Genomic DNA, 56,422 nt, shown 5'->3' with positions numbered 1-56,422 from the left:
ACGTTCCTTTCGATGATCCGACCATCGTCCCGTTACACAAATTTAAGGAAAAATAATGATTAAACATTTTCCTGAACCTCCCCTGCCCGCCGACGTATTGACACGACTCTGTGACTTTTATCGTCATCTGGACATGAGCCTGCTCCCGCAGCTGTCGCGCATCTATCATCCGCACGTGGTGTTTATCGATCCGGTATCACATTACGACGGCGTCGACGCGCTGGAGCGTTACTTCGCGCAGCTGCTCAAAAAAGTTAACTACTGCCGCTTTGATATTCAGCCTGCGCTGGTTCAGGGCGATGAAGCATCGTTATTCTGGCGGATGGAGTATTCCCATCCGTCATTGAAAAAAGGCCACGCGATGTCACTTAACGGCGCCAGCCATTTACGTCTGGCGGAAAACCGTATCATCTACCAGCGTGATTATTACGATCTCGGCGCGATGATTTACGAGCACGTCCCGATGCTCGGCGGTGCCGTCCGCGCCATTAAAGCCAGGTTGAAATAATGCGCCGCGTACTGATTACCGGTGCCAGTTCGGGTATCGGTCAGCAACTGGCGCAGGATTACGCCGATGAAGGCTGGGAAGTGACCGCCTGCGGGCGCGACGCCGCCAAACTTGACGCCGTGGCCGCGCACAGTCCTCTGATTATTCCGCTGCGTTTTGATATTACGGATCTGGATGAAACACGTCAGGCATTGCAGGGCGTGACAGCAGATTTAGTCATCCTCTGCGCCGGAACCTGTGAGTATCTGGATAATGGCGTGGTTGAGGCTGAAAAAGTCGCGCGGGTCATTAGTACCAATTTTATGGGGCCGGTGAACTGTCTCGATGCCCTGCTGCCGGGTTTAGCGGCGGGCAGCCGCGTCGCGCTGGTCGGTTCCACCGCCTCCTTGCTGCCGTTCCCGCGCGCTGAAGCTTACGGGGCATCCAAAGCGGCGCTGGCGTATTTCGCCCGTTCGCTGTCGGTCGACCTGATAGCGCGGGACATCCACGTTTCGCTGATCCAGCCGGGCTTTGTCGATACGCCCCTCACTTCACGCAATGACTTCCCGATGCCGATGATGGTGACCGTCAATCAGGCCTCGGCACATATTCGTAAAAAGCTGGCGCACGGTGCCAGTGAAATTGCCTTCCCGCCACTTTTTGCCCGCTTACTGAAGGTCGCCTCGCTGCTGCCGGTCAGCATTCAAAAATGGTTAAGCCGAAAAATGGTGAGATAAGATGACAACAAAAGTGGCTATCGTCGGCAGCGGTATTTCCGGTCTGAGCTGTGCGTGGTTACTGGCACAACGCCAGCCTGATGCAGAAATTACCGTATTTGAATCTGCGGAGACGCTGGGCGGACATACCGCCACGCAGGACGTGGTTTGCGACGGTAAAACGTACGCCATCGACACCGGTTTTATTGTCTATAACACCCGCACCTATCCCGGTTTCATCGCGTTGCTCAAAGAGCTGGGCATTGAAGGCACGCCGACTGAAATGAGTTTCTCGGTGCGCAACCCGGTGAGCGGGCTGGAGTATAACGGCCACTCGCTCAACAGCCTGTTTGCTCAGCGACGTAATTTCTTCAAACCGCAGTTCTGGCGGTTTATTAGGGAAATTTTGCGCTTTAACAAACTGTGCAAAGCGCGTCTGCTCAATGCGCACAATGACGAAGATACGCTGGCCGATTTGCTCGATCAGAACGGTTTCACGCCGTTTTTCGCCCTGCACTATGTATTACCGATGGGTGCGGCGATCTGGTCTTCTTCCCTGAGCGATATGGCGAATTTCCCTCTGTCGATGTTTCTGCGATTTTTCGACAACCATGGCCTGCTCGATGTGACGAACCGTCCGCAGTGGATGGTGGTGCCCGGCGGCTCGCGGGAATACATTCGCAAGATGCAGGAAAAGTTGCCGCGCCGCGTGACGCTGCGCACTAACACGCCGGTGACCAACATCACCCGCACCGCCAGCAACGTGACGCTTCACTCCACCACGCGCGGCGACGAATCCTTTGATCAGGTGATTTTCGCCTGCCATTCCGATCAGGCGCTGGCGATTTTGGGTGACAGCGCCACGACGGAAGAACGTGCCGTTCTCGGCGCACTGCCGTATCAGGCCAACGACGTTATCCTGCATACCGATACCCGTCTGCTGCCACGTGAAAAACGGGCGTGGGCGAGCTGGAATTATCAGTTGCCCAATTCGCTGAAATCTTCCTCCCGTGCCGATATGCGCGATACCAGCCCGGCGCACACCCGCCGCGCCAGCGTGACCTATAACATGAATATTTTGCAGGGGCTGGAAGCACCGCAAACGTTCTGCGTCTCGCTCAATCCGCTCTCGCCGATTGATGAAAGCAAAGTGCTGTTCCGCGCAACCTACATGCATCCGGTGCTGAATCTGGCCAGCCATCACGCGCAACAGCAGCGTTTTCGCATCAATGGCCATCACCGTACCTGGTTTTGCGGCGCGTACTGGTACAACGGTTTTCATGAGGATGGCGTGAACAGCGCCCGCGACGTGGTCGAACAACTGGATTTGCAGCTGCAACGCGAAGCTGAACAACACACGCCTGCTGCGCTGGAAATGTCATGAACAGCACGCTGTACGTCGGCACGGTGCGCCATCGCCGGTTTACGCCGGTTGAGCATCGCTTCGACTACGACATTTTTATGCCGCTGATTGATCTCGACGAGCTGGAGCAGTTGCCCGCCGTTGGCATCAAACTGGAAAGATTTTCCGCCGCCAGCTTTCGCCGCAAAGATTATCTCGGCGGCGGCGACATCAAAACCAAAGCACAGAACAGAATTGCCGAACTGACCGGGGAACGCCCTGATGGCCGCGTGATGTTGCTGTGCCAGCTGTGTTATTTCGGCTGTTATTTCAATCCGGTTAATTTTTACTACCTTTATGATAAAACCGGAGTTTTGCGCTGGATGCTGGCCGAGGTGCGTAATACGCCCTGGAACGAACGCCACACTTACGCCGTCGTCCCCGACGGCTCGCAGCCGGTGCCGAAAGCCTTTCATGTGTCGCCCTTCAATCCGATGGACATGGTCTATCACTGGCGGCTGACACCTCCCGGAAAAGAGTTACACATCACTATCGAAAATCACCGCAAAGAACGTGAATTCGATGCCGCTCTGTCGCTGAAGGCGCTCCCGCTCACCCGCGAGGCGCTGCGCAAGCAATTGTGGCGACTGCCCCTGATGACCGCAAAAACCGCCCTGACCATTTACTGGCAGGCCGTGAAACTGTGGCTAAAACGGGCACCGATTTATTCGCATCCTCCTGTTGATAAGGACTGACCATGAGCCAACCCGAAGTGCAACTCGCCCGCGATGGGGCGACTAACCGGCGCAGCAAGGCTGCACGCGCACTGATTCTCGGCGTTTTAAAACAGCTGCATGGTGCCGGTCTGACCCTGCGGGAAGCCGGTGAAAATGCCGTCTTTTTTGGTGACCCGACCGCGCCGTTGCAGGGCGAAATCGAGGTACACAATCTGCGCGCCTACCGTCGTGTGTTACTCGGCGGCAGCATCGCCGCCGGGGAAAGTTACATTGACGGCGACTGGACGACGCCCAATCTGACCACCGTGCTGCAACTGCTGGCGGAAAACCTCAAGCTGGTCGATAAGCTCGAAGCCCGTCTGAGCTGGGTCACCGCGCCGGTCAACAGCCTGATCCACTTCTTTCGCCGCAACAGCCCGTCGCAGGCGCGCAAAAACATTTCTGCGCACTACGATCTCGGCAACGATTTTTATCAGGGCTTTCTCGATGAAAAGATGCTCTATTCTTCCGCCTGGTATCAGGAACCGCAGATGACGCTGGAGCAGGCTCAGGAAGCGAAAATGCGCCGTCTGTGCGATCAGTTGCAACTGCATGCGGGCGATCATTTGCTGGAAATCGGTACCGGCTGGGGCGCGATGGCAGAATTCGCCGCGCGCGAATACGGCTGCCAGGTCACCACCACCACCATTTCCCGCGAGCAGTACGACTTTGCCTGTCAGCGCATCGAAAAAGCCGGTTTAACCGACCGCGTTACCGTACTGTTCGAAGACTATCGCGCCCTGCGCGGACAGTTCGACAAGCTGGTCTCAATCGAGATGATCGAAGCGGTCGGCAAGCGTTATCTCAAAACCTTCTTCAAACGCTGCAACGCCCTGCTCAAACCCAACGGACGCATGGCGATTCAGGCCATCACCATTGCCGATCAGCGTTACGCCTCGTACAGCCGCAACGTCGATTTCATTCAACGCTACGTGTTTCCCGGCGGTTTTCTGCCTTCCATCACCGCCATGAATGACACCATGACCCGCTGCACCGGGCTGGTGGTGCGCGATCTGTTCGATATCGGTTTCGACTATGCCCGCACCTTGCACGAATGGCGCGAACGCGTGCAGCGCTACTGGAACGCACAGCTCGATGGCGCACAGGACGAGCGTTTCCGTCGCCTGTGGCTGTTTTACCTGTGCTACTGCGAGGCCGGATTCCGCGCCCGCACCATCAGCACCGTCCAGCTGATTGCCGAGCGACGCGCATGAATTCCCTGCGCTTCTGGCTGCTGACGCTGGGCTTTGATGCCTGGTGGACGCTGGCCGTATGGGGGCGCGAGCGATTTATTGTGCTGCTGCTGATCAGCAGTTTTCTGATGCTGGCATTTACGCCGTCGCGTCGCCGTTTGTGGGTGGCGGCAGTGTGTTCGCTGGGCATTATTTTGGATTCGCTGTGGTGCATTCTCGGGCTGTTTGAATTCACCGGTTCGACCGGCGTTCCGCCGTGGATGATGGCGCTGTGGCTGGGGTTCAGCGCGTGGTGGCTGTGGCTTCTCGGGCATCTTCGCCTGACGTGGTACTGGCTGATTCCTCTCGGCGCGGTCAGCGGTCCGCTGGCGTATTACCTTGGTATGCGGCTCGGCGCGATGAACCTTTTGGCCTCACCGTCTTACGTCTGGCTGCTGATGGCCGCAGGCTGGGCGATTTTCCTGCCGCTCATCAGCCTGCCGGTTTTGCTCAACAGGAGAAAGCAATGAAAAGATGGCTAACCGTCGCACTGGCGCTGATGTTTTCATTCTCCGCCTACGCCTCAACGCCCTGGGCGCAGTGGCAACAGGTTGGCCGCGCCACCCTGAGCTGGGGACCGTTCGAGGTGTACCACTCTTCATTACTGACACCCGACGGGAAATATGAGGCGCAGAAATGGCCGCAGGCGCTGTCCATTGAATATTTGCGCAGCATCGACAGTCAGGAACTGACCAAAGCCACCGAAGAGCAGTGGCAGAAACTGGGCATGGAAAGTGACGCGCAGAAGAACGGCTGGCTGGAGGCCGTCGGAAAAACCTGGCCGGACGTCAGCAACGGCAGCGAAATCGTTTTTTTGGCGACAAAATCCGGCGGTCAGTTTTACAGCCGTGCGGCCAACAGCGCGATAATTGCGCCGGTCGGTGAATCCTTCAGCCCTGAATTCCGCGACGCTTTTCTGGCGATCTGGCTCTCGCCCGCCACGCAGTATCCTGATTTACGCAGCAAGCTGATCGGCGCATCGGCGTCAGATTAACGTTAATCCGACCGGAGGTTTTATGACAGTTTCACACTCTGTTTTACGCAAAGGTTTTCTCGGTCTGATGGCGGCCTGCGTGCTGTTACTCACCAGTTGCAGCGCCGACATTAAAGATTACGCACAGACGCAGCCAAAGCTGGATATTTTCGCCTATTTCAAAGGTGACAGCGTGGCCTACGGCATGGTGCAGGATTACACCCACAAACAAACGCGGCGCTTCGCAGTGAAAATTCGCGGTGACGTGGTGGCCGATACGCTGACCCTGCACGAAGATTTTGTGTATGACGACGGCGAAAAACAAACCCGCGTCTGGCACATCCGCAAACTCGCCGATGGCACCTACACCGGCACCGCAGGCGATATCATCGGCACAGCAAAAGGCCAGTCGGCAGGCAACGCGTTTAACTGGAACTACGTGATGGACGTCAAATCAGGCGGCAGTACCTACCGCCTGACTTTCGACGACTGGATTTATCAGCAGGACGAACAGCATCTGTTTAACGTCACGTCGCTTAAAAAATTCGGCGTCGAAGTGGCGCGGGTCACGCTGTTCTTTGAGAAGAAGTAAAAGCTTAGACCTTCACCTCTTTAATCACCGTCTTCCTGCGCCCGAAGACGAATTTGCCCAGCGTGACCAAGAGCACTGCGCACAGGATAATCCCTAACGCCACCCATTCAACCGGTGAAAGGGATTCTCCGGCAAAGCCGATGCCGAGCAGCACCGCGACAATCGGGTTCACGTAGGCGTAGCTGGTAGCAATGGCCGGACGCACGGTTTTCAAGAGGAACATGTAGGCGCTGATGGCAATCATCGAGCCGAACACAATCAGATACCCCAGTGCCAGGAAGCCGTGCAGCGAAGGCGTAGCGGTCAGATGCTCGCCGTTCAGTTGGCTGGCGATAAGCAGTACAACGCCGGCGACGATCATTTCCGCCGCACCCGCCATCAGGCCGACCGGTAAGGTCAGGCGCGAACTCCACACCGAACCGAATGCCCAGCTGAGTGATGCCAGCAAAATCAGCGCGGCGCCCCACGGGTTTCCTTCCAGATTGCTGCCGGTATTTAGCAGCACAATGCCGAACAGGCCGATACCGACGCCGGTCCATTCCAGACGGCTGTTTGGCATGCCCCACAGACGGCTAAAGCACAGCGTAAACAGCGGTACGGTCGCCACCATCACCGCGGCGATACCCGATGGCACCTGCATATGTTCGGCGACGGTCACCAGCCCATTGCCCACCGACAGCAGTAAAATCCCCACTGCGGCGGCAGAAAGCCACTGTTTCAGGCCCGGAAATTTATGCCCGCGCAGCATCAGAAACGTAAACAGTACACATCCGGCGACGAAGAAACGCAGACCGGCCATCATCAGCGGCGGCCAGCTTTCCACCCCTACGCGGATCACAAAATAGGTAGAGCCCCAGATAAAATACAGCGCAAATAATGCAGCGATTAACGGCAACAGGGAACGCGAAGCAGAAGGCATAGGAGTAACTTATTAGCGTGATAACGAAGGCAGACAGTTAACGCTATTGCTCTGATTAACGGCAAGGAATTCTGTGCGATCGCGCTAAAATGTTGTTAAAAAGTGTCTGCATATGACAAAAAATGAAGAGACGCTGGAGGATAAAGTAGTCATCGCATGAATAGTATGTTGCCCGTAGCCGCAAAGGACTTATAATTCGGGGCTGATATTTTTGAGGTACAACACATGAATTCGCTTGGCAAAAAATTATTTATCGCGCTGTTTGGTCTGATGGCGATTGGCGCGATTGGTGGTGTGATGGTCGCGGGTTACGCCGTCGTCATTCAGGATGACGCCAAACCGGCAAACGATAACGACGCCCCTTCCGTCGTCCCTGCGCCGTCATCTTCCGCTTCCTCGAACTGATCACTCCACCGACCGCTGCTGCCAGCGATGTAACCAGCGGCTCCAGCGTTCGAACAGCATATCCACGCAAATCGCCAGCAGCGCGACAATCACCGCGCCCTGCAATACATAGGCAGTATTAAAGCCGCTCAGGCCGATAATAATTGGCGAGCCCAGGCTGGATGTGCCGACCGTCGAAGCGATCGCCGCCGTACCGATATTGATGATAACCGAGGTGCGGATCCCGGCGATAATAACCGGTGCCGCCAGCGGGATTTCCACTTTACGCAGCATCTGCCAGCGGCTCATCCCAACGCCCTGCGCTATCTCACGCGCCGAGGGAGAGACCGATTCAATACCGGCAATCGTCCCCTGTAAAATCGGCAGCAAGCCGTACAGCACCAGCGCAATAATCGCCGGTTTTTCGCTAAATCCCATGACCGGCACCGCCACGGCAAGCACCGCGACCGGCGGAAAAGTCTGCCCCATCGCCACCAGCGTTTCGACCAGTGAACGAAACTCTTTCCCCGCAGGGCGCGTGACGCCAACGCCCGCCGCCACACCGATCACCACCGCAATCAGGCTCGAGACCCCGACCAGTAACAGATGCGCCTGCACCAGCGAGGCAAAGCTTTCCTGCTGATAAACCGGGCGACTGAGCTCAGGAAACATCCAGTGAAATACCCCGCCGAGCGACGTCATGCCAAAGATGAGCGCCAGCAACACGGCAAAAAGCCAGGGTAAGGGATCGGTGATAAGCCGTCGAAAACTGTGTTTCATGCCTCGCTCCTTTGTGCGGTCAGATCGGCAAAATGCAGCACGCCGAGCGGCTGCCCGTCCTCATCAACCACCGGCAGTTGCTGAACCTGCTGCGCGACAAATTTCGACAACGCCTGACTCAGGCTCATCGACGCCACCAATGGTTTTTGGCTGCCGTCGTAAAGCTCACCGTGGCGCGTACGCGATCCCACTTCCTGCAATGACAGCAAACGGATGCCCATATCGCTGCCGCCAAAGAAATCACGCACAAACGGCGTCGCCGGTTTGGTCAGCAATTCCAGCGGTGTGCCCTGCTGCACCACCTGCCCGTCGTTGAGCAGCACGATACGGTCGGCCAGCGCCAGTGCCTCGTCGATATCGTGCGTCACCAGCACAATAGTGCGATGCGTCATTTTATGGATCCGCGCGACCTCTTCCTGCAACGTCGCGCGGGTCACCGGATCGAGTGCGCCAAAAGGTTCATCCATCAGCAGCACTTCCGGATCAGACGCCAGCGCGCGCGCCACACCGACACGCTGCTGTTGCCCGCCGGAAAGCTGATGCGGATAGCGATGACGGAACTGTCTGGGATCGAGATTGAGCAACTCCAGCAGTTCGGTCACACGGTCGCGGATTTTCGTTTTCGGCCATTTCAACAGCTGCGGTACGGTGGCGATATTCTCTTCCACCGTCCAGTGCGGGAACAGGCCGATCGACTGGATCGCGTACCCCATCCGGCGGCGTAAATCCTGCGCACGGAATTTTTCGATAGGTTCACCGGCGAAGAGAATCTCCCCGCGATCGTGCTCCACCAGCCGGTTGATCATTTTCAACGTGGTGGATTTACCCGAGCCGGAGGTGCCGATCAGCACCGTAAATTCGCCTTTGGCCATTTCCAGCGTCAGGTCACGCACGACCGCTTTTCCGGCAAAGTGTTTGCTTACCTGCTTGAAATGAATCATCTGCGTGAGGTTTCCAGTATTGAGACTGCGAATTTAAAGACGCTGTCGACGACAACGGCCATCAACACCGCCGGGATAACACCGAGCAGCACCAGATCCAGCGCGCTGCTGAGTAATCCCTGAAACATGATGGCACCCAGACCGCCCGCGCCTATCAGCGCCGCGACCATCGCCATACCCACGGTTTGCACCGCCACGATACGGATACCGGTGAGGATGACCGGCAAGGCGATGGGCAGCTGCACGCGCAAAAAAATCTGCCCGCGGTTCATGCCCATGCCGCGCGCCGATTCGATCACCGCTTCCGGCACCGACTCGAGTCCGGCGATAACGCCGCGCACCAGCGGCAACAGGGAATACAGCACCAGCGCGATAATCGCCGGTGCAAGCCCGATGCCGCTAATCCCATGCTCCGCCAGCCACGGCAGCGCGCGGGCGAGCCCGGCCAGCGGCGCGAGCAGCAAACCAAACAGCGCAATCGACGGCACGGTCTGAATGATATTGAGCACCGACAGCACCGGCCCGCGCCAGCGCGCTTTGCGATGACACAGTAATCCGACCGGCAGGCCGATGAGTACCGCGGGCACCAGCGTGCCCAACAGAATGCCCAGATGCTGCCATACCGCGTCGTTAAACACGTCAGAACGGTTATCGTATTCTTTTAACAACGAAAGTTCGGCCAGCTGGCCGTAGGCCAATAGCACCACCACCGGCAAAATCATCTGCACGTTAAGCACGATGCGCAGGCTGTGATTGCGGGTAAACCGGGAGATGGCGTCGGAGGCTATCAGCAGGCACAGCGCCGCCGCCGCCCAGAAACCGCCGCCGAGGGACGTGCGCGCAATGCTGTCTTCATCGCCGCCGGTCAGCTGGACCGCACTGTGCCCGGCCAGCCACACCAGCGCGGTCAGCAGGATTTCCGCCAGCAGCATCACCAGCAGATGATTTTTGCCATAGAGCCGGACGAAAGCCGCCGCCAGCAATAACAGAGCAGGCAGTAAAATCAGCGCAAAGTAGCCGTGCAGCAGCGTTAATAAAGGAATGCCCTGCCCCGAGACCAGCCGGTTGGGCGCATGGCTGAGAAATGCCAGACCGTAACCGGCCAGCAACAGCAGCAAAACCAGCGTCAGTAAGACACGGTTTTTGACGAATGAGTGATGAGTCAAAACAGTACCTGAGTCCGGTGGGCACGATCCGAAGATCGTGCTCAGGGCGTCACTGCCCGATTATTTTTTAACGAAACCCTTTTCCTGCAAATACTTCGCCGCAACTTTCTTCGCATCCTGGCCGCCGACTGCGATTTTCGCATTCAGCGTTTGCAGCGTTTTGGTATCCAGTGATGCAAAGACAGGTTTGAGCAGCGTTGGGATGTTCGGATGCGCTTTCAGCGCCGCTTCACGAATGATAGGCGCTGGCGCGTAGATAGGCTGAACGCCTTGCGGATCTTCCAGCGTTTGCAGGCCAAGCGCCGCCACCGGGCCGTCAGTCCCGTAGGCCATTGCCGCATTCACGCCGGACGTTTTCTCCGCCGCAGCTTTGATGGTCACCGCCGTATCGCCGCCTGCTAATGACAGCAGCTGTGCCTGATTGAGCTTGAAACCGTAGGCATTTTCAAACGCCGGTAAAGCATCCGGACGTTCGATAAATTCCGCCGACGCGGCCAGTTTGAAATCGCCGCCAGTGCTGATGTATTTGCCTAAGTCGGCCAGGGATTTCAGGCCATGGGCGCTCGCCACGTCGTTACGCACCGCGATGGTCCAGGTGTTATTGGCCGGAGACGGATCGAGCCAGACGATTTTATTTTGGTCGTAATCAAGCTTTTTGACTTTATCAAAACCGGCCTGTGCATTTTTCCAGGCGGGATCTTTATCGTCCGAGAAGAAGAATGCGCCGTTACCGGTGTATTCTGGGTAGATATCAATCTCACCGGCAGTGATCGCCCCGCGCACGACCTTGGTCGTCCCCAGTTGCAGTTTATTGGTGGTCTTGATGCCGTTGGCTTCCAGCACCTGAATGATGATGTTACCGAGCAGCGAGCCTTCGGTATCAATTTTCGAGCCGACGCGAACCGTGTCATCCGCTGCGTGCGCGGTGAAGCTCATCGCCGACAGCGCCAGCATTGCTGCGGTCAGCCCCCGCATACGCCCTGTTAATGCAGTCATGGTCAGTCCTCTTTTTGATTTTTTTCGATTTATGTCGCCGGGCGACGGTCTTTCAAACTCGCTTTCATCAGTGAAAACAGCGTGCTAACAAGGATAGTTCAATTTTAGGTAAGAAGTCTGATGGTCAGCTATAAAAGCAGGAGATGCGGGCGGTGGGAAATACGGATATGTGCGGAGTTAATCTGCGAAATGGATAATGCGGGCAACGCTGCGGGCGTATATCACGCCCGGTCTTAGATCGCTTTGTTTTAAGTTATAGCCATTTGATTTCATTTCTCAGGTAATCAGGACTTGTGACGGGCATCACGTCGCCTCTATGCTGGTTTTTTTGTCAAAAAGCGTAAACACAATAATGTCTGATTCTATTGCGGCCTCAAATGCTGCTTCTTCAGGGAGCTTCAGCGCGGCGGATGCGGCGTCTGATCAACCGGTGGTGATTCGTTCCGCCTCCGATATTACTCAGTTAGTGAACCGCGGCGCTGCCAAACTCAGCGACGCGCGTGTCGTTATCGCCATTGCGCTGGGAGGCGTTTTCCTCGACGCCTATGACCTCGGTGCGCTGGCCTTCGGGATGAAAGATATTACCCGCCAGTTCGGGTTATCTCCTTCCGGCGCAGGATTTGTGGCGTCGGCGATCACCTTCGGGGCGATTGTCGGGGCGTTGCTGGGAGGCTATCTGACCGACAAAATAGGCCGCTACCGCGTATTCATGGCCGATATGTTCTTCTTCGTGATCGCCGCGCTGGCGTGTGCGTTTGCGCCGAACGAATGGGTGCTCGGCGGGTCACGATTTGTGATGGGACTGGGCGTGGGGATCGACCTGCCGGTGGCGATGGCGTTTCTGGCCGAGTTTTCCAAACTTCAGGGCCGCGGCAATAAAGCATCGCGCGTGGCGATGTGGTGCCCGACATGGTACGCGGCAATCAGTATTTCTTATCTGCTGGTTCTGTTGCTGTACGCCGTGCTGCCCGCCACGCACACCGACTGGCTGTGGCGTCTGATCCTCGGTTTCGGTGCGGTACCGGCGATTCTCATCATCGCTATCCGCCATCGTTACATGAACGAATCTCCGGTCTGGGCTGCCAATCAGGGAGATTTGCAGGGCGCGGCGGCGATTCTGCGCAAGTCCTACAATATCAATGCAGTAGTCGCGGACGATGCCGATAAAACGCCGCAGGTGAAAGTGCGTAAAGCCGCATGGCGTAATTACGGCACGCTTTTACAGGGGGTCTATCTGCGCCGCACCGTGCTGGCAACCGTCACTGCCGTGGCGTCATCATTTGCCTATAACGCTGTGGCATTCGGGCTACCGGTTATCCTGTCGAGTTTCCTTCAGCAGTCGATGATCAGCACTATCCTGTTCTCACTCGGTCTGAACCTGTGCTTCGCCTTTGTCGGCGGGCTGATTGCAGTGCGCTACGTGTCTAAATTCGGCGCGTGGAAGATGACTTACGCCGGTTACGCCTGCCAGCTGGTTGCGATGATCGGTCTGGCGGTCGTGGGCCGCCCTGCCGATGGTGGTGAAGCAGCCATCTCCATCGCGATGCTGGCACTGTTCCTGTTCGGTCAGGGCTTTGGTCCGGGCTCGCACACCATGACGTTCGCGTCGCTCAGCTATCCGACGTCGCTGCGCGGTATGGGGGTGGGTTTCAACCAGACGCTGATGCGCAGCTCTTCCACCCTGTCGCTGTTCCTCTTCCCTGTTTTATCCGCTGCGCTGGGAACCGGGGTGTTTTGGGTTATTGCACTGGCGCCGCTGGCGGGCTTAATCGTGCTGACGGCGATACGGTGGGAACCCTCGGGGTATGATGTGGATGCTGAGGATTTTCAACAGGAAAATAAACCGGGGGCAGCGGTTTAATCGCTTACACAAGGGCACATTCTGTTGTTTTGGATGTGCGGCAAAATCTTATGCTTGCTCCTCCCCCTGCTAAGGGGGGAGGTCTGTTAGCGCACGATAACGCTTTGTTTGGACCTTAATACCCCACACCAATCCTGACTTTGTCGCATCACACCACTGCGCCACGCGGAGCAAACACATATCCCACGCCATTTTCAATCAGCGCCGCCACCAGCTCGATGCCTCCGTTAGGCCTGGCCTGTGAAAATGCCAGCTCACTGTCGAATACCGGTGACACCCAAAACTGATTCACCCGATCCCCATACACTTTAGGCAGACGCATTTTATCGGCAGGACCGCACAGGGCGGAAGAAATGACATGGCCTTCAAAGCCCAGCGGGGCCATCGGCGACATCAGCGTGTGGCCTTCACCCAGCCAGCTCAGGGTGGTCCAGGGCACCTGTGCGTAACCTGAAAGCGCGCTGGCCATCTGCACCGCGTGCTCCTCGCTCACATATTCTTTGCCGACGGAAAACGCCAGTTCGATACGGCGATGTTTGTCGGCGTCATCATTAAAAATAATGTCGATTTGCGGCATCGGACGGATACTCATGCCGACGGTGAAGAAATAATAATTCTCTTCATCTTCATGCTGGGAAATTGCCATCGGCGGCCAGCTGCCCTGATTGATCAGATAATATTTCACCGACGGGCCGTAACGGTCTTCATACGATTCCAGCAGACTGCGCTGAATTTTCGGCCATGGATTGCTGAATTCATTTTGCCAGTCGCGCCAGAACAGACGCGTCTTTTCCGCCAGTTCGCACTGCGTGTTGGTCGAGGCGGAGCCCAGCGGAAAGGTCAGCGGATTTTCTTTGATACATCCGGCGGAATAACACACCGAGTGATCGATATACAAACTCCAGCCGGGAATGACCGCCAGCAGCAAGCCCTGATACCACAACGCCGCACCATCATCGCTTTCATTCCATAAGATCTGAATCTGCGACGGATCCAGCGGCGCTTCGCCTTCCAGATTTCGACAATACTGCGCGGCAAGCATCGGCGAGATGCCGTGCTCCATCGCTTCATTGTCATCATGCAACGGCGCGGGCACAAGATTACGCACCCAGCAGGCGCGCATTTTCGGAAAACGGTCGCGCAAATCCTCACGGGCGAATATGTAGAAATACACCACGCGGTTGTCCTGCTCGACCAGCGCGGTCAGGGTTTGTTTGTCGTTGCTGATTTCAGCAACAATATCGGACTGGCGCATATGACCTCGGCAATATTAGGAAGCTTATTATTCCCTGTGATGGCCAGTGTAGAACGTATAAGCAATGACGATAACGGGCAATATTCCCAAAAATCCCCGATAAATCATCAAAACGCGCGCTTTTTTAGCAAAACGATACCGTTATCGACAATACAGCCGGAACAGCTGCGCCAGATAAGCCGCCATCGGTGTCAGTGTGGTATCACGTCGCTGAATGAGATAGAAGGTTGCCGTGGGCAGGGGCAGATCGAGATCAAGTGCCACCAGGCTCTGACCGATCACCGGATCGTTAATGACATCCACCGACAATACGCTGAGAAAATCCGTTTTGGCGATGAGACTGGTGCAGGACATAAACGTCTCGCAAATCACGCTGATGTTGGGCTCGGCGTCCATGTCGCGGAACACTTCGCTGAGCAATTTGTAATAACTTCCGCGTGGCGTCGGCAGCGTCCAGTCACAGTGCAACAACTCTTTCATCGAGCGCGCATTTTCCATCGGGTGACCGCGCCTTGCGACTACTCGATATTCTTTATCCATAAGTTTTTCATATAACAGTTCGTTATCAAAGGGGCCCTGATAATACGTATTCACCGTAAAATCCAGCTCGCCCTGACGCAGTTCGGGGATCATCGAAACCAGCTGACCTTCGGCGATACGCACCTTCATATTGGGGAATTCGCGGTGAAAGCGGTCGATCACTTCCGGCATAATAGTGCGCGCGATGCTGGCACCCACACCGATATTTACCCTCCCGCTGGTGGCGCCGAGGCGCTGGGCAATATCCTCCTGCGCCACGCGCAACTCCTCCAAAATCAGGCTGGCACGCTTAAAAAACGCTTCGCCACAATCAGTTAGTGTCACGCCCTGACGGCGGCGGACGAACAATCTCGCGCCAAGACTTTCTTCCAGCTCTTTAATCGATTTGGTCAGCGCGGGCTGTGAAAGCGCCATCACCCGGCTGGCCGCGCGAATACTGCCATGTCGCGCCACGGACACAAACGCCCGCAGCTGATGCATTTTTATTTGTGATGGCATAAGTCTCTTTGATAACCCCTGATTATCACTAAGAAGATTTTGGCATCTTATATGCCCTGATTGCTTTATGTACATTGAAAATCACATAAGGCCAGTCGAGCCCCTTCCAGAGTGAGGTTTCCTCCTTTCTGCCTCCCCGCAGAAAGCCTGCATATCTGTAAAAAAAAAGAGAGTCCGTGATGGTAAATGAGATTTCTGAACGTGTTGAACAGCTGTTCCCTGCCCTGCAACAACAACGTCGTGACCTGCATAAATATGCCGAATCCGGCTGGCTGGAATTTCGTACCTCCACGCTGGTTGCTGACCGGCTGGAAAAACTCGGTTACACGCTGAAGCTGGGTAAAGACGTGATCGACGCCGGTTCACGAATGGGGCTGCCCTCTGCCGCCGTTCTGGCAGAGCAAGAACAGCGTGCGCTGGAACAGGGGGCGATTGCCCGCTGGATGCCGCATTTCTCGGGCGGTTTCACCGGCATTGTCGCCACGCTGGAAACCGGTCGCCCCGGCCCGGTGATGGGGTTTCGTGTGGACATGGACGCACTGGATTTATTCGAAGTGCTCGAAGAAGAGCATCGCCCGTTCCGCGAAGGGTTTGCCTCAACCAATAACGGCATGATGCACGCCTGCGGTCACGACGGACACACCACTATCGGGCTGGGTCTGGCGGAAGTGCTGATGCAAATGCGCGACCGGCTTTGCGGCACTATCAAACTGATTTTCCAGCCTGCCGAAGAAGGCACGCGCGGCGCCAAATCGATGGTCGCAGCGGGCGTGGTCGATGACGTCGATTTCTTCACGGCGGTACACATCGGCACCGGCGTTCCGGCTAATCACATTGTTTGCGGCAACGACACCTTTATGGCGACCACCAAACTGGATGTGCAATTCACCGGCGTGGCATCGCATGCGGGCGGCAAGCCGGAAGAGGGCCGTAACGCCCTGCTGGCCGCAGCGCAGGCAACGCTCGGTTTACACGCCATTGCGCGCCACAGCGGCGGCAGCTCAAGGGTCAACGTCGGCGTGTTGCAGGCCGGTACTGGCCGAAATGTGATCGCGTCCAGCGCGATGATGAAAGTCGAAACGCGTGGTTCGACCAATGAGGTCAACGAATTCATTTATCAGCAGGCGCTGAAAGTAATTTCCGGCGCAGCGGAAATGCATCAGGTGAAATTCGACATCAAACTGATGGGCGCGGCACAGAGCAGTACGCCTACGGCAGCCTGGGTGAAATACATCCACCGTCAGGCGGAAAAACTCGGTGAGTTCGACACCATCATCGACCGTCAGGAAGGCGCGGCGGGTTCCGAGGACGCGACCTACATGATGGAACGCGTCAAGGCGCGCGGCGGCGAAGCCTCTTACGTGATTTTCGGCACCGACCTTAGCGCGGGTCATCACAATGAGCTGTTTGATTTCGACGAAAAAGTGATGGCGCAGGGCATCAAAACGCTGGCCGCCCTGGCGTTAAACATCGCTGAATTCGAAGGAGAAAAATGATGGCAGATCAGCATATCGTTAATTTCATCAACGACTTTATGGATAACCAGCAGCCGTCGCTGGCGCAAATCAGTGATGCCATCTGGGACACCCCGGAAACGCGCTTTTCCGAATCCGTTTCCTCAGCCTTACTGGCCGACAAACTCGAAGCCAGCGGATTTACGCTGGAGCGCAGCGTCGGCGGCATGGACACAGCATTTATCGCCAGTTTCGGCAGCGGTAAACCGGTTATCGCCCTGCTCGGCGAATTCGATGCGCTGGCCGGGCTTAGCCAGAAAGCCGGATGCGACAGCCCGCAGCCGCTGGTGGAAAACGGCAACGGCCACGGCTGCGGCCATAATCTGCTCGGCACCGCGGCGCTCGGCGGCGCACTGGCGGTAAAAGCCTGGATGGAGCGCGAAAATCTTGCTGGCACGGTACGCTTTTACGGCTGTCCGGGCGAAGAAGGCGGGTCAGGCAAAACCTTTATGGCGCGCGAAGGCTTGTTTGATGACGTCGATGCCGCGCTGACCTGGCACCCGGAAACCTACAGCGGCATGTTCAGCAACCAGACGCTGGCCAACATTCAGGCATCGTTCAGCTTTAAAGGCGTGTCCTCACACGCCGCCGCTGCGCCGCATCTCGGACGCAGCGCGCTCGATGCCCTGACGCTGATGAATACCGGCGCTAACTTCCTGCGTGAGCACATCATTCAGGAAGCGCGGTTGCATTACGCCATCACCAACGCGGGTGGAATTTCGCCGAACGTCGTACAAGCCGATGCCGAGGTGCTGTATCTGGTGCGCGCACCGCAGATGGATCAGGCGCAGGCGATTTTTGACCGCGTGGTGGATATTGCCAAAGGCGCGGCACTGATGACCGGGACCACCATGTCGATGCGCTTTGATAAAGCCTGTTCGAATTATGTGCCGAACCGCACGCTCGAAAGCGCGATGTATCAGTACGTGCAGGCCTTCGGCACGCCGCAATATACCGATGAAGAGCGGACGTTTGCGGCCTCGATTCATGCCACGCTGACGGAACACGACATCGATAACAATCTGCTGAATATCTCGCGCACCAGCGGCGCGGAAGGCATGGCGTTCGCCGAAACGCTGCGCACCTCGGCACTAACCGATGCCGTCGCACCTTACGCGCCGAATAACAATATCTTGTACGGCTCAACGGACGTCGGCGATGTCAGCTGGCTGGTGCCGACGGCGCAATGCTTCAGCCCGTGCTTTGCGGTCGGTTCGCCGCTGCACACCTGGCAAATAGTCTCTCAGGGGCGCACGTCCATCGCCCACAAAGGCATGTGCCTGGCGGCCAAAGTCATGTCCTCCACCGCCATCGCCCTGTTCACTCAGCCGGATTTGCTCGCCGCCTGCCAGAAAGAGCGCGACGCGTTGCGCATCCGCCGCCCCTATCACTGCCCTATCCCGGCCGGGGTAAAACCTTCGCCGTTGAAATAAATCTTTGGTAAGTCCACCGCTCCTCCGCGCCCCGTTCCGGCGTGGAGGAGCGGAATAAATATAAAAAAAGTCAACACAACAGAGGGTAAAACGATGAGTGTAGATGCACAGGAAAGCGGCCAAAGCCCGGGGGGATTTCTTCAGTGGGTTGAACGTGTGGGGAATAAAATTCCTAACCCATTTTTACTGTTTGTTTATCTGATTGCGGTGCTGATGATCGCCAGTGCGGTGATTTCATGGCTGAATATTACGGCGGTGAACCCCAGCAACGGTGAAATCATTCACGTTAAAAATCTGCTGAGTGTGGAAGGTATTCAGTGGATTTTGCCGAACGTCATCAAGAACTTCAGCGGGTTTACGCCGCTCGGCTCAATTCTGGCGCTGGTGATTGGCGCAGGTCTGGCAGAGCGCGTCGGGCTGCTGCAAAGCCTGATGTACAAAATGGCCTCGAAAGTCAGCGCCCGCTACGCCAGTTATATGGTGATTTTTATCGCCTTCTTCAGCCATATATCATCCGATGCGGCGCTGGTGGTGATGCCGCCGCTGGGTGCGCTGATTTTTCTCGCGGTCGGGCGTCATCCGGTCGCCGGTTTATTGGCGGCTATTGCGGGCGTCGGTTGCGGTTTTACGGCTAATTTACTGATTGTTACCACCGACGTGCTGCTGTCTGGCCTGAGTACCGAAGCGGCGAAAGCAATCAATCCGGCGGTGCAGGTCAGCGTGATCGACAACTGGTACTTTATGGCTGCTTCGGTGATTTTGCTGACTATTGTCGGGGCCGTCCTTACCGATAAATTCGTAGAACCGCGCCTGCCGGTGTACCACGGCGAGCGCAACGACGAGATGAAAAAACTGACACCGCTGCAAAATCGCGGGCTGATGGCGAGCGGTATCGCGGCGCTGGTGTTCATCGGGCTGGTGGCTTTGCTGGTGGTGCCGGAAGCGGCGCCGCTGCGCAATCCAAAAACCGGCGGCATCATCCCCTCGCCGTTTATTCAGGGCATTGTCCCGCTGATCATTTTGTTCTTCTTCGTGATTTCGGTGCCTTACGGCATGGTGACAAAACAGATCCGCAGCGCCAGCGACGTGCCGGATTTGCTGGTCGACCCGATGAAATCAATGGCTGGCTTTATCGTGATGATTTTTCCTCTCTCCCAGTTTGTGGCGTTTTTTAACTGGAGCAATATGGGGAAATTTATGGCGATCGGGCTGACGGACGTGCTGGAAAATCTCGGCATGACCGGTATTCCGGCGTTCCTCGGACTGATTTTCCTGTCGGCATTGCTGTGTATGTTTATCGCCAGCGGCTCGGCGATCTGGTCGATTCTCGCGCCGATTTTTGTGCCGATGTTTATGCTGCTCGGCTTCCATCCGGCGTTCGCACAGATTGTTTTTCGCGTCGCCGATTCCTCGGTGATCCCGCTGGCGCCGATGTCGCCGTTTGTACCGCTGTTCCTCGGTTTCCTCCAGAGGTACAACAAAGAGGCGAAGCTCGGCACCTATTATTCGCTGGTGCTGCCGTATCCAATTGTGTTTTTCGTGGTGTGGTTGCTGATGCTGATGGGCTGGTATCTGCTGGGTTTACCGATAGGACCCGGCGTCTATCCGCATTTGTAACTGAATTACAAACGGCCCATCCGGCGCATGGCGCGGTGCCATGATCCGTTACGCACCGCCCAGCGCAATAAGCGCGCGATGCGGCGGGTACCAAAACGGACTAATTGGCGTTTCAACGGGGAAAGGGAAATCCCCAGCTGTTTTGACGCCCACTCAGGCAGAAGATCGACACCCGCCTGAATCAGCAGGCGACCTGCCGGTTTCGCCAGACGGCTTGGCGCGGGCGCGTTTTGCAATAATCTCACCACTTCCAGTGTGCGCTCGTCACAGCGCAGCTGCGCACGCATCGCCTGAAAATAGGCTTCGACCGCCTTTACGTTGTCCGGCACGTTGGCAGAACCAAGACTTTCCGCCACCCGTGCGAATTCCTGATAATAGCGGTTTTGATCCGCCAGACTCAGCGCCGGGTTGCGATAACGCAGATGGGATTGCAGAAAACTGTAGGCTTCGGTGACATGCACCCAGACCAGTAAGTCCGGATCGCTGGCGGCATATGGCGTGCCGTACGCATCGGTGCCGGTCACCCGCAAATGAATGGATTTTACTTTTTCGATTAACGCATTGGCGTCGTTTATCGGCGCAAAAGTCGTGCCGGAGACAAACTGGCTGGTGCGTCGCAGCCGTCCCAGCATGTCTTCGCGAAATGAGGAGTGATCCCAGACACCGGCCAGCGCCAGCGGGTGAAGCATCTGCAACAGCAACGCACTCACGCCGCCGCACAGCATAGACGTGAAATCACCGTGAACCCGCCAGGTTACGCTTTCCGGGCCAAACAGCCCCGGATCACCTGCCGGTTTCTCAAAGTCTATACCGCCCAACGCCAGGCCCGAAATACTCAGCACCTGGCGTTCAATTTTACTTCTTAACAATGTTTTAATGCTCAACATCCGTCAGTGCGCGGCAGTGCTGACAACCGTTGCTCTGCTCAGCTGCGGCCAGATTTTCATCACGACATCAATCAGCTGATTCAGCTCGGCGGCAGTAGCACCGTCACGAGCCTGAACCGAGAAGCCCTGAATGGTGCAGGCGAGGTATTTCGCCAGCAACGCGCTGTCGGTAACCGATGTCAGTTCGCCTGACTGTTTTCTCTTCTCAAAGAACTCGAACAATGAGCGTTCCTGAGAAAGATGGCGTGCGCGCAGCATTTCTGCGATATCCGCGGAGGATGAAGACATCCCGGATGAGGCGCTGATCATAAAGCAACCGCTCGGGGTATCGCAGTCAGTAAACAGTTCTGCGATAGCGCGCAGATACTGACCGATGGTTTCCTCGACGGACAAATCTGTTTTGCTCAATAAACATGAGCTCTTTTCGTAAAAGTTAGTCAGATAATGTTCAACGGCTGCGCGAAATAACCCTTCTTTGTTGCCAAATTCAGCATACAGCGTGGGAGCCTTGGCACCTGTGGCTTCGACCAAATCCGCTAATGACGTGGCCTCATAGCCGTGGCGCCAGAATAAATTCAAGGCCTTGCTCAGAGCAGTTCCACGGTCAAACTGTTTTGGGCGACCGCGACTTTTCCGGACCAAAGCCGTCTGTTCAGTGCTCATACACCCTCCTTCCATCACCATTGTGATTATGGTTGTTAAAACTTTTCGTTATAAATTTTCATGACAAAAATAACTTAACGATCATTATTAAAAATAGTTGCGCATAAGTCCAGCGGAGATTATCATTTAATTATCGAGCGATAAGAAAATCACTCAAACCCGCAAAGCTGCACAAGCTATAAGCGTTTTTACACGGTACAAACCCAGGACGTAACATCATGAGTAATCTTAAAATCCTTCTTGCAGTTCTGGCGTTAACCGCTGTCCCGGTTGCCAATGTTGCCGCACAGCAGGTTATCATGATGCCTTTACTGAGTCAGGAAGTGGCGATGGTCAATGTGACCGGGGACAGTAATTTCTGTAAACCCGGTACCTATGTGAGTAAAAAAGTCTCACAAGGCCGTATCCCGACGTCTCCGACTCAGCCGCCTGCACCTTCAACTTCTGGTCATCAGCCCGCTTCCATTTACTACTAAGGAAGACGGCTACCTGACGGAAGAATGTCAGCGCAGGGATCACGATAAGGCGGCTCTGGTCGCCTTATCTTTTAACGCCACACCCTCTTCTCTCTCTCCTTTAAGAAGATGCCCCAGTTTTAACATCCCCGCCAGTCAGAGCCAATCATTAACTTAGCGATCATTAATGATTCATTCAGCACAAAATTGGATAAGCGATGTTTTATTGGTTAGAGCGAATCATTTTAAAAACACAAAATTAACAGAACCAAAACAAACTCCTCATTTCATGTGACTCACGTCACAGCACAATAAGTTAACGCTCATTAAAAAAACATCTTGCACAAACCGTCGCCAACCTCTAACATTTACTTATCGAACGTTAACTAATAAAAAACGTTCACCCGAAAACTGAGGCTTCTGCATCAGACGCCCCAAACAAAAATGAACGACAGGAACAGACATCATGAAAACCATCGCAATGACCATCGCAGCACTGACACTCGCCACCGTTTCTTTCTCCACTCTGGCCGCGACTGAAGTTCAGTCCGCCCCGGCAGGTCAGCAAGTTGTCGGTACCATCAGTGCTTCTTCAAACGGCAGCCTGAGCACTTTGCAGTCAAAACTGAATGCTAAAGCAACAGAAGCCGGTGCAAGCTCATACCGCATCATTGGTGCTTCCGGTGAAAACCATCTTTACGGTACGGCTGAGCTGTACAAATAAGTATGAAGAACACGTTAGCGAAATGTTCCGCACAATTAGTTAACGATTAGTAAATAAATTAGTTGCACAGAATGTGATCCAGGTCTAAGATTTAATTATCGAACGTTAACAAATAACGTCGGACCTAAAAATCATCTGCTGATAAACAGAATTAAAAGGAAGAAATCATGAAAAACATCACTATGACATTCGCTGCAATCGCCCTTGCTACCGCATCATTCTCGACTCTGGCCGCGACTGAAGTTCAGTCCGCACCAGCCGGTCAGCAAGCCATCGGTGTGGTCAGCGCGACCTCCGGTAACAGCCTGACCAGCCTGCAGAACAAACTGAGTGCAAAAGCCAGTGAAGCCGGTGCAAGTTCTTACCGCATCATCGGTGCTTCCGGTGACAACCATCTGTACGGTACTGCTGAGCTGTACAAATAAGCAGGCAGGACGTAGCAACAAGGGTAAACAGCATTTAATTTATCAATTAATAAATTAAATGTTTGATCGGACAGAAGACAGCTTTGCACATTAAATGAACGTTGATGACAACGCCTGGCAAAGCTTCAAAACACGAATTGAGGAAATTATCATGAAAAATATCACTATGACTCTCGCCGCTCTTGCACTGGCAACCGCTTCATTCTCGACTCTGGCCGCGACAGAAGTTCAGTCCGCACCAGCCGGTCAGCAAGCGATTGGTGTCGTCAGCGCAACATCAGGTAACAGCCTGACCAGCCTGCAGAACAAACTGAGTGCAAAAGCCAGTGAAGCCGGTGCAAGTTCTTACCGCATTATTGGTGCTTCCGGTGACAACCATCTGTACGGTACTGCTGAGCTGTACAAATAAGTCCGGTTGGCAGTTTAAAGTAGTAAGCAGAAGAGGCGGCATTTGCCGCCTTTTTCGTGTCTGCTGTTTAGAAAAACATCGACAAACTCTCGCAACCTCTTCTGTTTATGCTACATTTTTGTCTTCTCTTTCTAAAAAAGCCCCTTTCCCAATGTAATGATCCTCATCACTGACAGTTTTCTTTCTCCCTGTTGCCTGTGTGCAATGCGGGGTTTCTGTTATTTAAGATGAGAATCTCTCTTCATGAACACGTTACTTATTGCGCTTTTACGCGCATTGCGAAGTCATCGCTGGCTGCGGCTGCTGGGCTGTGCGTTTATTTTGTCGTCTCTGGGAAATGGCCTGACGCAGGTGGTCGTTTTTGGTCAACTGTTACGCTGGAGCGCCTCACCAGCGACACTGACTCTGGCGTACATGCTGGCGATGCTCCCAGGTTTTCTGGGCAGTCTGTGGGGGGAAACCTTATGCCGGAAAATATCCCCAATGAAAATCCTTATCCTTACCGAAGTGCTCGGCCTGCTGGCGCTGGCCATGCCGCTGTACGGTCTTCTTTCGCATAACATTCCGGCATTACTGGCCGTGCAATCCGCAGAAGCGTTATTTAACGGAATGAGTTATCCCGCTCTGACGCTGATATTTAAACGCGGATTACGCCCTGACGAACTGCCCGCCGCCACCGCAATGGAAACGCTAATTTTTGCCTCACAGGTTTTGCTGGGTACCGGCGCAGGCGTTTTGCTGTTTGATGTCCTTTCCCCCCTGAGTTTGCTCGCAATAGATGCGCTGAGTTTTGCAACATCCGCCGGATTACTTTTATGCACTACCGCCGTTTTTAAAACTTTGCATCAGCCAGATGATGCTCAACCGGGGGACGAAAAACTGCGCTGGCAGAATTTATCGCCTTTGCAACGGCGCAGCATTCTGCTTTTACCGGCACTCGCCGCCGTAGGCTCTCCGGCAATGGCACTTTTACCGGCGCTGGCTCAGGAAATCCGACCCGACGCCGCGCCCGGTTTGGCACTGCCACTGCTCTTTGCACGCAGTCTCGGACAACTTTGCGGCCCGCTAATGCTCAGCGCTGACAAGCTCCGGCATTATTCTGGGAGTAACTGGCGATTGTTGTTATGTCTTGGTATTTTTCTCGGATGCTACTTTCTGTTACCCCTGTTCGCAAACTGGCCGGGTATCGGGCTGACGTTAGTATTCAGCGCGCATCTGGCTTCCAATATCGTGTTCGCTCTGGGCACTTTCAGTGTGCTGCGATATTTCCCCGGCGGTCAGGTGGCAACGGCCAGCGCAATGGCCTGGCGGGGACAAGTGCTAATCGCCGCAGTTGTGACAGGACTCGCCGGTTTACTGGCGCAGAATCTGGGTGCAGCGATAGCCCTATACGGAGTTTCCCTTATGAGCCTGATGGTTGTGGCGGTGGTTCTTTGGCGTTATCGCTGGTAATGGAATAAAAAAGGCAGGGATCACTCCCTGCCTTTCATTCATCTGAACCCAATCAGTTCGCCGAGCTTTTCAGCTGGTTATCCTGCTGATACTGCTCCAGCGCCAGTTCAATCAGGCGGGTGATGAGAGAGCTGTAACTCAGGCCGCTGGCTGCCCACAGTTTCGGGTACATACTGATATTGGTGAAGCCCGGCAAGGTGTTGATTTCGTTGATCACTACGTCACCCTCTTCGGTCAGGAAAACATCGACGCGCGCCATACCGCGACATTCCAGAACCTGGAATGCCTGCAGGGCGATAGCACGGATGCGGTCATGCGTTTCCTGTGGCAAATCCGCAGGCACCGCAATTGATGCGCCAGATTCGTTGATGTACTTGGTCTCGTAAGAGTAAAACTCATCATGCAGGATCACCTCGCCACACACGCTGGCCTGCGGATTGTCATTGCCCAGTACTGCGCATTCAATTTCACGGCCTTTGATCGCCGATTCCACCAGCACTTTGTGATCGAAACTGAACGCTTCATCCAGCGCACGCTGGTAAGCCGCTTCGTCGCTCACTTTGCTGACGCCAACCGAAGAGCCCTGATTAGCAGGCTTGATAAACAGCGGAGTGCCGAGTTTTTGTGAGACTTCTGCAAAGGTGTTTTTCTGACGGTTAGTGCGCGTCAGGCAGACGAATGGCGCAACAGATAAACCGGCGTCGCGCAGCAAACGCTTGGTGACATCTTTATCCATGCTGACCGCCGAGCCGAGCACGCCGGAGCCGACAAACGCGATGTTCGCCATACGCAGCAAACCTTGCAATGAGCCATCTTCGCCGAGCGTGCCGTGTACAATCGGGAAAATAACATCCACCTGGGACAAGGCGCTGGCGCTGTGGGTTTCGATCAACTGATTTTCGGTCTGGCCGGGGATCAGTGCGACCTGATTATTCGAGCGGTTCAGGGCAATCAGCGACGGATTCTCAGCATTAATCAGGTAGTTGCTGGCATCATTAATGTGCCATTCGCCCTTCTTATCGATCCCTAACAGCGTGACATCGAACCGCTGCTTATCAATGGCATCGACGATATTTTTCGCCGACTGCAACGACACTTCATGCTCTGCTGATTTACCGCCAAAAATGATGCCTACCCGTAATTTACTCACCTGCTGCTCCTTGCCGCCAGCGTGACGGCTGTCGGCGAAATGTTTCTGTTAACAAGAGATCTAGTCGACGACAAATAATTTCGCGCCCACCGGCGTCGATGAACGATGCGCTTCGGCGTTGTCCGCTACCTGATAACTCATGCCCGGCGAAAGCGTAAAGGTACGCCCGTCCTCCAGACGCGTGTGCAATTCCCCTTCCATGCAAAACAGCACGTGGCCTTTGCTGCACCAGTGATCCGCTTCATAACCGGCGGAATACTCCACAATGCGCACGCGGATATCGCCAAACTTTTGGGTACGCCACAGCGCCATTCCCACATCACCCGGATGTTGAGTCGGCGTGACCTCGCTCCAGTCCGTGGTGCAAAACGGAATCGCATCAAGCTTCATGAGTTTCTCATTGTCGGAAAAGAAGGAAAGCCAGCATAAAAGTGACCGCTAAATTTATCAATCGCTTGCTGAAACAAAAGCGTTGGAAAGAAAACTGCTGGCAGACGAAAAGTTACGTAAAGACGATTAATCTCAGAGACAGGCCACAGCCCGCGCGCCCTGCGGCCTGTGCGCAAGTGATAAAATTGCAGCAAAAGACTGTGTTGCGGAAGGTGTCTGTGCGACAGACTTCACATTTTATCGACTATGCTTATTGTTCGAATGAGACAGCGGAAACAAAACGCAGTAAGGCGTACGCACCTCAATTCCAACGCGCGGCTGATTTTTGAAAGCGGCGCGCCACAAAACAAGGAGCAACACATGCCATATCAAACGATAAATCCGTTCAATAATAAACTCATTAAAGAATACCAGACGCACAACGATAAGCAGGTTGAAGAAGCGCTGGCGACCGCGCATGCCCTGTATAAATCAGACTGGGCGCAAGGTGATATTCAGCAGCGTGTGAAAGTGCTGCATAAGCTTTCAGACATCATGTCGTCGCGCGTCGATGAACTGGCCAAAGTGGTCAGCGTCGAGATGGGTAAACTCATCGAGCAAAGCCGTGGCGAAGTGCAGATTTGTGCTGATATTGCGAAATTCTACGCCGAAAAAGCGGAAGAATTCCTCAAACCGGTGCCGTATAAGTCAGACCTTGGTGAAGCCTGGGTTGAGCACCATCCCATTGGCGTGATCATGGCCGTTGAGCCGTGGAACTTCCCGTTCTACCAGCTGATGCGTGTACTGGCGCCAAATCTGGCTTCCGGTAACAGCGTGATTGTAAAACACGCCAGCATCGTGCCGCACTGCGCGGAAACCTTCGAGAAACTGGTCGCCGAAGCCGGTGCGCCAAAAGGCGCGTATACCAACCTGTTTATTTCACAAGATCAGGTGGCCACCATCATTGATGATGACCGCGTTCAGGGTGTCGCGCTGACCGGTTCGGAAAAGGCCGGTGCGATCGTAGCCGCCCGCGCCGCCGGTAAGCTGAAAAAATCCACGCTGGAACTGGGCGGGAACGACGTGTTTGCCGTACTTGATGATGCGGATATCGACAAAGCGGCGAAAGCCGGTGCGCAGGCGCGAGTCTCCAACGCCGGTCAGGTGTGTACTGCCGCCAAACGTTTCATCATTCATGAAAAAGTGGCCGATGAATTCCTGAAAAAATTCACCGAACACTTCAGGGCACTGAAGATGGGCGATCCGCTGGATAAATCCACCACGCTGGGGCCGTTGTCCTCTGCCGATGCGGTGAAAACATTGAGCAAGCAGGTTGACGATGCCGTGAAACACGGTGCCAAACTGCACTTTGGCGGTAAGAAAGTCTCAGACAATCCGGGTAACTTCTTCGAACCGACAATCCTGACCCACATTACCCGCGATAATCCGGCCTATTTCGAAGAGTTCTTCGGCCCGGTTGCGCAGGTTTATGTGGTGAAAAATGATGAGGAACTGGTGAAACTTGCCAATGACTCACACTACGGCCTCGGTGGTTCGGTCTTCACCAAAGATATGAATCGCGCCCGTAAACTGGCAAGCCAGATTGAAACCGGCATGGTGTACGTTAATTCACCGACAGACACCGCCGCCGAGTTGCCGTTCGGTGGGGTGAAACGCTCCGGTTTTGGCCGTGAGCTGTCAGATTTGGGGATCAAAGAGTTTGTGAACCAAAAACTGGTCGTGCTGGCCGCGAAGTCTTAATCCTCCGCTTTACTCCTCCCCTGCAAAGGGGGAGGCTGGGAGGGGGTATTCTTAATTGATCCCCCTCCTTCCCCCTCTGTCATTCGTTTTATCGTCACCTCATTCCCCAAGCCTTGATTCACAACAAAGCGGCAGGCCTGCGTCCCTCTCTATAATCGAGGCCGTTTGTCTTCCCACTGGTGAATCACATGGCATATGAACTCAATCTCGACTGGCCAGCGTTTTTAGAAAAATACTGGCAGAAACAACCTGTTATCATTAAAAAAGCGTTCAAAAATTTTGTCGATCCGATAACTCCGGATGAGTTAGCAGGCCTGGCGATGGAACCTGAGGTGGACAGCCGTCTGGTCAGCCATGCGAACGGTCTGTGGCAGGCGAGTAACGGACCTTTTGAACATTTCGATAATCTCGGTGAAACCGGCTGGTCCCTGCTGGCTCAGGCCGTTAACCATTGGCATGCACCCTCTGCCGAACTGGTTCGCCCGTTCCGTGTGTTGCCGGACTGGCGTCTTGATGACCTGATGATCTCTTATTCCGTCCCTGGCGGCGGTGTAGGTCCGCACATCGATCAGTACGATGTGTTTATCATTCAGGGGATGGGCAGCCGTCGCTGGCGCGTGGGTGATAAATTGCCTCTCAGGCAGTTCTGCCCGCATCCGGCACTGCTGCACGTTGAACCCTTTACGCCAATCATCGATGAAGATCTTGAGCCGGGCGACATTCTGTATATTCCGCCGGGCTTCCCGCACGACGGGTTTACCCATGAAACCGCGATGAACTATTCCGTCGGTTTCCGTGGCCCGAATACCCGTGATTTCATCAGCAGCTTTGCAGACTATGCATTGGAAAACGATCTGGGTGGCGACCACTACAGCGATCCGGATCTGACGCTTCGCGATCACGTTGGCAAAGTGGAAGAGTATGAGCTTGAGCGCGTACGCAACATGATGCACGAGCTCATCAATCAGCCGGAAGAGTTCAAACAATGGTTTGGGCGTTTCGCCACCACGCCACGTCATGAACTGGATATCGCCCCTGCTGAGCCGCCGTTTGAAGCCCATGAAATCGTCGATGCGCTGATGCAGGGCGACAGCCTGACGCGGCTGAGTGGCCTGCGCGTGCTAAACGTCGGTGGCCGTTTCTTCGTCAACAGCGAAGCACTTGAGACTGAAAATATCGCCGCCGCGGATGCGCTGTGCCGTTACACCCTTATCGGCAAGAAAGAGCTGGGAAATGCGTTGCAGGACCCGGAATTCATCGCCGTGCTCACCGAACTGGTGAATCAGGGTTACTGGTTTTTTGACGATTAATAATCAGCTCTGTTGATAACAATAAAGGCGGCACCCGATGGACGCCGCCTTTTTACTTTCTCTTTTACTTTCTATTGTTCACTCAGGCCGGTAAAGCTCGACCGGCGTTTTCGATTTGCGTTCTTCTGGCTCGAACAAATTAATTTCTTCGCCGTGAATGTATTTTGCCCGCAGCATCGCGGAGATCTTATCCATGGTCATCACGATCACGACCAGAATCAACGTGATAAACATCACCACATCCCAATTCCACAACCGCATGTTCTCCGCGTACACCAGACCAATCCCTCCCGCGCCGACAAAACCGAGCACAGCCGCTGAACGGGTATTGGACTCAATCTGATACAGCGAAAGCGCGAGAAATGTCGGGAAGGACTGGGTGAAGATGCCGAAACGATGGGTTTGCAGCGGCGATGCGCCCAGCGCCCGCAGGCCGCGGCTCGGCGAGCGCTCAACGGCTTCATGACCCTCGGCAAACAGCTTGCCGAGCAGCCCTAAATCCTGCATCACAATTGCCAGCACGCCCGCCAGCGGCCCCATGCCGACGGCGCGGACAAAAATCAGCCCCCAGATCGCCATATCCAGCCCGCGCAAAACGTCCAAAAGTCGGCGGATAATCAGCGAAACGGGTTTCAGCAGCGGCGTTGACATGACGTTGCGCGCAGCCAGAAATGACAGCGGCAACGCCAGGAAAGACGCGGTGATGGTTCCGGCAAATACGATCGCCAGCGTAATGGCAATCTGCGAAAAGTAGTATTTAAAAGGCCATTCGGACACGTTATGCCATACGAACATGCGCAGGAAATAGCGCCCGACTTCACGGGTGCCGCGCACCATATCGTGCCACGGAATGCCGAAATAGCTGAAGAAGTAGACGTAATACAGCGCGATACCAATGGCCAGTATCGCCAGATAACGCAGATAGCGGCGCTGTGCGGCAAACAGGTGCGCGTGCTGCTGTTTCAGGCTGTTGACGATATGAGGTTCGAGCGCGTCGGTCAGCATCAGAAAGTGCCCTCCACCACGCGTTTGCGCAGTTTGCCTGAAAGATAATCCATCGCCGACACCACCAGAATAATCAGCAGCAAGGTCATGCTGACCTGATCGTAACGATCGAGTTTAATAGACGTCATCAGTTCCTGCCCGATGCCGCCGGCACCCACCAGCCCGAGGATAGTCGACTGGCGGAAATTAATTTCCAGTCGCATAAAACTGTAAGACAGAAAAATCGGTTTGACCTGGGGCCACATAGCAAAGCGCATCCGCTGGAGCCGCCCCGCGCCGCAAGCACGCAGTCCGCGCACCGGTTTGTCCGAGGCAGTTTCAATGGATTCGTAGAACAGCTTGGTGAGGCTGCCGACGGTGTGTAACGTGAGCGCGATAAAGCCCGGAATAGCCCCGACGCCAAACGCCATCACGCACATTACCGCCCAGGCCAGCTCCGGCATGGTGCGCAAGAATGCGACAAAGGTGCGGATACTGAATTTCAGCCATTTTGGGGAATCGGTATTATTAGCCGCGAGAAAGGCCAGCAGTACAGCCAGCGCGGTGGATAAAATTGTCGAGGAAAGCGCCAGCTGAATAGTTTCCCAAATCAGCGGCAGCTGAATATTTAGCCTGTAGCCCCAATAGGCGAACGAACCTTCCGTATGCCCGTCGGCGAATAATAAAGACCAGTGCAATACCGGCACCGTTTCGCGAATATAATCTAAGAAACTCGGTGCAGAGACAATAATGGTTTTAAGATTCAGTTCGGAAACATTGCCAGACCACAGATATAAGATCAGCATAATCCCGGACCAGATCAGCGCTTCCCGCTTTTGCTTACCGCGTATCTGTTGATAATAACGATTAAAGTCTTTATTCAAAATAATATTTCCGGTTAACAGATTATCATTATTCCTCCCCTGCGAAGGGGAAAATCAGGAGGAGGTATTAAAAACAACAATAATGATAAAAGTATTTGTTTTCTGAAGCGCCATTAATACCCCACTCCATCCCTCCCCTTTGCAGGGGAGGGAGATAAGGCTTAACGACCGCCTTTCGTCAGTTCGCGTTTCATATCAATAATCTGCTGATATTCCGCCAGTGACGTTTCACCGATATGCTGTTTACCGCCGACTGCTTTAACGAAGCAGGCGTGGTCTTCTTTATCCAATTTCTTAATGGCAGAGACCAGTTTGGCTTTAAAGGCAGGTGGCAGATCGCTGCGCACTAAAATCGGGCCGTTAGGGATCAGCGGTGATTCCCAGATAATACGGATTTTCTTCATCAGATCCGGATGGTCCATGCGGATCATGCGGTTGAATGCGCCGGAGGTATAACCGGTTTCACGATCGCCTATCATTGATGCCCAGGTCACCGCACCTTCGAACTGGCCGTTAAGCACGCCCAGGATATCCTGCTCATGGCCGCCGGAGAAGGTCACGCTGGAGAAGAAGTTGTTATATTTGTTGTCAGTGGTGCCGCCAAATTCTTTCTTGAAAGTCTGGTTCGGGATCAGGTAACCGGAAGTAGAATCCGGGTCAGCGAAGCCGAATGATTTACCTTTCAGGTCAGACAATTTCTGGTAAGGACTGTCGGCTTTAACGACAACAACGGAATGATAACCGCGGGATTTGTCCGTGTCGTCGATAACAATACCGACCAGGTCTACGGCTTTCGGGTTATTAATATAGACAGAGGCGAAAGACGAAGGTGACATGCTTAATACCATATCCACTTTCTTCCCTAATAGCCCCTGAATAACACCGGAGTAATCAGAGGAATTACGCAGTTTGGTATCGACATTTAATTCTTTATCGAAGAAATCTTTGACGCACTGATTATCACCGATTTGCTGAGTGGCATTTTGGCCACCCAAAATACCCATATTTAATTCTTTCGGTGCCTCTTCTGCCATGCTGTGCATTGCGGTAAAAGAACCTGCTACAAAGACTGCCAGACGTAATAACTTCTTCATGTAATGGTGACCTTGTGTAGATTGAGAGAAAGTAGAAATAAGGACTGCAAAATGAATAACGTTATATTTTAACTGTTCACCGCTTCGTGCTCTTCACCGTATAACTGATGCAGGATCCCGTCAGTTAACTGATCCGGATGACCATCGAAAATAATCTGCCCTTTGGCAATGCCAATGACGCGGGTGCAATAATCTTTCACCAGTTCGACTGAATGCAAATTCACCATTACCGCGATTTTTTCTTCGCTGACTTTCTTCAGCGCATTCATGATGCGCAGGGTATTTTTCGGATCGAGCGAGGCGACGGGCTCATCGGCCAGCAGAATTTTCGGGTTTTGCATCAGCGCACGGCAAATCGCCACGCGCTGCATCTGACCGCCGGAAAGGTTTTCCGCCCGCTGTAACGCATGCGGCAACATGTGTAACCATTCGAGCAGTGAAATCGCGCGGGCGCGGTCTTCGTCGTCGAACTGGTTAAAGAAAGATTTGAACGTGGATGTATGGCTGAGACGCCCGAGCAGTACGTTGGTCAGCACATCAAGACGCGGTACAAGACAGAAATCCTGAAAAATCATGCCGCAGCCTGAGCGCCAGCGGCGCAGCGCTTTACCGGTCAGCCCCGCCAGTTCCTGCTGTTCACCGTTTTCGTAATGACACACCACACTGCCGTCAGTTAACGGAATGGTACCGTTGAGGACGTGCAACAGCGTGGATTTCCCCGCGCCGGAACGGCCAATGACCGCGACAAATTCACCGGCATGGAGATCAAAATTAATGTCATTCAGTACGCGCTGACCGGATTTATAGGATTTCACCAGACCTTTGACGTCGAGTACTTTGTTCAGATGCTGCGGTCCGGCCTGAGGATATTCAGCCTGTGCCAGCTTAAGTTGTGCCTGCGCCATGATGCTGTCTCTCGGTTGCTTTCATTATCTGGCGTTCATTAAGCGCGAGTTTTATGACACATCAATGACGATTTAATGGACAGCGCGTGACAAAAAGAGACGAGATTAAGTCTATGATGGGAGGGGCGCCAAATGCGCATCACGTCAAAAAAGGAAGATGAAATGGATAATCAGACACTCATCGCCGCATTGAAAGAGATTGCCGGCAGCCGCCATGTTCTCACCGGAGACAGTAACACCGAGCGCTACCGAAAAGGTTTTCGCTCAGGCGGCGGTAAAGCGCTGGCGGTGGTTTTCCCGCAAACGTTGCTGCAGCAGTGGCAACTACTGAAGGCCTGCATCGCCGCGGACAAAATTGTCATTATGCAGGCTGCTAATACCGGTCTCACCGAGGGCTCAACGCCCAGCGGTGAGGATTACGATCGCGATATTGTGATTTTCAGCACCCTGAAGCTGGATCAGATCCAGTTGCTCGACGGCGGCCATCAGGTTGTAGGTTTCCCTGGCAGCACGCTCTACAAACTGGAAAAAATGCTCAAGCCGTATCACCGCGAACCGCACTCGGTGATCGGTTCTTCGTGCATTGGTGCGTCTGTCGTCGGCGGGATCTGCAATAACTCGGGCGGTTCGCTGGTTAAGCGCGGCCCTGCGTATACCGAAATGGCGCTTTATGCACAGATCGATGAGCACGGCGAACTGCGGCTGATTAATCATCTGGGCATTAATCTGGGCAACACGCCGGAAGAGATCCTTAACCGTCTGGAAAGAGCCGACTATCACGAGGCCGACATTCAGCACGATCAGCGGCTGGCATCCGATCACGATTATGCAGAACGCGTGCGCGAAGTGGATGCCGATACGCCATCACGCTTTAACGCCGATGAGCGCCGGTTGTTTGAGGCCTCAGGCTGTGCCGGAAGGCTGGCAGTATTTGCAGTGCGTCTGGACACTTTCCCGGCCGAATCCCAGCAGCAAGTGTTTTATATCGGCACCAACGACACCGCCGTCCTGACCGAACTGCGCCGTCAAATCCTGCGTGATTTCACCAATCTGCCGGTGGCGGGCGAATATATGCATCGCGATATTTTTGACATCACCGAAGTCTACGGCAAAGACACGTTCATGATGATCGACAAACTCGGCACCGATAAAATGCCGGATATGTTTACCGCCAAAGGCAAGTTTGACGCGCACATCAGCAAAGTCCCTTTCCTGCCGAAAAACTTCAGTGACCGCGTGATGCAGTGCCTGAGCAAGGCCCTGCCCAATCATCTCCCGCCACGTATGAAACAGTACCGCGACCGCTTCGAACATCATCTGTTGCTGAAAATGTCCGGTCCAGGCATCGATGAAGCGCTCAGTTTTCTCACCCGTTTCTTCAGCGATGGTCAGGGGGATTTCTTTATCTGTTCTGCCGACGAAGGCAAGAAAGCGTTCCTGCACCGCTTTGCCGCAGCCGGTGCTGCCGTGCGTTATCACGCTGTGCATGAAAAAGAGGTGGAAGATATTCTGGCATTGGACATCGCACTGCGCCGCAACGACCGCGACTGGTTTGAGACGTTGCCGGAGGAGATTGACAATCAGCTGGTGGCAAAACTCTATTACGGGCATTTCATGTGCCACGTTTTCCATCAGGATTACATCGTCAAAAAAGGCGCTGACAGCAAAGCCCTGAAACACCGGATGTTAGAACTGCTTGATGCCAAAGGGGCGGAATATCCCGCCGAGCACAACGTCGGGCATCTCTATCTGGCGAAACCTCATCTGAAGGAATTCTACCGGCAGGCCGATCCGACCAACAGCTTCAATCCGGGGATCGGCAAAACCAGTAAACTCAGAAACTGGCGGGAGTAATTCGCTGGCAGGAATTGCATTACTTTTCTCCCTCCCCTGCGAAGGGGAGGGAGAAAAACGACTTCATCTGCTAAAAGTTAAAATAACTTCGTTCCATAACCCCACATCAATACCGTCAGCGCGAGCAATAATTCGAGAACCAGAACCCCCATCGCCAGCGTTGAGCTGGAGAACAGGAAGCCTTCACGGCGGTCAATATTGAGGAAGTTAGGAATGCCCAGATACAGCAGATAACCGCTGTAACACAGGCCGATAATCCCAACGAACAGGCATAACCAGACCATCGGATACAGCGCGACAATACCGCTGAGGAACATCGGTGTGGCAACGTAGCCGGCGAACACGATACAACTATTTAGTGTCGGGCGGCTGTCATAGCGACGCGCCATCCAGTAGATAATCCGCCCCATCAGAGCGACAGCGCCGAGCATCAGAACATAAAAAATAACGGCGATATAAGATGCGGTGAACATGGAAACCAGCAGTTTCTGTCCGTCACCGAAATTCCAGCCAAGCTGTGTTGTACCAATAAAGGAACAGACAACCGGGATAAGTGCCATCAGAAGCACATGGTGTGAATACACATGTGAAACGGTTTCCCGTTCACGCTGGATTTGTTGCAGTTCGGGACCCGGATGGGACATCAGCCCCCAGACATGATTAACCATGAAACACCCCCTTGTACGCCGAAAGCCGCCTGCGGCGTGCGAAGATAAGCCTTCGGTAATGCCCGGATATCTTGTCTCGCAGGGGCACAGAGAAGGTGGCGACCTGTCTATATTATAGCCGTTATTGAAGACTCTGCTGATACAGCCAATCCCCCACGCAGAAGGATTGGCCATTTTCGGGCCTGTGAGAAATTTAATGGATGTAACGGGCTGCGGTAAACGTGACGCCCACCAACACCACCATAAGACTGACAATCCACTGGATCACCCGAATTAAACTCTGATTTTGCTTCATCGCGTTTTCAGCAAATATCGCGGGGATTTTTGTCACGGCTACGTCAAGAGCATTGAACCTTTCATCCATTCTGGCGAAACGCTGATCGATCTTCTCGAAACGTTGATCAATCTTCTCGAAACGTTGATCGATTTTTTCAAAGCGCGCCTCCACACGAACATTCATCTCCGTCACCACTTCCTTGATATGACATACCTGTTGTTCAAGCTTTCCAACGCGCAGATTAGTGTCGGTGACGACGTCAGTCAGCTGACCGAGCTGCTGTTCGACCTTCCCCATTCTGTGATTCAGGCTGGCGATTTCCTCGCCGTGTTTGATCCCTTGTTTTTCGATATTATTGATCTGGTTTTGCATTAACTTTCTCCTTTGCATTTTTCCCTTAGGTTCTTCCGGACAGACTGGCGCGCCAGGCAAATAGAGCATCGAATTGACGGGCGAGATATCCATTGTTCTGAGTTGGTACATGCGTTGTTATCCTTCACGTAAATTTCCCTGTTCAGACATCCTTAATCTGCTTGCAGTTTGCACTGTACAAAAACCCACCTCAAATCAATTTATTGCTCGTTTAAGACACGAATATTTATGTATCTATACCTGCGAAACTTGCATTGACCAAACCAATAAATATCAAATAAAAGAGCCCCTTACGGGGCTCTGTTACAGCTTCAGTTTAACGGTGAAAGTAGTTTAGTGATGCTGCGGGTTCTGCAACGCCATTGCACCGCCCTGAGTTTTACGCGCCTGCGTAACCTCTTCCTCACTGACGGCCGGAGCCTGGTTGCCCCACGCGTTACGGATGTAGGTACTCACATCCGCCATCTGCCTGTCGGTCAGTTTCCAGCCAAATTCAGGCATGTCGGCACTGGTCGGATTGCTGGCCGTTGCCGCTCCCTGCCCGCCGTTCATCAGTACGTGCAGGATGTTGGTCGGTGCGCTGGCTTGCACCCCGTTGTTACCCTTCAGCGCCGGTACCATGTTGCGTACGCCTTCACCGGAATTCTGGTGACAGGCCGCGCAGTTATCCGCGTAGAGGGCCTTGCCACTGGCCATCGCCGGGCTGACCGCCAGCGGCGTCGACGCATCTTTGCTGCCAGGTAAACTTTTCAGGTAAACCGCAATGCCGTGCAGATCGGCATCCGACAGATGCTGAAGCGAGTTGGTCACCGCTTCGGCCATCGGCCCGGAAGCCACGGTGCGAGCGTTAGCCCCGGTTTTCAGGTACTGAACCACCTCCTCTGTTCCCCAGTCGCCGATGCCCTGACGGGTATTGCCGGTAATTTCCGGGGCGAACCAGCCCTGCAATTCACCGCCCTGCAAATGCACACCAAAATTATCGCCGCCCAACGGATTTTTCGCCGTGTGACACGACGTACAATGCCCCAGCCCTTCCACCAGATACGCGCCACGATTCCACTCCGCCGACTGAGCCGGATCCGCTTTAAACGGTGCGGTATCGAGGAACAACAGGTTCCAGCCGAACATCATCAGGCGAATGTTATACGGGAACGGCAGGTCAGTTTTCGGGCCATCGTAATGCACCGCTGGCACCTGGTCCAGGTAGGCTTTAATGTCTTTCAGATCCTGATCGCTGACTTTGGCGTAAACGTTGTAAGGCATTGCCGGATAGAGATTTTCGCCGTTGATGCCCTTACCATTTCGCACTGCATTAATAAACTGCTGATCGGTCCACCCACCGATACCGGTTTCTTTATCCGGTGTGATGTTGGTGGCGTAAATCGTGCCAAATGGCGTGTTCAGGCCGTAACCACCGGCGAAAGGTTTACCGCCGCCCGGCGCGGTATGACAGGCAACGCAGTCACCCGCGAGCGCCAGATATTTACCCCGTTCGATAGCGGTTTTACCGGTCATCGCCGCCGCAGCCGGTGCCTGAAATTCTCCGGACTGAATCGAATTGTGGCCGATTTTGTAACCGACAAAACCCAGACCGCCAAGGGCGACCACGCCCACAAGAACCGCTAATTTTTTCTTCACGCTCATGATTAAACCCTCACCAGCGGACCCGGAGATTTCAGATACTGGGTTTTGATGGCTTCCGCAGCCCACAGCGTCAGCGCGCCCACAGTACCGGTCGGGTTGTATCCGCCGTTATTGGCGAAGGCCGATGCACCACACACAAAGACGTTATGCACATCCCAGCTTTGCAGATAGCGGTTTACGGCACTGGTTTTTGGATTGTCGCCCATGCACGCACCCCCGGTGGTGTGCGAAGAAAGGTTGTCCATCGGCGAAAACGGTTTTGCCGTCGGTTCCTGACGCACAACTGTTTTCGCGCCCATCGCGTGAGCAATTTCTTCCGAACGGTCGGCCATAAATTTGCCGGAGCGTTTATCGTTTTCGATCCAGTCGAAGGTCACACGCAGCAACGGCTGGCCGTGGCGGTCCTTATAGTCCGGATCGAGATCGAGGAACACGTCGCGGTGCGGGTAACTGTTCCCCATGCAATAAACGTTGTTGTAGTTCTGATAGCTGTGTTTGACCGCTTTTTTCCAGTCTGCACCCCAGCGCGGCGTGCCCGGCGGTACGTTATTGGAATAGCCAATCGGACGACCATTGGTGGAATGCACCAGCGCCACGCCACCGCCGATGAAATCGTGACCGGTGTGATCAAAGTTGTCGCCGTTGAAATCGTCAATGGCCTGCGACAATGCACCGGCACCGATGAACGGATTCATCATTTCATCTTCGAAGAAGAAACCCGCGCCGGACACGGTCTGATAGGCATAGTTACGCCCCACCACGCCTTCGCCGGTTTTATGATCGTAAGGCTGACCAATGCCGGAAAGCAGCATCAGACGCACGTTGTCCATCTGGTAAGCAGAAATCACCACGATATCCGCCGGTTGCTCCCACACCACGCCGTCGCTGCCGATGAAGGTCACGCCGGTGGCGGTTTTGCCGTCGGCGGCTTTATTGACGCGCAGGACTTCGGATTCCGTGATCACCGTGAAGTTAGGGCGCTGCATGACCGCAGGCAAAATGCAGGCATTCGGGCTGCTCTTCGACCAGTTACCGCAGCCGAAGAACTCGCAGTAGCCGCAGTAGGTGCACGGCGCCATATTCACTCCCAGCGGGTTGGTATACGCGCCGGAAGTGTTGCCCGCAGGTACGGCAAACGGGTGATAGCCCATCTCACGAGTGGCTTTATCGAAAATCATCGACAGCTCGGTGCGCTTGAGCGGCGGCAGCGGATAATCGCGGCTGCGCGGGCCTTCGAACACGTTACCGCCTTCGATCTTCTGCCCTTTGATATTGCCCGCTTTACCGGATGTCCCGGCGTAACGTTCAAATTTGTCGTAGAAAGGTTCGATGTCGTCATAGGTAACGCCCCAGTCCTGCACCTGCATTCCGTCGAGGAATTTCTCTTTGCCGTAGCGCTCCACCGTCTGGCTGTAGCTCTGGAAATCGTACGGCAGAAAACGCCAGGTCATGCCGTTCCAGTGGGTGCCCGCGCCGCCGACGTTCATGCCGAACTGATAGGTGTTGAATTCGCGCAGCGGCAGCGCCTGCTGGATAGGATTGTTACGAAACGTCAGGGTTTCAACCGCCGTCGGCTGCATGATCGCGCGGCGGCTGACGAAACGCAGCTCGTCAGTATCAATGGTGGTCGGGAAATCATTACTGGTGTCTCGCCAAGAGCCACGCTCAATCGCCACGACATTCAGCCCCGCCAGCGTCAGCTCATTCGCCATCAGCGATCCGGCCCATCCGAGGCCGACGATCACTGCATCGACCTTCTCACGTTTATTGCTCATCTTTCTTGTGCTCCTGAGGATCTAAAAATGCCCGTGCCGTTTACGGACGGCTTTTTATGATTTTTCGTTTCGGGTCAGCATACTGACGGGTTCGATGTGGAGATCTTCGCCACGACGGTCGATCACATCGCGGAAGTCATATTTCGCACCGGGAAAACCCAGCATCTTCCAGCTCGCCATGTCCTTGTTGCCGCCGTAAAGCGGATCGGAGAAGAACCCTTCGCGCATGTTTTGCACCAGCATGTTAAAGAACAGCTGACCGTTTATGCCGCTGAGCGGGATTTCGCCGGACTCGATGCGGCGCAGTAAATCATCCTGCTCAACGCCGCTCAGTTCAGTGAAGTTTTTTCCGCTGTTGCGAGCTTTGGCGACGTCATTCAGTGCCGCCAGACCGAGTTTGTAGCGCTCGGCAGGTGTGTCTTTATACTGCGGTCCCGCCTGTGGCAGACCATCCTGAATCACCGGCCCGAGACGGTAGGTCGTCACCGCGTTGCCGTAATCGCCACTCAGCTGGCGGTCAAGAAACACCGCGCAACCGGCCTCTTTACCGCCGATGCTCAGCTCATCGGCTGGAATGATACGGTCAGCCAGGGTTTCAATCAGGCTGACCTCATCCGGCGTGAAGAAGGTCCATTCCCCTGCAACGACGGGTTCTGGCGGGCGTACCGAGTGAACTATCCACGGCATACCGCCGGAAAAGATTTTGGCTTTGACCTTCAGCGCGGTGCTGAACAACAGCACGGCCATCGAGGTCAGAAAATGTCTGCGTTTCACGATAATTCTCCTTGTTAACGCACTGTGGCGGGGCGTACCCACAAAAGGGACGTGGGCTTTGAATATGTGACGGAGATTATACGAAGATGTTAGATGAAAGTAAGATATTTCGAACCGCATGGTTCATATTTTATTTGATGAATATCAATGCATTATGATTTTCGTAGTGAGTTAGCACACTAAGTAACAAATATTTACAGGCAAAACGCCCTCCCCAACACCTCAACAAACCGTTAACGTAAGGGCGAAGACTTTCCCCCGGAGGCCACCATGCGCATCACCTGTTTACACACGGCAGACAGCAATATTGCCGTTTTCGACAACGCCGCCCGCCAGCTGGGGCTTATGCATCATGAAATTACGCATCTCTCGCGCCCCGATTTACTCGCCGCAGCGGAACGTGCCGGAGGGCTGACGGCTGAACTGCGCCAGCAGACAGCGGAGTTGCTGGTGAATCTGGCGGCAAACGCCGACCGGGTATTGCTGACCTGCTCGACGCTCGGCGCGGCGGCTACGCTGGCCAACGAAAGCAGCGCCGCGCCGGTCTTGCGCGTGGATCAGGCGCTGGCGGCACAGGCGATGCAGACGCCGGGAAACATCGTGGTGCTCTGTGCAGTGGAAACCACGCTCAGCCCAACACGCACGCTGTTTGAGCAGGCAGAAAAGCATCCGCAGGCGGCCCTTGAGGTGCGTCTGGTAAACGGCGCGTGGGAGAAATTCAAACAGGGAAATCTGGCGGGATATTTACAGACCGTTGCCGCCGCCGCTGACGCGGCTTATCGTCAGGGCGCAAACTGCGTGGTATTGGCGCAGGCGTCGATGGCCGGTGCCGCAGAGCTGACACAAACCGGCGTGCCGCTGACCAGCCCGGCATGTGGCCTGCGCGCAGTAGTTGCCAAACCGGAGGCATAAGTTGCAGGCATCGGGCAGGCGAAAATCACAAGAGTGTCTATACTCAAGGTGAAATATCATTGGCTTAGCTGCGCGGGTCGGTGAAGGCTTAGAGTGAATTAAGGAAAAAATATGAAAATTATTCTGTGGATTATCGCCATTATCTTTATCGTCGGCTTACTGACCCTGACAGGGGTGTTTAAACTGATTTTCTGATTGTTGCGTCTGAAAAACTTTCCCTGCATAAATGAAAAGTCCGGCCTCTGCGCCGGACTTTTTCGTTTTGATAATGAACCGCGAACTAGTCCTGCGCTTCTTCCATGCTTGGCTGGGTTTTCTGCTGATCTTTCTGCTTACGGTAATTTTTCGCAATCTGCGGAACAGGCACGGTTTTGCCGGTTTCCATCCAGGTGCGCAGACGGTTGGCATCCGCAAAGGCGGTGAATTTCCCGAAGGCGTCCATCACGACCAGTGTCACCGGTTTGCCGTTAATGGTGGCGCGCATCGCCAGACAGTGTCCGGCGTCATCGGTATAGCCAGTCTTGGTCAACTGAATGCTCCACGACGGGTTCATGATCAGATGATTGGTATTTCGAAACGGCAAGGCATAAGCAGGATGGCTGAACACCGCAGTTTTTTCCGAAGTGGTGCTCAGTTCGCCAATCAGCGGATAACGCTGGGAGGCCAGCAGCAGACGGGTCAAATCACGTGCCGTCGAAACGTTGCGCGGCGACAAACCGGTCGGTTCGACGTAGCGGGTACGTGTCATCCCCAGAGATTTGGCCTTGGCATTCATGGCCTTAATGAACGCTGAATATCCGCCCGGATAATGCGCAGCCAGGCTGGCCGCCGCACGATTTTCTGAGGACATTAACGCCAGCTGGATCATCTGACGGCGGGTAATTTCACTGTTGAGTTTCACACGGGAGAACACGCCGCGCATTTCAGGTGTATTACTGATATCGATATTGATGACTTCATCCAGCGGCAGCTTCGCATCCAGCGTTACCATGGCGGTCATCAGTTTGGTCAGGGAGGCAATCGGCCTCACCTCATCAGGATTTCGGGAGTAAATCACTTCGTGGCTTTTAAGATCCACTACCATAGCACTGCCGGAAGCAATTTGAACAATCGGGGCGACAGCCTGCTCTTGCCTGGCAGCAAAGGCGGCGGGGGCAGACAACATGCCGGTGTTTAACGCGAGTAAGCTCAGAACTAGAAGACGGATTTTCACATGCATTGCTCTGTATTTAAGAAAGTTGTCATAAATTCATGTCGAAACAGCCGCCGAATTATAAGTTAGGTGAATAGTCTTAGCACTCGCAATTTGCATATGTATTTGTCACAAAGTCTGTCACACAAGCCCCGCAGACTCGGGTTTGGCGAGTAAGCGAGCACTTGCGTGACGAAGAAAGCCATACTCAGAAATTTACAGCGCCGGTTTCAGCTGACGGCTGTAATTGGCTGCTGCCCAGCGATATCCCTCCACTTCTTTTTTCACATGACCGAATCCCGGAAAGGCAATGTGTGCGGCCGCAATCCAGTAGCCCTGCTGCGCGGCGTCAGCGAGTACCCGCTCACGCGTTTTCACTGCCTGTGCCTGATCGACATCGAAGTGGATCGCCACTCTCGGCTCCGGCATTTGTACCGCTTCGGCGTGAATAATATCCCCCCAGAACACCATTTTCTGCCCGTCGCTTTCGAGCACATACAGCACGCTGCCCGGCGTATGCCCGGCGGCCGGTAGCGCCTGAATATCAGCGGTGATGCGCGACGGCGCTGTAAACGCCTGCACCAGACCGGCTTTGATCGCCGGTTCCATCGTCTGCTGTGATTCTTTAAAGGTGTGGCGCTGACTCTCTTCGACGTCATTCATATGTGCCGGATTGAGCCAGAAATCGACATCTTTCTTTTCGACAAACACTTTGGCGTTAGGAAACGACGGTTTTCCTTTGAGCGACACGCCGCCGGAGTGATCGGCGTGAATATGGGTCAGCAGGACTTTATCGATACTTTCCGGCGGATAGCCCGCCGCACGCAGATTCTCAATCAGATGGCCGCCTTTGTCGCCGAACAACTCTCCTGCGCCGGTATCAATCAAAACTCGCTCTTTACCGTTGTTTACGACAAAAGCATTGATGGAGGTTTCCGCATCCGGTGTCATGGAGGCTTCCGCCATGCGCTGCGTGAGTGCTTCAGGGGTAATATTCGTGAGCAATTTCTTGAGCGGCACCACCACGGTGCCATCGGATACCGCCGTGACTTCCACCTTTCCGACCATCATGCGGTAATAGCCGGGTGCCTGTTGATAGGTAAATCCGTCAGCGAATGCGCTGGCGCTGAGGGAAAGCAAACTGAAGAGGAAGAGTGCCGTTTTCATAATGTATTCTCCGAAGGTATCGCCTTGATTGACGCTTGCCCGCAGTATCCTGCCAACGTTATTATCAATCCAATTGATTGGAGTGATGATGACTATCAGAGAAAATGATTTTAACCGCATCGACCTGAATTTGCTGGTGGTGCTGGTGGTGTTATTTCGCGAACGCAGCGTCTCGCTGGCGGCGGAAAAACTGCATCTTGGCCAGCCTGCCGTCAGCGGTGCGCTGGCACGCCTGCGGGAAATGTTTGATGATCCGCTGTTTGTCCGCTCGGCGCGGGAAATGACGCCGACCCCGCGCGCACAAGCGCTGATGGAGAGCCTGCTCCCGTTGATGGAAAGCCTGCAGACCACACTTTTCCAGTCACCGGCATTTGACCCGGCCACCGCCAATCATACGTTCACACTCGGTATGGCCGACTGGATTGAAATGTGGCTGATGCCAGATCTTCTGGCACAGCTGCGCAGGATTGCGCCGGGCTTGCGCATTAACGTGGTCGCTACCGATCCATTTGCCGATACCGCACGGCTGGAGAAAGATGACCTGGATCTGGCGCTGTCGGTGGCGAAAGAGCGCCCCGCCTGGTTGCATCATCAAACGCTGACGACAATGGAATTTCGCGCCGTCTGGCACCCCAATCAGTTAGCGCTGACGTCACCGCTGACGCTGGACGAGTACATCCGTCCGGAGCATTTGCTGGTGACCTATCGATCGGCGACCACCAGCCAGCTGGATGAGAAACTGGCGCAAGTAGGCTTGCAGCGCTCGGTTCGCTACACCTCGCCCCACTTTTCTTCCCTGCCCTTTATTCTGCACACCACCCCCGCCATCACTACCGTTCCCGCCGGTCTGGCCGCCAGCTGGCTGAACTATTACGATCTTCGCGTCAGCGTGCTGCCGCTGGAACTGCCCGCGTTTGATGTCTCGCTGCTTTGGCACCGTCGCCGTGAAAAAGACCCGGCGCTGCAATGGCTGATCGGGGTGATTTGTGAACAGGTGAAGGCGTCAGAAAAGGATAAAAAAAGGGAAGCTTAAACCAGCTCCCCTGTGAATCTGCGACTGTGATTTACTGATTTTCAATCAGGTAACCGATCTCCTGCCCGTACGAAAGTTCGAGCGTATTGCCGTCGGGGTCATCGAGAAAAGCCCAGTAGCCGACGGGTGCGCCGGAGTCGGTGGGTTCCTGACGCAGAACGCCTGCGGTGCGGGCTTCGGCCAGTTTGGCGTCCATCGCTTCTTTCGAGGCGCAGGCCACGCCGAGGTGGCCGAACGGGCCGAGTTGGGTATCTCTGGTTTCAGGGTCTTCGGCAAGAACGATGGCGAAATGGCGGGTCATGTCACTCAGCCACGCGACGGGTCTGGCGCCCGTGCCCCGCTCTCCTCGCCGGTGGATGACTTTCATGTTGGCGAATTGCTGATAAAACGCGATGCTGGCATCAAGATTTTTAACGGCAAATGCAATATGGCTCAGGCCGATATCGTTGTTTTCCATGATACTTCTCCATTTTTAAGCGTTGCAGCGTGGAGAAGTCAGGGAGGGAAATCACCGGTTAATGCGTTCGGCGATGTCCTTCGACGTATTCAACACGCGCACTTCAGTAAATAACTCTGTCGCTTCGGCGTACTCTTTACGCAAATAGCCCAGCCACTGTTTGATGCGAGCGACGTGATACAAACCGGTATCGCCCTGCTTTTCCAGACGGGTGTACTTCTGCAAAAGCGTCATTACTTCCGGCCACGGCATCCGCGGTGCGTTGTACTTCACCATCCGGCTGAGATTGGGAATATTCAGCGCGCCGCGCCCGAGCATCACCGCATCACACCCGGTAATTTGCATGCAGGCCTGCGCACTGGCGTAATCCCAGATTTCACCGTTGGCGATCACCGGAATGCTCAGACGCTGACGGATTTCGCCAATCGCCTGCCAGTTAATCCGCTCCGCCTTATAGCCGTCTTCTTTGGTGCGCCCATGCACGGCAAGCTCCGTCGCGCCGGCCTGTTGCACCGCATCGGCAATCTCAAAACTGCGATCGAGAGAATCCCAGCCCAGACGCACTTTCACCGTCACCGGCAGATGCGCGGGCACGGCGGCGCGCATGGCTTTAGCCCCCTGATAAATCAGCTCCGGATCTTTAAGTAATGTCGCGCCACCGCCGCTGCCGTTGACCATTTTCGACGGACAACCGCAGTTGAGATCAACGCCGTAAGAACCCAGTTCGACGGCGCGGGCGGCATTTTCGGCCAGCCATTCGGGATATTGCCCGAGCAGCTGCACGCGAACCCGTGTTCCGGAAGGCGTACGGCTGTCGTGATGTAATTCGGGGCACAGGCGATGGAAGACTTTGGCGGGCAGCAGTTGATCGACCACACGCACAAACTCAGTGATGCACAAATCGTAGTCGTTCACTTCGGTCAGAAGTTCACGAACCAGGGGATCAAGCACACCTTCCATCGGAGCCAGTAATACGCGCATTGCAGTTCAACCCTTAAAAATGACGCGCAAGAGTACCGCAAGGCCCGTCTTCCGGCAATTACCCCTGTGACAAATCACGGCTTAATGGCTTTTGGTTGGCACGTTGCGACTGACGCGCTTTCACCGAACGCCACGCAATCCACATTGCCAGGAAGGCCGGGATGGCAAACAGCAGGAACATCCAGAACGCGGCGCTCGACGCACCGGCATCCCCCTGATTTACCCCGGCAAAGTTCGCCACGGTGCCCGCTAAAGCGGCGCCCAGTGCGGCGGCAAAGGATTGCACCACGGTAATCGACGCCCCGGCTTTTTCGCGGTCTTCTTCCGGAGCCTGTTGCAGCACGCGGGTCAGCAGATGCGGCCAGCCGAGGCCGATTCCGAAACCGGCAAGCGTCAGCCCGAGCACCACGCCGCTGATGTTCAGCCACGGCATCCCGAAAGCGACCGGCACGGTAAACAGCAGTAACAGCAGACCGGCGGCGAGGATCAGCGGCCCGAAAACAATGGCATTGTCCGCGCGACGGCCCGTCCAGCCGGAGCTGGCAACTTCGCTGAGCGTCCAGCCCGCGGCGGCGGCGGCCGTAATGTATCCGGCGGCCAGTGGCGTCTGACCATGCAGATGTTGCAGCAGATAAGGAACAAACAGCTCACAGCCGAGGCCGATAATCAGCAGCGTCATCACCAGATATAAACCGTACAGCGGCGATGACGTCCGCAGCGCATTACGCGGCAGCAGGCGTACATCGGCGGTAAATTCGCGATGACGTAAAATCAGCATCATCACTACTGCAATCCCAAAACCGAGCAGATTGACAAGACCGGAGGTGGACAAACTTCCCGCCGAGACCACCAGCACCGCACCGGTCAGCAACGCCAGTTGCATCAACGGCAGCGGCTCTTCCGGCTGCTTGTCGCGCTGGGATTTAGGCAGGAGACGCCAGACCCAAAAGCAGAAGAATGCGGTGACGGGCACCAGTAAACCGAACGCCCAGCGCCACGCATGAAGTTCGGCGAAGATACCGCCAACAGCCGGGCCTACCAGCGTCGCGATACCCCACATCGCCGAAATCAGCGCCATGGCACGCGGCCAGAGCGATTCTTTAAACAGCAGATTGATCATCGCGTAGGAAAGCGCAAACAGGAACCCGCCGCCCAGCCCCTGCAATGCCCGCCCGAGCAGCAGCACCGGCATACTTGGCGCCGCAGTACAAATGGCGGCACCGGCAATGAAAATAGCCGCGGCGGTGAGGTAGCTGCCGCGCGGTCCGGCGCTGCGCATCAGCCGTGCAGAAAGCGCGGAGCCAAGAATGGAACAGACCACGTACAACGTGGTGTTCCACGCATACCACGCCAGTCCGCCGATATCCTGCACCACCGACGGCAAAATTGTGATCACGATGTAACTGTTAGTGGCATATAGCGCGACACCGGCGCTCAGGGTGATCGCACTCCCCCGGTTTTCCGCGTTGAATAAATCCTTCCACCCGCTCTGACTTTCCGACATTTCTCTTCATCCCTTTGGTTTGTTCTTTCTACGCATTGAAGCATGTTGTGGTTATGGTATGATTAAAACAAGAAATAACTTGGAATATATTTTACGTAATCTAGAACCCGGCGAGGCAATATGTCAAGCAGTGACTTGGAAAATAACCATGATGTCAGACAAAGCGTCGCTGAACGTATTCTGACGTTGCTCAAAACCCGCGGGCAATTGCAGGCCAGCGACGCCGGTCATCTGCTGGGCACCACCGGCGAGGCGGCACGTCAGCAGTTTGTGAAGCTGGCGAAAGAAGGTCTGGTGGAAGCCAAATCAGTGTCACAGGGCGTCGGACGACCGGCACAATTCTGGCAGCTTACCCCGCAGGGCCACGCGCACTTCCCCGATGCGCATGCCGATCTGACTGTACAGCTCTTACAACTGATCCGCACTTCTTTGGGGGATTCGGCGCTGGAACAACTCATCATCTCACGGGAAAGCCTGACGCTGGAAAATTACCGGCAGGCCATGACGGGAGCTGATTCGCTGGAAGAACGGCTGCAAAGGTTGACGGAAATCCGCACCCGCGAAGGTTATATGGCTGACTGGAAAGCACAGGAGGACGGCAGCTATCTGCTGGTGGAAAACCACTGCCCGATTTGTGCGGCGGCAGCGACCTGCCAGGGCTTCTGCCGTGCGGAACGCGATGTGTTCAGCAATGTGCTGGATGCCCGCGTTGAACGCACCGAGCACATTTTGCAGGGCGCGCGCCGCTGCGCTTATGTCATCAGTCTTGAACCGTAAAAATTAGGCGAAAAAAAACCGCCGGTAAAGGCGGTTTAGTCTGGGACCGGGGGAGCTTACTTGTTGCCGCTGCCCGCAGGACCGCTGCGACGCTGGCCTGCATGAGCAGGTCGCGCGCGGGCTGGACGGTTTTCACCGGTACCACGGTTTTCAGAAGTCCCGCTGCGCGCTGCACTGCTGCCGCCCGGACGCGGAGCGCCAGAACGTGGAGCACCGGTGCGCGGTGCGCCCGGACGCTGGCCCTGACGTGGAGCACCACGACCGCCGCCGCCGCTACCCTGACGACCATTGATAATAGGTTCTGCTTTGATGCTTGGATCTGGCTCGTAACCCGGCAATGCAACGCGTGGAATTTCACGCTTAAGCAGACGCTCGATGTCACGCAGCAGTTTGTGTTCATCTACGCACACCAGAGAAACCGCTTCACCGGTCGCTTCTGCACGGCCAGTACGGCCGATACGGTGAACGTAATCTTCCGGTACGTTTGGCAGTTCGTAGTTCACGACGTGCGGCAGCATATCGATATCCAGACCGCGCGCGGCAATATCGGTCGCAACCAGTACGCGGACTGAACCGGCTTTGAAATCGGCCAGTGCACGGGTACGCGCGCCCTGACTTTTATTGCCGTGAATAGCGGCGGCGGTGATGCCGTCTTTATTCAGCTGCTCAGCCAGATGGTTCGCGCCGTGTTTGGTACGGTTGAACACCAGCACCTGTTTCCAGTCGCCTTCACCGATCATCTGGGACAGCAGTTCTCTTTTACGTTTTTTATCAACAAAGTGAACGGTCTGATCAATTTGCTCAGACGCGGTGTTGCGACGCGCGACTTCCACAGAAGCCGGGTTAGTCAGCAACTTGCTCGCCAGACCTTTGATCTCATCAGAGAAGGTCGCGGAGAACAGCAGATTCTGACGCTTGGCAGGCAGTTTCGCCAGCACGCGACGGATGTCGTGGATGAAGCCCATGTCGAGCATGCGGTCAGCTTCATCAAGCACTAAAATTTCAACCTGGGATAAATCAACAGCACGCTGATGTTCCAGATCAAGCAAACGGCCAGGCGTTGCGATCAGGACATCCACACCACCGCGCAGTTTCAACATCTGCGGGTTGATGCTCACACCGCCAAACACCACCATCGAACGTAAGGTCAGGTACTTGCTGTAAGCCTGAACGTTTTCGCCGATTTGTGCCGCAAGTTCGCGGGTTGGGGTCAGGATCAGCGCACGAACCGGGCGACGTCCTTTGAATTGCGCATTGGTATGGCTGAGCATATTCAGCAGCGGCAGGGTAAAACCAGCGGTTTTACCGGTACCGGTCTGCGCGCTCGCCATCAGGTCACGACCTTGCAACACGACAGGGATTGCCTGGCGTTGGATAGGCGTAGGTTCGCGATAGCCCTGTTCTTCAACAGCACGCAAAATTTCGGCACTTAAGCCGAGGGAATCAAATGACATATAAGGAAAAGCTCCAGTCCACTCTAACCCGAACGGGGTTCGGTGCAGTTTCAAGAGTGGATGATCAGACGAGGCAAATGAGGCATTACCACGAGGATTCGGCACAAACTGCAGTGCGCCAGTTGGGGCGATAATAGCACAGAACGCCGCTACGCGTGAAATTATCTCCTGTTGCCCTGTAACCAGTGATGACAATCACAGACGTGGGCGAAAAATTGTGACCGGATAATCTGCGGTCATAGTCCGAAACCTTGATACAGGATAATCAATTATAAACCTGATCAATACGTTCCCACTTTTTGCGTCCCACTGTGTAGATTCGCTTGCTATGCTTGCGGCAGCTCCCTCTTCACTCCATTAAGGCCATACCGCAGCGACATGGAAACCTGGAAAATCAATTTAATCTCCGTCTGGCTGGGGTGTTTTTTCACCGGCATGGCGATGAGTCAAATCCTGCCTTTTTTACCTCTTTATATCGAACAGCTGGGCGTCACCGACCACGCATCACTCAGTTTGTGGTCCGGTCTGGTCTTTAGCGGCACATTTCTGGTTTCCGCCATTGTCGCGCCGTTATGGGGCAGCCTCGCGGATCGCAAAGGCCGCAAGTTAATGCTGCTGCGCGCGGCGCTCGGCATGGCGATCGTCATGATGTTACAAGGCTTTGCCACCAACGTCTGGCAGCTGTTCATTCTGCGCACGCTGATGGGATTAACCTCTGGTTATATCCCGAATGCCATGGCGCTGGTTGCCTCGCAGGTGCCGCGTGATAAAAGCGGCTGGGCGCTCGGCACGCTCTCGACCGGTCAGGTGTCAGGCGTAATCATCGGCCCGCTGCTGGGCGGGTTCATGGCCGATCATCTCGGCTTGCGCACGGTGTTTTTCGTCACCAGCGGTATGTTATTTATCAGCTTCCTCATCACTTTATTTCTGATCAAAGAGCGCGTGGTACCCGTCACCAAAGCCAACCGGCTCAGCGGCAAAGCGGTTTTCACTACGCTGCCCTATCCGTGGCTTATCGTCAGCCTGTTCGTGACCACCATGATGATTCAGCTGGCCAATGGATCCATCAGCCCGATCCTTACACTGTTCATCCGCGAACTCTCTTCGGACACCAGTAATATCGCCTTTATCAGCGGTGTGATCGCCGCCGTACCGGGTGTCTCGGCGCTCATGGCTGCGCCGAAACTCGGCAAGCTCGGCGACCGCATCGGTGCACACCGTATCCTCATCGCCGCACTGGTCTTTTGCTTCATCCTGTTCTGTCTGATGGCGCTCATCAACACCCCGACCCAGCTCGGCATCCTGCGTTTCATGCTCGGTTTCGGCGATGGTGCGCTTATGCCTGCCGTGCAGGCATTGCTGGTGAAATACAGCAGCGATCAGGTCACAGGCCGGATATTTGGTTACAACCAGTCGTTTATGTATCTCGGCAATGTCATCGGGCCATTGATAGGCTCAAGCGCCTCGGCGATGCTGGGGTTCCGCTGGGTGTTTATCGTCACGGCGATACTGGTGTTGTTTAACACGGTGCAGGTGTGGTGGAGTTTCCGGCAGGTACCGACGGGGAGAGTGAGGATACCGTAGGATTTAGATTTCAGGAGGTCGCCCCATGCCCGGTAATGGCATAAAAAAAGGGCGCTTCTCAGCGCCCCTTTCAAATTTGCCATCAAAAACCCATTAACGACGGTTACCGAAGATGCGTAACAGCATCAGGAACAGGTTGATGAAGTCCAGATACAACGTCAGCGCGCCCACAATCGAATATTTGCGGAAATTATCGCGGTCATCCGCCGACAACTGCGCACCCATATTTTTCAGCTTCTGGGTGTCATACGCGGTCAGACCGACGAAGATCAGCACGCCAGCATAAGAAATAATGTTCGCGAGGCCAGAGCTTTTCAGCCACATGTTGACCAGTGAAGCCAACACCAGACCGATCAACGCCATGAACAACATGCTGCCGATGCCGGTTAAATCACGCTTGGTCACGTAACCGTAAACACTCATCGCGCCGAACATACCGGCTGCAACAATGAACGTCCCGAAGATCGAGTCGCCGGTGTAAACCAGGAAAATGCTGGAAAGCGTCAGGCCGGTCAGCGCCGAATAAAGCATGAACAGACCGGTCGCGACCGTGCCGCTCAGGCGATTCACCATGCCGGAAATCACGAAGACCAGCGCCAGCTGTGCAATGATCAAACCGAAGAACGTAATCTGGCTGGAGAACACAAAGCTCATGATTTTTTCAGAGCCGGAAGCATACCAGGCGACAAATGCGGTCAGCAGCAAACCACAGAACATCCAGCCATAGACTTGCGCCATGTAGGCCTGAATGCCGGTATTCGCGCGTTCAACAATTGAACCGTTACTGCGTGGATATCGATCCATGATGATTACCTTTTGCATGTAGGAAAAATGAGGCTAAAACAGCCTCCCGATCTTCTAAGCGTATCACAGATAATGCAAAAAGCATGGGAGGCTTGCGTGCGGTTGAACTGCGATTTACCAGCGCGCTACCGCGTCTTTATCGCTGTCACGGGCATCCACCCAGCGGTCGCCCTCTTCCGTCGCTTCGCGCTTCCAGAAAGGGGCACGGGTTTTGAGGTGATCCATAATGAATTCAGTCGCTTCAAACGCCATTCCCCGGTGCGCGCTGGTAACGCCTACAAACACAATTTCATCGCCCGGATACATCGGCCCGACGCGGTGATACACCGAAACCCGTTGCAGCGGCCAGCGGGTACGGGCGTCGGCGACAATTTCCGCCAGCGCTTTCTCGGTCATGCCCGGATAGTGCTCCAGCGTTAATGCGCTGACGTGATTACCCAGATTGTGATTGCGCACTTTGCCGGTGAAGGTCACCACCGCGCCGTCGGCGTCGGACTGCGCCAGCCAGTTGTATTCATCGCCAACGCTGAACGGCGCGGCATCAACAATAATTTTGGTCTGATCCATCTCAGCCTCCGGTGACCGGCGGGAAGAACGCCACTTCGTCCCCCGCTTTCAGCGGATGCGCCATATCGGTCAGCGTCTGATTTACCGCCACCAGCAATTTGCCGGATTCCAGCGCCAGCGCCCAGCGGTCGCCACGCGCCGTCAGGGCGTTACGCAGACAGTCGACGGTAGGGAATTGTGCCGGTAATTGCAGCGCTGAGGTGCCAATAATTTCACGCACCTGCGCGAAGAATAAAATCTCGATCATGCTTCCGCCTTAAAATCGCCGGATTTCCCGCCGCTTTTTTGCAGCAGGCGGATCGGGCCAATCACCATGTCTTTCTGCACCGCTTTGCACATGTCGTAAATCGTCAGCGCGGCGACGGATGCTGCGGTCAGCGCTTCCATCTCGACGCCGGTTTTACCGCTCAGGCGGCAGCGGGATTCAATACGTACACGATTAAATTCTGGCTGCGCTTCAAGATTCACTTCCACTTTGGTCAACAACAGCGGATGACACAGCGGGATCAGATCCCAGGTTTTCTTCGCTGCCTGAATACCGGCAATGCGCGCGGTCGCGAACACGTCACCCTTATGGTGATTCCCGCCGATGATCATCGCCAGCGTGCTTTCGGCCATTTCAACAAAGGCTTCGGCACGGGCTTCACGAACGGTGTCGTCTTTACCGGAGACGTCCACCATGTGGGCGTCGCCGGAAGCATTAATATGAGTAAGTTCTGACATGCTTATTTCTTCAAATGTGGAGTGAAATTGCACGGACCCTGGCGGGCGTCAAGCTGGGCTTCAATAATGCTTTCCCAGGCCGTCTGGCATGCACGGGTGGAACCCGGCATGGCGAAAATCACGGTCTGATTGGCGATGCCAGCGATGGCACGCGACTGAATAGTCGAGGTACCGATATCTTCAAACGACACCATACGGAACAGTTCGCCAAACCCTTCGATTTCGCGGTCAAACAGCGGCTTCAGGGCTTCCGGCGTGTTGTTGCCAGCGTTAAAACCGGTGCCGCCGTTAATCAAAATCGCCTGAATCTTTTCATCTGCAATCCACGCGGAAACTACCGCACGGATGCTGTAAATGCTTTCTTTCACGATGTGCTGCGCGACGACATGATGCCCGGCTTCAGTCGCCGCCTCTTTCAAGTAATGCCCGGAGGTATCTTCCGCGTCGGTACGGCGATTGGACACCGTCATGACAGCCACGGATAACGGCAAAAATTCTTTGCTGGCCTTGCTCATCAGTTTGCTCCTTAAACTATTGGGTGCCGGTTTCAGCCGCCGATAAACGACAGGTTCTGAGTAATACCGGTATTGCCTTCATGCAGGAAGTGAGTCTGTTTTTTACGGCTGAGTCCGCCCTGAATACGATCCATCAGGTCTTCCTGCTGCATATCGTCGGCCAGTAAATCGCGTAAAGGGATCCCATGCTCGCCGAACAGACACAAATGCAGATTACCGATGGCAGACACGCGCAGGCGGTTGCAACTGGCGCAAAAGTCTTTTTCATAAGGCATGATCAGGCCGATTTCGCCGAGATAATCCGGATGACTAAACACCTGTGCCGGACCGTCACTGCGCGAACGAGTCTGCAACTGCCAGCCCTGACGCAACACCTGTTCGCGCAACACTTCGCCGGAGACGTGATGCTTGCGGAACAGATCGCCGCCGTCACCGGTTTCCATCAGTTCGATGAAACGCAGCTGAATCGGGCGAGTTTTGATCCAGTCGAGGAACGTGCCGAGGCTGGCGTGATTGACGTCGCGCATCAGCACGGTATTGACTTTCACCTTGCTGAAACCAGCGTCAAAGGCGGCATCAATACCTTCCATGACTTCACGGAATTTGTCCTGCCCGGTGATGGCATGAAACTGGCGGGCATCGAGGCTGTCGACGCTGACGTTGATATTGGTCAGCCCGGCATCGCGCCATTTGCTGATATCACGCGCCATGCGATAACCATTGGTGGTCACCGCCAGCGTTTTGATGGAGGGGTTTTCGCGCACGGCGGCGATGATCTCGCAGAAGTCGCGGCGCAGCGACGGTTCGCCACCGGTCAGGCGCACTTTTTCCGTTCCTAACTGAGCGAACGCGCGGCTGACCCGACGGATTTCATCGAGCGAGAGAAAGCTTTTATTGCTGTGTCCGTGCGGCTTATAGCCATCCGGCAGACAATAGGTGCAACGAAAATTGCACACGTCAGTGATCGACAGCCGCAGGTAATAAAACTTGCGGGCAAAAGCATCAGTAAGTTGAAGCACCTTTACACCTTTCCAAATACGGGAGATGCGGGCATTTCTGCCATGCACCCTGGTGACGTTCGTCACGGCCAGAGCACCATATTGTTTCTGTGGGACTATCGTCAGAAAGCAACTTAGGCGCAAAGGCTAGGAGTTGATTCATTTCTTTCTTTGCAGAAGCCATGAATTCGGGTAACGGCGCATATTCTAACGCCGCAAAGTCCGGATCGCCAAGGTGGTTTTTCGTTATGCATTTTGATATATAACGATTTTTCGATGCAAAACGCAGCATTTTCAACGATAAACGCGGCGATGTAGAAAAACTGTTTCAGGAAGGCTAATTGATAACATCCTGTTGCAAAATTAGGTAAAATCCCCGGATAAAATTTCAGCCTCCCGTGCTCCCCCGTCTTACAAGGAAACTTATGCGCAATCGTACTCTCGCTGACCTCGATCGGGTGGTGGCACTCGGCGGAGGCCACGGGCTTGGCCGCGTGATGTCTTCGCTCTCTTCGCTCGGGCCGCGTCTGACAGGCATCGTAACAACCACGGATAACGGCGGTTCAACCGGCCGCATCCGCCGCTCGGTGGGCGGCATCGCGTGGGGTGATATGCGCAACTGCCTGAACCAGCTGATCACTGAACCGAGCCTGGCCTCGGCGATGTTTGAATATCGCTTCAGCGGTCAGGGGGAACTGGACGGACACAACCTCGGAAACCTGATGCTGCGCGCACTGGATCACCTGACCGTGCGCCCGCTGGAAGCGATCAACCTGGTGCGCAGTCTGCTGAAAGTGGACGCGGAGCTGATCCCGATGTCCGAAGATCCGGTCGATCTCACGGCGATTGATGCGGACGGCGAACGTGTGCACGGCGAAGTGAATGTCGATAAATTG

The 56,422-nt window shown here is 54.7% G+C and carries 59 protein-coding genes, 1 pseudogene and 1 riboswitch (2 of these 61 only partly in view); of the genes and pseudogenes, 28 read left to right on the top strand and 32 right to left on the bottom strand.

All coding sequences use genetic code 11. The annotated features are described in order from the left end of the window. From I2123_RS08860 to I2123_RS08820, 9 genes are all read left to right on the top strand, one after another. On the top strand, positions 1-56 hold the end of the coding sequence (locus I2123_RS08860; RefSeq protein WP_112167082.1) for a MerR family transcriptional regulator. It extends 778 nt beyond the left edge of the window; the window shows 56 of its 834 coding nt (coding positions 779-834); its start codon lies off the left edge, out of view; the stop codon is at positions 54-56. Then, positions 56-508, top strand: coding sequence for a nuclear transport factor 2 family protein (locus I2123_RS08855; protein ID WP_112167080.1), 453 nt, complete (start codon positions 56-58; stop codon positions 506-508). The genes I2123_RS08860 and I2123_RS08855 overlap by 1 nt, the downstream gene beginning before the upstream one ends. Then, positions 508-1,224, top strand: a complete 717-nt coding sequence (locus tag I2123_RS08850; RefSeq protein ID WP_112167078.1) for an SDR family NAD(P)-dependent oxidoreductase — start codon at positions 508-510, stop codon at positions 1,222-1,224. The genes I2123_RS08855 and I2123_RS08850 overlap by 1 nt, the downstream gene beginning before the upstream one ends. A gap of 1 nt (position 1,225) precedes the next feature. Continuing rightward, positions 1,226-2,587 carry an NAD(P)/FAD-dependent oxidoreductase gene (locus I2123_RS08845; RefSeq protein ID WP_213052234.1) on the top strand — a complete coding sequence of 454 codons (1,362 nt, stop codon included), beginning with the start codon at positions 1,226-1,228 and terminating at the stop codon, positions 2,585-2,587. Beyond that, positions 2,584-3,300: a DUF1365 domain-containing protein gene (locus I2123_RS08840; RefSeq protein ID WP_213052233.1), complete on the top strand. Its 717-nt coding sequence runs from the start codon at positions 2,584-2,586 to the stop codon at positions 3,298-3,300. The genes I2123_RS08845 and I2123_RS08840 overlap by 4 nt, the downstream gene beginning before the upstream one ends. A 2-nt stretch (positions 3,301-3,302) precedes the next feature. Beyond that, complete coding sequence (locus I2123_RS08835; protein WP_213052232.1) at positions 3,303-4,535, top strand: SAM-dependent methyltransferase; 1,233 nt, start codon at positions 3,303-3,305, stop codon at positions 4,533-4,535. Next, positions 4,532-5,023, top strand: coding sequence for a DUF2878 domain-containing protein (locus I2123_RS08830; RefSeq protein WP_112167069.1), 492 nt, complete (start codon positions 4,532-4,534; stop codon positions 5,021-5,023). Before I2123_RS08835 ends, I2123_RS08830 begins: the two co-directional genes overlap by 4 nt. Continuing rightward, positions 5,020-5,547: a chalcone isomerase family protein gene (locus I2123_RS08825; RefSeq protein ID WP_213052231.1), complete on the top strand. Its 528-nt coding sequence runs from the start codon at positions 5,020-5,022 to the stop codon at positions 5,545-5,547. Before I2123_RS08830 ends, I2123_RS08825 begins: the two co-directional genes overlap by 4 nt. A gap of 67 nt (positions 5,548-5,614) precedes the next feature. Further along, positions 5,615-6,118, top strand: coding sequence for a DUF3833 domain-containing protein (locus I2123_RS08820; protein ID WP_413534410.1), 504 nt, complete (start codon positions 5,615-5,617; stop codon positions 6,116-6,118). A gap of 4 nt (positions 6,119-6,122) precedes the next feature. Here I2123_RS08820 and yedA read toward each other — a convergent pair whose 3' ends face one another. After that, complete coding sequence (gene yedA, locus I2123_RS08815; RefSeq protein WP_213052230.1) at positions 6,123-7,037, bottom strand: drug/metabolite exporter YedA; 915 nt, start codon at positions 7,035-7,037, stop codon at positions 6,123-6,125. 225 nt (positions 7,038-7,262) lie between these two features. Between yedA and I2123_RS25700 the strand changes: the two are divergent. Next, positions 7,263-7,364 (top strand): annotated as a pseudogene (locus I2123_RS25700) (hypothetical protein); the annotation flags it as partial. A gap of 78 nt (positions 7,365-7,442) precedes the next feature. On the opposite strand, the gene I2123_RS08805 reads toward I2123_RS25700, so the two are convergent. The 4 genes from I2123_RS08805 to osmF are packed head-to-tail and all read right to left on the bottom strand — an operon-like array spanning position 7,443 to position 11,304. Next, a complete protein-coding gene (locus I2123_RS08805) occupies positions 7,443-8,201 on the bottom strand; it encodes an ABC transporter permease (protein WP_213052228.1) in 759 nt (252 codons plus the stop codon). Beyond that, entirely contained in the window at positions 8,198-9,142 is a 945-nt protein-coding gene (locus I2123_RS08800) for an ABC transporter ATP-binding protein (RefSeq protein WP_112167058.1), read from the bottom strand. Before I2123_RS08800 ends, I2123_RS08805 begins: the two co-directional genes overlap by 4 nt. Further along, positions 9,139-10,308 (bottom strand): ABC transporter permease, encoded by a 1,170-nt coding sequence (locus I2123_RS08795; RefSeq protein WP_112167056.1) that lies wholly within the window; start codon positions 10,306-10,308, stop codon positions 9,139-9,141. The genes I2123_RS08800 and I2123_RS08795 overlap by 4 nt, the downstream gene beginning before the upstream one ends. A gap of 60 nt (positions 10,309-10,368) precedes the next feature. Further along, positions 10,369-11,304, bottom strand: coding sequence for a glycine betaine ABC transporter substrate-binding protein OsmF (gene osmF, locus I2123_RS08790; protein ID WP_213052227.1), 936 nt, complete (start codon positions 11,302-11,304; stop codon positions 10,369-10,371). A gap of 352 nt (positions 11,305-11,656) precedes the next feature. Between osmF and I2123_RS08785 the strand changes: the two genes are divergently transcribed. Next, entirely contained in the window at positions 11,657-13,165 is a 1,509-nt protein-coding gene (locus I2123_RS08785; protein ID WP_112167400.1) for an MFS transporter, read from the top strand. Between the two features lie 148 nt (positions 13,166-13,313). Here the strand turns inward: I2123_RS08785 and I2123_RS08780 are convergent, their stop codons facing one another. After that, the gene (locus tag I2123_RS08780; RefSeq protein WP_213052226.1) at positions 13,314-14,420 is read right to left on the bottom strand and encodes a suppressor of fused domain protein; all 1,107 of its coding nucleotides are present in this window, start codon (positions 14,418-14,420) and stop codon (positions 13,314-13,316) included. A 141-nt stretch (positions 14,421-14,561) separates the two neighbouring features. After that, entirely contained in the window at positions 14,562-15,458 is an 897-nt protein-coding gene (locus I2123_RS08775; protein ID WP_112167050.1) for a LysR family transcriptional regulator, read from the bottom strand. Between the two features lie 179 nt (positions 15,459-15,637). Between I2123_RS08775 and I2123_RS08770 the strand changes: the two genes are divergently transcribed. The 3 genes from I2123_RS08770 to abgT all read left to right on the top strand — a co-directional run bounded on the left by I2123_RS08770 (position 15,638) and on the right by abgT (position 20,022). Beyond that, complete coding sequence (locus tag I2123_RS08770; protein WP_213052225.1) at positions 15,638-16,954, top strand: amidohydrolase; 1,317 nt, start codon at positions 15,638-15,640, stop codon at positions 16,952-16,954. Then, positions 16,954-18,405, top strand: coding sequence for a M20 family metallopeptidase (locus tag I2123_RS08765; RefSeq protein ID WP_213052487.1), 1,452 nt, complete (start codon positions 16,954-16,956; stop codon positions 18,403-18,405). The genes I2123_RS08770 and I2123_RS08765 overlap by 1 nt, the downstream gene beginning before the upstream one ends. Before the next feature lie 93 nt (positions 18,406-18,498). Further along, complete coding sequence (gene abgT / locus I2123_RS08760) at positions 18,499-20,022, top strand: p-aminobenzoyl-glutamate transporter (RefSeq protein WP_213052224.1); 1,524 nt, start codon at positions 18,499-18,501, stop codon at positions 20,020-20,022. 5 nt (positions 20,023-20,027) lie between these two features. Here abgT and I2123_RS08755 read toward each other — a convergent pair whose 3' ends face one another. Both I2123_RS08755 and I2123_RS08750 read right to left on the bottom strand, forming a co-directional pair. Next, complete coding sequence (locus I2123_RS08755; RefSeq protein ID WP_213052223.1) at positions 20,028-20,909, bottom strand: oxygenase MpaB family protein; 882 nt, start codon at positions 20,907-20,909, stop codon at positions 20,028-20,030. Between the two features lie 3 nt (positions 20,910-20,912). After that, a complete protein-coding gene (locus tag I2123_RS08750) occupies positions 20,913-21,572 on the bottom strand; it encodes a TetR/AcrR family transcriptional regulator (RefSeq protein ID WP_213052222.1) in 660 nt (219 codons plus the stop codon). A 218-nt stretch (positions 21,573-21,790) separates the two neighbouring features. On the opposite strand from I2123_RS08750, the gene I2123_RS08745 reads away from it, so the two are divergent. The 5 genes from I2123_RS08745 (at position 21,791) to I2123_RS08725 (ending at position 25,037) form a co-directional block, all read left to right on the top strand. Further along, on the top strand, positions 21,791-22,048 hold the full coding sequence (locus I2123_RS08745; protein WP_213052221.1) for a hypothetical protein: 258 nt from the start codon (positions 21,791-21,793) through the stop codon (positions 22,046-22,048). A gap of 445 nt (positions 22,049-22,493) precedes the next feature. Further along, positions 22,494-22,751, top strand: a complete 258-nt coding sequence (bhsA, locus tag I2123_RS08740) for a multiple stress resistance protein BhsA (RefSeq protein WP_213052220.1) — start codon at positions 22,494-22,496, stop codon at positions 22,749-22,751. A gap of 167 nt (positions 22,752-22,918) precedes the next feature. Beyond that, on the top strand, positions 22,919-23,176 hold the full coding sequence (gene bhsA, locus I2123_RS08735; RefSeq protein WP_112167034.1) for a multiple stress resistance protein BhsA: 258 nt from the start codon (positions 22,919-22,921) through the stop codon (positions 23,174-23,176). Positions 23,177-23,327: 151 nt separating this feature from the next. Beyond that, a complete protein-coding gene (gene bhsA / locus I2123_RS08730; protein WP_112167397.1) occupies positions 23,328-23,585 on the top strand; it encodes a multiple stress resistance protein BhsA in 258 nt (85 codons plus the stop codon). A gap of 243 nt (positions 23,586-23,828) precedes the next feature. Beyond that, positions 23,829-25,037, top strand: a complete 1,209-nt coding sequence (locus tag I2123_RS08725) for an MFS transporter (protein WP_213052219.1) — start codon at positions 23,829-23,831, stop codon at positions 25,035-25,037. 52 nt (positions 25,038-25,089) lie between these two features. On the opposite strand, the gene ddlA is transcribed toward I2123_RS08725, so the two are convergent. Both ddlA and I2123_RS08715 read right to left on the bottom strand, forming a co-directional pair. Beyond that, a complete protein-coding gene (gene ddlA / locus I2123_RS08720) occupies positions 25,090-26,187 on the bottom strand; it encodes a D-alanine--D-alanine ligase (protein ID WP_213052218.1) in 1,098 nt (365 codons plus the stop codon). A gap of 60 nt (positions 26,188-26,247) precedes the next feature. Next, positions 26,248-26,577, bottom strand: a complete 330-nt coding sequence (locus I2123_RS08715; protein WP_112167028.1) for a DHCW motif cupin fold protein — start codon at positions 26,575-26,577, stop codon at positions 26,248-26,250. A gap of 360 nt (positions 26,578-26,937) precedes the next feature. On the opposite strand from I2123_RS08715, the gene I2123_RS08710 reads away from it, so the two are divergent. Both I2123_RS08710 and I2123_RS08705 read left to right on the top strand, forming a co-directional pair. Continuing rightward, the gene (locus I2123_RS08710; protein ID WP_213052217.1) at positions 26,938-28,317 is read left to right on the top strand and encodes an NAD-dependent succinate-semialdehyde dehydrogenase; all 1,380 of its coding nucleotides are present in this window, start codon (positions 26,938-26,940) and stop codon (positions 28,315-28,317) included. 188 nt (positions 28,318-28,505) lie between these two features. After that, positions 28,506-29,627, top strand: coding sequence for a ribosomal protein uL16 3-hydroxylase (locus tag I2123_RS08705; RefSeq protein ID WP_213052216.1), 1,122 nt, complete (start codon positions 28,506-28,508; stop codon positions 29,625-29,627). Between the two features lie 78 nt (positions 29,628-29,705). Here the strand turns inward: I2123_RS08705 and phnE (I2123_RS08700) are convergent, their stop codons facing one another. The 4 genes from phnE (I2123_RS08700) to phnC form a co-directional block, all read right to left on the bottom strand. Beyond that, complete coding sequence (phnE, locus tag I2123_RS08700; protein ID WP_213052215.1) at positions 29,706-30,632, bottom strand: phosphonate ABC transporter, permease protein PhnE; 927 nt, start codon at positions 30,630-30,632, stop codon at positions 29,706-29,708. Beyond that, positions 30,632-31,495 carry a phosphonate ABC transporter, permease protein PhnE gene (phnE, locus tag I2123_RS08695; RefSeq protein ID WP_112167018.1) on the bottom strand — a complete coding sequence of 288 codons (864 nt, stop codon included), beginning with the start codon at positions 31,493-31,495 and terminating at the stop codon, positions 30,632-30,634. Before phnE (I2123_RS08695) ends, phnE (I2123_RS08700) begins: the two co-directional genes overlap by 1 nt. A gap of 161 nt (positions 31,496-31,656) precedes the next feature. Beyond that, positions 31,657-32,589, bottom strand: coding sequence for a phosphonate ABC transporter substrate-binding protein (phnD, locus tag I2123_RS08690; protein ID WP_112167016.1), 933 nt, complete (start codon positions 32,587-32,589; stop codon positions 31,657-31,659). A gap of 68 nt (positions 32,590-32,657) precedes the next feature. Beyond that, entirely contained in the window at positions 32,658-33,494 is an 837-nt protein-coding gene (gene phnC, locus I2123_RS08685) for a phosphonate ABC transporter ATP-binding protein (RefSeq protein WP_213052214.1), read from the bottom strand. Between the two features lie 162 nt (positions 33,495-33,656). On the opposite strand from phnC, the gene dld reads away from it, so the two are divergent. Beyond that, positions 33,657-35,348: a D-lactate dehydrogenase gene (gene dld / locus I2123_RS08680; RefSeq protein WP_213052486.1), complete on the top strand. Its 1,692-nt coding sequence runs from the start codon at positions 33,657-33,659 to the stop codon at positions 35,346-35,348. A 77-nt stretch (positions 35,349-35,425) separates the two neighbouring features. Here dld and I2123_RS08675 read toward each other — a convergent pair whose 3' ends face one another. From I2123_RS08675 to I2123_RS08655, 5 genes are all read right to left on the bottom strand, one after another. Continuing rightward, a complete protein-coding gene (locus I2123_RS08675) occupies positions 35,426-36,016 on the bottom strand; it encodes a Yip1 family protein (RefSeq protein WP_213052213.1) in 591 nt (196 codons plus the stop codon). Between the two features lie 193 nt (positions 36,017-36,209). Continuing rightward, positions 36,210-36,776: a hypothetical protein gene (locus tag I2123_RS08670; protein WP_213052212.1), complete on the bottom strand. Its 567-nt coding sequence runs from the start codon at positions 36,774-36,776 to the stop codon at positions 36,210-36,212. 222 nt (positions 36,777-36,998) lie between these two features. Then, a complete protein-coding gene (locus I2123_RS08665; protein ID WP_213052211.1) occupies positions 36,999-38,309 on the bottom strand; it encodes a c-type cytochrome in 1,311 nt (436 codons plus the stop codon). A 2-nt stretch (positions 38,310-38,311) separates the two neighbouring features. Further along, positions 38,312-40,084, bottom strand: coding sequence for a GMC family oxidoreductase (locus tag I2123_RS08660; RefSeq protein ID WP_112167006.1), 1,773 nt, complete (start codon positions 40,082-40,084; stop codon positions 38,312-38,314). A gap of 54 nt (positions 40,085-40,138) precedes the next feature. Beyond that, positions 40,139-40,858, bottom strand: coding sequence for a gluconate 2-dehydrogenase subunit 3 family protein (locus tag I2123_RS08655; RefSeq protein WP_213052210.1), 720 nt, complete (start codon positions 40,856-40,858; stop codon positions 40,139-40,141). A 270-nt stretch (positions 40,859-41,128) separates the two neighbouring features. Between I2123_RS08655 and I2123_RS08650 the strand changes: the two genes are divergently transcribed. Together I2123_RS08650 and I2123_RS25860 are read left to right on the top strand one after the other, a co-directional pair. Continuing rightward, on the top strand, positions 41,129-41,770 hold the full coding sequence (locus tag I2123_RS08650; RefSeq protein ID WP_112167002.1) for an aspartate/glutamate racemase family protein: 642 nt from the start codon (positions 41,129-41,131) through the stop codon (positions 41,768-41,770). Between the two features lie 111 nt (positions 41,771-41,881). Beyond that, positions 41,882-41,965: a small membrane protein YohP gene (locus I2123_RS25860; RefSeq protein WP_019105993.1), complete on the top strand. Its 84-nt coding sequence runs from the start codon at positions 41,882-41,884 to the stop codon at positions 41,963-41,965. An 85-nt stretch (positions 41,966-42,050) separates the two neighbouring features. Here the strand turns inward: I2123_RS25860 and pbpG are convergent, their stop codons facing one another. Both pbpG and I2123_RS08640 read right to left on the bottom strand, forming a co-directional pair. Next, complete coding sequence (gene pbpG / locus I2123_RS08645) at positions 42,051-42,989, bottom strand: D-alanyl-D-alanine endopeptidase (protein WP_213052209.1); 939 nt, start codon at positions 42,987-42,989, stop codon at positions 42,051-42,053. Between the two features lie 189 nt (positions 42,990-43,178). Beyond that, a complete protein-coding gene (locus tag I2123_RS08640; RefSeq protein WP_112166999.1) occupies positions 43,179-44,129 on the bottom strand; it encodes an MBL fold metallo-hydrolase in 951 nt (316 codons plus the stop codon). Between the two features lie 88 nt (positions 44,130-44,217). On the opposite strand from I2123_RS08640, the gene I2123_RS08635 reads away from it, so the two are divergent. After that, entirely contained in the window at positions 44,218-45,162 is a 945-nt protein-coding gene (locus tag I2123_RS08635) for a LysR family transcriptional regulator (protein ID WP_213052485.1), read from the top strand. Positions 45,163-45,193: 31 nt separating this feature from the next. On the opposite strand, the gene I2123_RS08630 is transcribed toward I2123_RS08635, so the two are convergent. The 3 genes from I2123_RS08630 to I2123_RS08620 are packed head-to-tail and all read right to left on the bottom strand — an operon-like array spanning position 45,194 to position 48,104. After that, on the bottom strand, positions 45,194-45,619 hold the full coding sequence (locus tag I2123_RS08630) for a VOC family protein (protein WP_112166995.1): 426 nt from the start codon (positions 45,617-45,619) through the stop codon (positions 45,194-45,196). 51 nt (positions 45,620-45,670) lie between these two features. Next, positions 45,671-46,600 carry a tRNA dihydrouridine(16) synthase DusC gene (gene dusC / locus I2123_RS08625; protein WP_112166993.1) on the bottom strand — a complete coding sequence of 310 codons (930 nt, stop codon included), beginning with the start codon at positions 46,598-46,600 and terminating at the stop codon, positions 45,671-45,673. A 58-nt stretch (positions 46,601-46,658) separates the two neighbouring features. Next, complete coding sequence (locus I2123_RS08620; RefSeq protein ID WP_213052208.1) at positions 46,659-48,104, bottom strand: MFS transporter; 1,446 nt, start codon at positions 48,102-48,104, stop codon at positions 46,659-46,661. A 120-nt stretch (positions 48,105-48,224) separates the two neighbouring features. Here I2123_RS08620 and I2123_RS08615 point away from each other — a divergent pair, with 120 nt between their 5' ends. Beyond that, entirely contained in the window at positions 48,225-48,881 is a 657-nt protein-coding gene (locus I2123_RS08615; protein ID WP_112166989.1) for a helix-turn-helix transcriptional regulator, read from the top strand. 56 nt (positions 48,882-48,937) lie between these two features. Here the strand turns inward: I2123_RS08615 and rhlE are convergent, their stop codons facing one another. Next, positions 48,938-50,335, bottom strand: coding sequence for an ATP-dependent RNA helicase RhlE (gene rhlE, locus I2123_RS08610; protein WP_213052207.1), 1,398 nt, complete (start codon positions 50,333-50,335; stop codon positions 48,938-48,940). 378 nt (positions 50,336-50,713) lie between these two features. On the opposite strand from rhlE, the gene mdtG reads away from it, so the two are divergent. Next, complete coding sequence (gene mdtG, locus I2123_RS08605) at positions 50,714-51,919, top strand: multidrug efflux MFS transporter MdtG (RefSeq protein WP_213052206.1); 1,206 nt, start codon at positions 50,714-50,716, stop codon at positions 51,917-51,919. 93 nt (positions 51,920-52,012) lie between these two features. Here mdtG and I2123_RS08600 read toward each other — a convergent pair whose 3' ends face one another. The 6 genes from I2123_RS08600 to moaA form a co-directional block, all read right to left on the bottom strand. Beyond that, positions 52,013-52,723 carry a Bax inhibitor-1/YccA family protein gene (locus I2123_RS08600; RefSeq protein WP_013576373.1) on the bottom strand — a complete coding sequence of 237 codons (711 nt, stop codon included), beginning with the start codon at positions 52,721-52,723 and terminating at the stop codon, positions 52,013-52,015. Positions 52,724-52,837: 114 nt separating this feature from the next. Then, entirely contained in the window at positions 52,838-53,290 is a 453-nt protein-coding gene (moaE, locus tag I2123_RS08595) for a molybdopterin synthase catalytic subunit MoaE (RefSeq protein ID WP_213052205.1), read from the bottom strand. Between the two features lies 1 nt (position 53,291). After that, complete coding sequence (gene moaD / locus I2123_RS08590; protein WP_112166980.1) at positions 53,292-53,537, bottom strand: molybdopterin synthase sulfur carrier subunit; 246 nt, start codon at positions 53,535-53,537, stop codon at positions 53,292-53,294. Continuing rightward, complete coding sequence (gene moaC / locus I2123_RS08585) at positions 53,534-54,013, bottom strand: cyclic pyranopterin monophosphate synthase MoaC (protein ID WP_213052204.1); 480 nt, start codon at positions 54,011-54,013, stop codon at positions 53,534-53,536. Before moaC ends, moaD begins: the two co-directional genes overlap by 4 nt. Before the next feature lie 2 nt (positions 54,014-54,015). Further along, positions 54,016-54,528 (bottom strand): molybdenum cofactor biosynthesis protein B, encoded by a 513-nt coding sequence (moaB, locus tag I2123_RS08580; RefSeq protein ID WP_213052203.1) that lies wholly within the window; start codon positions 54,526-54,528, stop codon positions 54,016-54,018. 32 nt (positions 54,529-54,560) lie between these two features. Beyond that, positions 54,561-55,547: a GTP 3',8-cyclase MoaA gene (gene moaA, locus I2123_RS08575; RefSeq protein ID WP_112166974.1), complete on the bottom strand. Its 987-nt coding sequence runs from the start codon at positions 55,545-55,547 to the stop codon at positions 54,561-54,563. Then, a riboswitch (molybdenum cofactor riboswitch) is annotated at positions 55,537-55,692 on the bottom strand. Its footprint overlaps the gene before it by 11 nt. A 259-nt stretch (positions 55,693-55,951) precedes the next feature. On the opposite strand from moaA, the gene I2123_RS08570 reads away from it, so the two are divergent. Then, a protein-coding gene (locus tag I2123_RS08570) for a gluconeogenesis factor YvcK family protein (protein WP_112166973.1) crosses the window boundary here: on the top strand, positions 55,952-56,422 show its 5' portion. It continues 438 nt past the right edge of the window; only the first 471 of its 909 coding nucleotides appear in the window; the start codon lies at positions 55,952-55,954; its stop codon lies off the right edge, out of view.

This window comes from Rahnella inusitata, assembly GCF_018288855.1.
GTDB lineage: Bacteria > Pseudomonadota > Gammaproteobacteria > Enterobacterales > Enterobacteriaceae > Rahnella > Rahnella inusitata.
The sequence above is the reverse complement of the archived record's forward strand: the minus strand, read 5'-3'. Positions and strand labels throughout refer to the sequence as shown.

Excerpts from the sequence above, each read along its gene's own strand:
- I2123_RS08620 (WP_213052208.1), bottom strand. The coding sequence starts at position 48,104 with ATGTCGGAAAGTCAGAGCGGGTGGAAGGATTTATTCAACGCGGAAAAC.
- I2123_RS08780 (WP_213052226.1), bottom strand. The coding sequence starts at position 14,420 with ATGCGCCAGTCCGATATTGTTGCTGAAATCAGCAACGACAAACAAACC.
- I2123_RS25860 (WP_019105993.1), top strand. The coding sequence starts at position 41,882 with ATGAAAATTATTCTGTGGATTATCGCCATTATCTTTATCGTCGGCTTA.
- dld (WP_213052486.1), top strand. The coding sequence starts at position 33,657 with ATGGATAATCAGACACTCATCGCCGCATTGAAAGAGATTGCCGGCAGC.
- mdtG (WP_213052206.1), top strand. The coding sequence starts at position 50,714 with ATGGAAACCTGGAAAATCAATTTAATCTCCGTCTGGCTGGGGTGTTTT.
- I2123_RS08635 (WP_213052485.1), top strand. The coding sequence starts at position 44,218 with ATGACTATCAGAGAAAATGATTTTAACCGCATCGACCTGAATTTGCTG.
- I2123_RS08855 (WP_112167080.1), top strand. The coding sequence starts at position 56 with ATGATTAAACATTTTCCTGAACCTCCCCTGCCCGCCGACGTATTGACA.
- I2123_RS08665 (WP_213052211.1), bottom strand. The coding sequence starts at position 38,309 with ATGAGCGTGAAGAAAAAATTAGCGGTTCTTGTGGGCGTGGTCGCCCTT.
- I2123_RS08765 (WP_213052487.1), top strand. The coding sequence starts at position 16,954 with ATGGCAGATCAGCATATCGTTAATTTCATCAACGACTTTATGGATAAC.
- I2123_RS08650 (WP_112167002.1), top strand. The coding sequence starts at position 41,129 with ATGCGCATCACCTGTTTACACACGGCAGACAGCAATATTGCCGTTTTC.
- phnC (WP_213052214.1), bottom strand. The coding sequence starts at position 33,494 with ATGGCGCAGGCACAACTTAAGCTGGCACAGGCTGAATATCCTCAGGCC.
- I2123_RS08830 (WP_112167069.1), top strand. The coding sequence starts at position 4,532 with ATGAATTCCCTGCGCTTCTGGCTGCTGACGCTGGGCTTTGATGCCTGG.
- dusC (WP_112166993.1), bottom strand. The coding sequence starts at position 46,600 with ATGCGCGTATTACTGGCTCCGATGGAAGGTGTGCTTGATCCCCTGGTT.
- moaD (WP_112166980.1), bottom strand. The coding sequence starts at position 53,537 with ATGATCGAGATTTTATTCTTCGCGCAGGTGCGTGAAATTATTGGCACC.
- I2123_RS08805 (WP_213052228.1), bottom strand. The coding sequence starts at position 8,201 with ATGAAACACAGTTTTCGACGGCTTATCACCGATCCCTTACCCTGGCTT.
- I2123_RS08785 (WP_112167400.1), top strand. The coding sequence starts at position 11,657 with ATGTCTGATTCTATTGCGGCCTCAAATGCTGCTTCTTCAGGGAGCTTC.
- moaC (WP_213052204.1), bottom strand. The coding sequence starts at position 54,013 with ATGTCAGAACTTACTCATATTAATGCTTCCGGCGACGCCCACATGGTG.
- I2123_RS08745 (WP_213052221.1), top strand. The coding sequence starts at position 21,791 with ATGAGTAATCTTAAAATCCTTCTTGCAGTTCTGGCGTTAACCGCTGTC.
- bhsA (WP_112167397.1), top strand. The coding sequence starts at position 23,328 with ATGAAAAATATCACTATGACTCTCGCCGCTCTTGCACTGGCAACCGCT.
- I2123_RS08715 (WP_112167028.1), bottom strand. The coding sequence starts at position 26,577 with ATGAAGCTTGATGCGATTCCGTTTTGCACCACGGACTGGAGCGAGGTC.
- I2123_RS08825 (WP_213052231.1), top strand. The coding sequence starts at position 5,020 with ATGAAAAGATGGCTAACCGTCGCACTGGCGCTGATGTTTTCATTCTCC.
- I2123_RS08800 (WP_112167058.1), bottom strand. The coding sequence starts at position 9,142 with ATGATTCATTTCAAGCAGGTAAGCAAACACTTTGCCGGAAAAGCGGTC.
- I2123_RS08615 (WP_112166989.1), top strand. The coding sequence starts at position 48,225 with ATGTCAAGCAGTGACTTGGAAAATAACCATGATGTCAGACAAAGCGTC.
- I2123_RS08710 (WP_213052217.1), top strand. The coding sequence starts at position 26,938 with ATGCCATATCAAACGATAAATCCGTTCAATAATAAACTCATTAAAGAA.
- I2123_RS08630 (WP_112166995.1), bottom strand. The coding sequence starts at position 45,619 with ATGGAAAACAACGATATCGGCCTGAGCCATATTGCATTTGCCGTTAAA.
- I2123_RS08850 (WP_112167078.1), top strand. The coding sequence starts at position 508 with ATGCGCCGCGTACTGATTACCGGTGCCAGTTCGGGTATCGGTCAGCAA.
- I2123_RS08725 (WP_213052219.1), top strand. The coding sequence starts at position 23,829 with ATGAACACGTTACTTATTGCGCTTTTACGCGCATTGCGAAGTCATCGC.
- pbpG (WP_213052209.1), bottom strand. The coding sequence starts at position 42,989 with ATGCATGTGAAAATCCGTCTTCTAGTTCTGAGCTTACTCGCGTTAAAC.
- I2123_RS08835 (WP_213052232.1), top strand. The coding sequence starts at position 3,303 with ATGAGCCAACCCGAAGTGCAACTCGCCCGCGATGGGGCGACTAACCGG.
- phnE (WP_213052215.1), bottom strand. The coding sequence starts at position 30,632 with ATGCTGACCGACGCGCTCGAACCTCATATCGTCAACAGCCTGAAACAG.
- I2123_RS08840 (WP_213052233.1), top strand. The coding sequence starts at position 2,584 with ATGAACAGCACGCTGTACGTCGGCACGGTGCGCCATCGCCGGTTTACG.
- bhsA (WP_213052220.1), top strand. The coding sequence starts at position 22,494 with ATGAAAACCATCGCAATGACCATCGCAGCACTGACACTCGCCACCGTT.
- I2123_RS08640 (WP_112166999.1), bottom strand. The coding sequence starts at position 44,129 with ATGAAAACGGCACTCTTCCTCTTCAGTTTGCTTTCCCTCAGCGCCAGC.
- I2123_RS08770 (WP_213052225.1), top strand. The coding sequence starts at position 15,638 with ATGGTAAATGAGATTTCTGAACGTGTTGAACAGCTGTTCCCTGCCCTG.
- I2123_RS08750 (WP_213052222.1), bottom strand. The coding sequence starts at position 21,572 with ATGAGCACTGAACAGACGGCTTTGGTCCGGAAAAGTCGCGGTCGCCCA.
- bhsA (WP_112167034.1), top strand. The coding sequence starts at position 22,919 with ATGAAAAACATCACTATGACATTCGCTGCAATCGCCCTTGCTACCGCA.
- osmF (WP_213052227.1), bottom strand. The coding sequence starts at position 11,304 with ATGACTGCATTAACAGGGCGTATGCGGGGGCTGACCGCAGCAATGCTG.
- yedA (WP_213052230.1), bottom strand. The coding sequence starts at position 7,037 with ATGCCTTCTGCTTCGCGTTCCCTGTTGCCGTTAATCGCTGCATTATTT.
- rhlE (WP_213052207.1), bottom strand. The coding sequence starts at position 50,335 with ATGTCATTTGATTCCCTCGGCTTAAGTGCCGAAATTTTGCGTGCTGTT.
- I2123_RS08775 (WP_112167050.1), bottom strand. The coding sequence starts at position 15,458 with ATGCCATCACAAATAAAAATGCATCAGCTGCGGGCGTTTGTGTCCGTG.
- moaB (WP_213052203.1), bottom strand. The coding sequence starts at position 54,528 with ATGAGCAAGGCCAGCAAAGAATTTTTGCCGTTATCCGTGGCTGTCATG.
- I2123_RS08755 (WP_213052223.1), bottom strand. The coding sequence starts at position 20,909 with ATGTTGAGCATTAAAACATTGTTAAGAAGTAAAATTGAACGCCAGGTG.
- moaE (WP_213052205.1), bottom strand. The coding sequence starts at position 53,290 with ATGGATCAGACCAAAATTATTGTTGATGCCGCGCCGTTCAGCGTTGGC.
- abgT (WP_213052224.1), top strand. The coding sequence starts at position 18,499 with ATGAGTGTAGATGCACAGGAAAGCGGCCAAAGCCCGGGGGGATTTCTT.
- I2123_RS08600 (WP_013576373.1), bottom strand. The coding sequence starts at position 52,723 with ATGGATCGATATCCACGCAGTAACGGTTCAATTGTTGAACGCGCGAAT.
- I2123_RS08845 (WP_213052234.1), top strand. The coding sequence starts at position 1,226 with ATGACAACAAAAGTGGCTATCGTCGGCAGCGGTATTTCCGGTCTGAGC.
- I2123_RS08675 (WP_213052213.1), bottom strand. The coding sequence starts at position 36,016 with ATGGTTAATCATGTCTGGGGGCTGATGTCCCATCCGGGTCCCGAACTG.
- I2123_RS08705 (WP_213052216.1), top strand. The coding sequence starts at position 28,506 with ATGGCATATGAACTCAATCTCGACTGGCCAGCGTTTTTAGAAAAATAC.
- phnD (WP_112167016.1), bottom strand. The coding sequence starts at position 32,589 with ATGAAGAAGTTATTACGTCTGGCAGTCTTTGTAGCAGGTTCTTTTACC.
- I2123_RS08660 (WP_112167006.1), bottom strand. The coding sequence starts at position 40,084 with ATGAGCAATAAACGTGAGAAGGTCGATGCAGTGATCGTCGGCCTCGGA.
- I2123_RS08670 (WP_213052212.1), bottom strand. The coding sequence starts at position 36,776 with ATGTACCAACTCAGAACAATGGATATCTCGCCCGTCAATTCGATGCTC.
- I2123_RS08820 (WP_413534410.1), top strand. The coding sequence starts at position 5,615 with ATGGCGGCCTGCGTGCTGTTACTCACCAGTTGCAGCGCCGACATTAAA.